Origin of the sequence: Enterococcus caccae ATCC BAA-1240 (assembly GCF_000407145.1) — a bacterium.
Taxonomy (GTDB): Bacteria; Bacillota; Bacilli; order Lactobacillales; family Enterococcaceae; genus Enterococcus_L; species Enterococcus_L caccae.
Genome location: NZ_KE136473.1, coordinates 724,182 through 781,852 on the forward strand (window position 1 = coordinate 724,182; position 57,671 = coordinate 781,852).

General features: G+C 36.5%; 45 protein-coding genes and 1 other annotated feature (2 of these 46 cut by a window edge). Of the genes, 36 read left to right on the forward strand and 9 right to left on the reverse strand.

All coding sequences use genetic code 11. The annotated features are described in order from the left end of the window. The 5 genes from mgtA to lpdA all read left to right on the forward strand — a co-directional run. Positions 1-1,478: the 3' portion of a magnesium-translocating P-type ATPase gene (mgtA, locus tag I580_RS08935; protein WP_010771638.1), read on the forward strand. The gene continues 1,135 nt to the left of window position 1, outside the view; the window shows 1,478 of its 2,613 coding nt (coding positions 1,136-2,613); its start codon lies beyond the left edge, outside the window; its stop codon occupies positions 1,476-1,478. Between the two features lie 569 nt (positions 1,479-2,047). Beyond that, positions 2,048-3,163 (forward strand): pyruvate dehydrogenase (acetyl-transferring) E1 component subunit alpha, encoded by a 1,116-nt coding sequence (gene pdhA / locus I580_RS08940; RefSeq protein ID WP_010771639.1) that lies wholly within the window; start codon positions 2,048-2,050, stop codon positions 3,161-3,163. A 2-nt stretch (positions 3,164-3,165) separates the two neighbouring features. Beyond that, complete coding sequence (locus I580_RS08945) at positions 3,166-4,143, forward strand: alpha-ketoacid dehydrogenase subunit beta (RefSeq protein ID WP_010760821.1); 978 nt, start codon at positions 3,166-3,168, stop codon at positions 4,141-4,143. Between the two features lie 136 nt (positions 4,144-4,279). Continuing rightward, on the forward strand, positions 4,280-5,926 hold the full coding sequence (locus tag I580_RS08950) for a dihydrolipoyllysine-residue acetyltransferase (RefSeq protein ID WP_010771640.1): 1,647 nt from the start codon (positions 4,280-4,282) through the stop codon (positions 5,924-5,926). A 7-nt stretch (positions 5,927-5,933) separates the two neighbouring features. Continuing rightward, a complete protein-coding gene (gene lpdA, locus I580_RS08955; protein WP_010771641.1) occupies positions 5,934-7,340 on the forward strand; it encodes a dihydrolipoyl dehydrogenase in 1,407 nt (468 codons plus the stop codon). A gap of 120 nt (positions 7,341-7,460) precedes the next feature. Here the strand turns inward: lpdA and I580_RS08960 are convergent, their stop codons facing one another. Beyond that, complete coding sequence (locus I580_RS08960) at positions 7,461-7,775, reverse strand: YerC/YecD family TrpR-related protein (RefSeq protein ID WP_010760824.1); 315 nt, start codon at positions 7,773-7,775, stop codon at positions 7,461-7,463. A 632-nt stretch (positions 7,776-8,407) separates the two neighbouring features. Next, positions 8,408-9,676: a tyrosine--tRNA ligase gene (gene tyrS / locus I580_RS08965; protein ID WP_010771642.1), complete on the reverse strand. Its 1,269-nt coding sequence runs from the start codon at positions 9,674-9,676 to the stop codon at positions 8,408-8,410. Between the two features lie 52 nt (positions 9,677-9,728). Next, positions 9,729-9,932 (reverse strand) — a binding site (T-box leader). Positions 9,933-10,316: 384 nt separating this feature from the next. Here tyrS and tyrP point away from each other — a divergent pair. The 3 genes from tyrP (at position 10,317) to nhaC (ending at position 15,236) form a co-directional block, all read left to right on the forward strand. Then, positions 10,317-11,723 carry a tyrosine-tyramine antiporter gene (gene tyrP, locus I580_RS08970; protein WP_010771643.1) on the forward strand — a complete coding sequence of 469 codons (1,407 nt, stop codon included), beginning with the start codon at positions 10,317-10,319 and terminating at the stop codon, positions 11,721-11,723. A 64-nt stretch (positions 11,724-11,787) separates the two neighbouring features. Further along, entirely contained in the window at positions 11,788-13,641 is a 1,854-nt protein-coding gene (tdc, locus tag I580_RS08975; RefSeq protein WP_010771644.1) for a tyrosine decarboxylase, read from the forward strand. Positions 13,642-13,868: 227 nt separating this feature from the next. Beyond that, positions 13,869-15,236 carry a Na+/H+ antiporter NhaC gene (nhaC, locus tag I580_RS08980; protein WP_010771645.1) on the forward strand — a complete coding sequence of 456 codons (1,368 nt, stop codon included), beginning with the start codon at positions 13,869-13,871 and terminating at the stop codon, positions 15,234-15,236. A 57-nt stretch (positions 15,237-15,293) separates the two neighbouring features. Here nhaC and I580_RS08985 read toward each other — a convergent pair whose 3' ends face one another. Continuing rightward, entirely contained in the window at positions 15,294-15,722 is a 429-nt protein-coding gene (locus I580_RS08985; RefSeq protein ID WP_010771646.1) for a helix-turn-helix domain-containing protein, read from the reverse strand. A 123-nt stretch (positions 15,723-15,845) separates the two neighbouring features. Here I580_RS08985 and I580_RS08990 point away from each other — a divergent pair, with 123 nt between their 5' ends. Together I580_RS08990 and I580_RS08995 are read left to right on the forward strand one after the other, a co-directional pair. Further along, entirely contained in the window at positions 15,846-17,015 is a 1,170-nt protein-coding gene (locus I580_RS08990; RefSeq protein WP_010771647.1) for a serine/threonine protein kinase, read from the forward strand. A gap of 107 nt (positions 17,016-17,122) precedes the next feature. Beyond that, a complete protein-coding gene (locus I580_RS08995) occupies positions 17,123-17,671 on the forward strand; it encodes a DUF5067 domain-containing protein (protein WP_010771648.1) in 549 nt (182 codons plus the stop codon). A gap of 274 nt (positions 17,672-17,945) precedes the next feature. Here I580_RS08995 and I580_RS09000 read toward each other — a convergent pair whose 3' ends face one another. Beyond that, the gene (locus I580_RS09000) at positions 17,946-18,989 is read right to left on the reverse strand and encodes an AI-2E family transporter (RefSeq protein ID WP_010771649.1); all 1,044 of its coding nucleotides are present in this window, start codon (positions 18,987-18,989) and stop codon (positions 17,946-17,948) included. A gap of 456 nt (positions 18,990-19,445) precedes the next feature. Here I580_RS09000 and I580_RS09005 point away from each other — a divergent pair, with 456 nt between their 5' ends. From I580_RS09005 to I580_RS09060, 12 genes are all read left to right on the forward strand, one after another. After that, positions 19,446-19,712, forward strand: a complete 267-nt coding sequence (locus I580_RS09005; RefSeq protein ID WP_143141716.1) for a hypothetical protein — start codon at positions 19,446-19,448, stop codon at positions 19,710-19,712. 4 nt (positions 19,713-19,716) lie between these two features. Beyond that, positions 19,717-28,737, forward strand: a complete 9,021-nt coding sequence (locus tag I580_RS09010) for an RHS repeat-associated core domain-containing protein (RefSeq protein ID WP_016249799.1) — start codon at positions 19,717-19,719, stop codon at positions 28,735-28,737. Between the two features lie 14 nt (positions 28,738-28,751). Further along, complete coding sequence (locus I580_RS09015; protein WP_010771653.1) at positions 28,752-29,462, forward strand: hypothetical protein; 711 nt, start codon at positions 28,752-28,754, stop codon at positions 29,460-29,462. Between the two features lie 574 nt (positions 29,463-30,036). Beyond that, complete coding sequence (locus I580_RS09020; protein WP_245558643.1) at positions 30,037-30,774, forward strand: hypothetical protein; 738 nt, start codon at positions 30,037-30,039, stop codon at positions 30,772-30,774. A gap of 270 nt (positions 30,775-31,044) precedes the next feature. Next, complete coding sequence (locus I580_RS09025) at positions 31,045-31,743, forward strand: hypothetical protein (RefSeq protein WP_167324171.1); 699 nt, start codon at positions 31,045-31,047, stop codon at positions 31,741-31,743. Beyond that, a complete protein-coding gene (locus I580_RS09030) occupies positions 31,740-32,213 on the forward strand; it encodes a hypothetical protein (RefSeq protein WP_010771656.1) in 474 nt (157 codons plus the stop codon). Before I580_RS09025 ends, I580_RS09030 begins: the two co-directional genes overlap by 4 nt. Beyond that, positions 32,213-32,683: a DUF2691 family protein gene (locus tag I580_RS09035; RefSeq protein ID WP_010771657.1), complete on the forward strand. Its 471-nt coding sequence runs from the start codon at positions 32,213-32,215 to the stop codon at positions 32,681-32,683. Before I580_RS09030 ends, I580_RS09035 begins: the two co-directional genes overlap by 1 nt. A 427-nt stretch (positions 32,684-33,110) precedes the next feature. Further along, positions 33,111-33,761 carry a hypothetical protein gene (locus I580_RS17135; RefSeq protein WP_010771658.1) on the forward strand — a complete coding sequence of 217 codons (651 nt, stop codon included), beginning with the start codon at positions 33,111-33,113 and terminating at the stop codon, positions 33,759-33,761. Positions 33,762-33,777: 16 nt separating this feature from the next. Continuing rightward, on the forward strand, positions 33,778-34,218 hold the full coding sequence (locus I580_RS09045) for a hypothetical protein (RefSeq protein ID WP_010771659.1): 441 nt from the start codon (positions 33,778-33,780) through the stop codon (positions 34,216-34,218). Between the two features lie 71 nt (positions 34,219-34,289). Then, entirely contained in the window at positions 34,290-34,655 is a 366-nt protein-coding gene (locus tag I580_RS09050; RefSeq protein WP_010771660.1) for a hypothetical protein, read from the forward strand. Between the two features lie 426 nt (positions 34,656-35,081). Further along, positions 35,082-36,380, forward strand: coding sequence for a Y-family DNA polymerase (locus I580_RS09055; RefSeq protein WP_010771661.1), 1,299 nt, complete (start codon positions 35,082-35,084; stop codon positions 36,378-36,380). Continuing rightward, complete coding sequence (locus I580_RS09060; RefSeq protein WP_010771662.1) at positions 36,377-36,718, forward strand: hypothetical protein; 342 nt, start codon at positions 36,377-36,379, stop codon at positions 36,716-36,718. Before I580_RS09055 ends, I580_RS09060 begins: the two co-directional genes overlap by 4 nt. Positions 36,719-36,769: 51 nt before the next feature. On the opposite strand, the gene I580_RS09065 is transcribed toward I580_RS09060, so the two are convergent. Both I580_RS09065 and I580_RS09070 read right to left on the reverse strand, forming a co-directional pair. Next, the gene (locus I580_RS09065; RefSeq protein WP_010771663.1) at positions 36,770-37,984 is read right to left on the reverse strand and encodes a YdcF family protein; all 1,215 of its coding nucleotides are present in this window, start codon (positions 37,982-37,984) and stop codon (positions 36,770-36,772) included. 171 nt (positions 37,985-38,155) lie between these two features. Then, positions 38,156-40,006 (reverse strand): sensor histidine kinase, encoded by a 1,851-nt coding sequence (locus I580_RS09070; RefSeq protein WP_010771664.1) that lies wholly within the window; start codon positions 40,004-40,006, stop codon positions 38,156-38,158. A gap of 110 nt (positions 40,007-40,116) precedes the next feature. Between I580_RS09070 and I580_RS09075 the strand changes: the two genes are divergently transcribed. Then, positions 40,117-40,845: a response regulator transcription factor gene (locus tag I580_RS09075; RefSeq protein WP_010771665.1), complete on the forward strand. Its 729-nt coding sequence runs from the start codon at positions 40,117-40,119 to the stop codon at positions 40,843-40,845. A 67-nt stretch (positions 40,846-40,912) separates the two neighbouring features. Here I580_RS09075 and citG read toward each other — a convergent pair whose 3' ends face one another. The 3 genes from citG to I580_RS09090 form a co-directional block, all read right to left on the reverse strand. Then, positions 40,913-41,800, reverse strand: coding sequence for a triphosphoribosyl-dephospho-CoA synthase CitG (gene citG, locus I580_RS09080; protein WP_010771666.1), 888 nt, complete (start codon positions 41,798-41,800; stop codon positions 40,913-40,915). Further along, positions 41,784-42,488, reverse strand: coding sequence for a GntR family transcriptional regulator (locus I580_RS09085; RefSeq protein ID WP_010771667.1), 705 nt, complete (start codon positions 42,486-42,488; stop codon positions 41,784-41,786). Before I580_RS09085 ends, citG begins: the two co-directional genes overlap by 17 nt. Positions 42,489-42,618: 130 nt before the next feature. Continuing rightward, positions 42,619-43,962: a CitMHS family transporter gene (locus I580_RS09090; protein ID WP_010771668.1), complete on the reverse strand. Its 1,344-nt coding sequence runs from the start codon at positions 43,960-43,962 to the stop codon at positions 42,619-42,621. 399 nt (positions 43,963-44,361) lie between these two features. On the opposite strand from I580_RS09090, the gene I580_RS09095 reads away from it, so the two are divergent. From I580_RS09095 to icd, 13 genes are all read left to right on the forward strand, one after another. Then, the gene (locus I580_RS09095; protein WP_010771669.1) at positions 44,362-44,691 is read left to right on the forward strand and encodes a hypothetical protein; all 330 of its coding nucleotides are present in this window, start codon (positions 44,362-44,364) and stop codon (positions 44,689-44,691) included. 339 nt (positions 44,692-45,030) lie between these two features. Continuing rightward, entirely contained in the window at positions 45,031-45,432 is a 402-nt protein-coding gene (locus I580_RS09100) for an acetyl-CoA carboxylase biotin carboxyl carrier protein subunit (RefSeq protein ID WP_010771670.1), read from the forward strand. Positions 45,433-45,474: 42 nt separating this feature from the next. Beyond that, positions 45,475-46,590, forward strand: coding sequence for a sodium ion-translocating decarboxylase subunit beta (locus I580_RS09105; RefSeq protein WP_010771671.1), 1,116 nt, complete (start codon positions 45,475-45,477; stop codon positions 46,588-46,590). Between the two features lie 33 nt (positions 46,591-46,623). Next, on the forward strand, positions 46,624-46,749 hold the full coding sequence (locus tag I580_RS17335) for an OadG-related small transporter subunit (protein ID WP_010760868.1): 126 nt from the start codon (positions 46,624-46,626) through the stop codon (positions 46,747-46,749). A 13-nt stretch (positions 46,750-46,762) separates the two neighbouring features. Then, a complete protein-coding gene (gene citC, locus I580_RS09110; protein WP_010771672.1) occupies positions 46,763-47,758 on the forward strand; it encodes a [citrate (pro-3S)-lyase] ligase in 996 nt (331 codons plus the stop codon). Positions 47,759-47,770: 12 nt separating this feature from the next. Beyond that, positions 47,771-48,079, forward strand: a complete 309-nt coding sequence (gene citD, locus I580_RS09115) for a citrate lyase acyl carrier protein (RefSeq protein ID WP_010771673.1) — start codon at positions 47,771-47,773, stop codon at positions 48,077-48,079. Beyond that, positions 48,067-48,954: a citrate (pro-3S)-lyase subunit beta gene (citE, locus tag I580_RS09120; RefSeq protein ID WP_010771674.1), complete on the forward strand. Its 888-nt coding sequence runs from the start codon at positions 48,067-48,069 to the stop codon at positions 48,952-48,954. Before citD ends, citE begins: the two co-directional genes overlap by 13 nt. Position 48,955: 1 nt before the next feature. Then, positions 48,956-50,485, forward strand: coding sequence for a citrate lyase subunit alpha (citF, locus tag I580_RS09125; RefSeq protein WP_010771675.1), 1,530 nt, complete (start codon positions 48,956-48,958; stop codon positions 50,483-50,485). Further along, entirely contained in the window at positions 50,478-51,014 is a 537-nt protein-coding gene (gene citX, locus I580_RS09130) for a citrate lyase holo-[acyl-carrier protein] synthase (protein WP_034860197.1), read from the forward strand. Before citF ends, citX begins: the two co-directional genes overlap by 8 nt. A 1-nt stretch (position 51,015) precedes the next feature. Continuing rightward, positions 51,016-52,407: an oxaloacetate decarboxylase subunit alpha gene (locus tag I580_RS09135; RefSeq protein WP_010771677.1), complete on the forward strand. Its 1,392-nt coding sequence runs from the start codon at positions 51,016-51,018 to the stop codon at positions 52,405-52,407. Between the two features lie 937 nt (positions 52,408-53,344). Beyond that, entirely contained in the window at positions 53,345-56,059 is a 2,715-nt protein-coding gene (gene acnA, locus I580_RS09140) for an aconitate hydratase AcnA (RefSeq protein ID WP_034860199.1), read from the forward strand. Between the two features lie 346 nt (positions 56,060-56,405). Next, on the forward strand, positions 56,406-57,551 hold the full coding sequence (locus I580_RS09145; protein ID WP_010771679.1) for a citrate synthase: 1,146 nt from the start codon (positions 56,406-56,408) through the stop codon (positions 57,549-57,551). Beyond that, a protein-coding gene (gene icd, locus I580_RS09150; RefSeq protein WP_010771680.1) for an NADP-dependent isocitrate dehydrogenase crosses the window boundary here: on the forward strand, positions 57,548-57,671 show its beginning. The gene runs 1,154 nt beyond the window's last position; only the first 124 of its 1,278 coding nucleotides appear in the window; it begins with the start codon at positions 57,548-57,550; the stop codon falls past the right edge of the window. The genes I580_RS09145 and icd overlap by 4 nt, the downstream gene beginning before the upstream one ends.

Consider the following 57,671-nt stretch of genomic DNA (forward strand, 5'->3'; position numbering starts at 1 on the left):
CTCATTACCAAACAGGTTGGAAAAACTTGATGGATATTGCGGTAATCAATTTTTACGAAGAAAACAACAGTCAAAGTCCGTATCACTCAGTGACAAAACTGGATGAAATTCCCTTCGACTTTTCTCGTCGTCGTTTAACTGTGGTTGTTAATGCGGATGGTCATCAATTTATGATCACAAAAGGTGCCGTTGAAGAAATGGAAGCCGTTTGTACACATGCTGAAATCAATGGTGAAATTGTACCGCTAACACCAGAATTACAAAAAAGAATGCGTGAAGTCAATATTCGAATGAATGAACAAGGTATGCGGGCGTTGGCCGTAGCTGTCAAAAAAGATGTTCATAGTGAAGCTGTTTATAGCGTAGAAGATGAACAAGGAATGACATTGATCGGTTTTATGGGCTTTTTAGATCCTGCGAAAAAATCAGCGATCACTGCAATCAAGTCCTTACACGAGCATGGCGTCAATGTAAAAGTTTTAACAGGTGATAATGATATTGTTGCGAAAAAAGTTTGTAGTGATGTAGGAATCGAAGTGTCCCATGTCGTACTTGGATCGGATATTGATAATATGTCTGATGAGCAAATGAAAGAAGAAGTAGAAAAAACGAACTTATTTGCAAAATTGAATCCTATGCAAAAATCACGAATCATCGAAACGCTTCAAGGGAATGGACATACTGTAGGTTTTATGGGTGATGGCATCAATGATGCACCGGCTCTTCGCAAAGCAGATGTTGGTATTTCAGTTGATACCGCCGCTGATATTACCAAAGATGCCAGCTCAATCATTTTATTAGAGAAAAGTCTGAACGTTTTGGAAGATGGTGTGATCGAAGGTCGAAAAGTTTTTAGTAATATGATGAAATATATTAAAATCACGATCAGTTCTAACTTTGGGAATGTATTCTCAATATTGATCGCAAGTGCCTTTTTACCATTTTTACCAATGTTATCCATTCAATTATTGATTCAAAACTTGATTTATGATATCGCACAATTGGCTATTCCTTGGGATAATGTGGATGAAGAAGATTTATTAAAACCTGTCCGTTGGGAAACGAATGGCTTGATGAAATTTACTTTGTGCATTGGTCCTGTAAGTAGTATCTTTGATATTATGACCTATCTTGTGATGTGGTTTGTCTTTAGTGCAAATACAATTGGTAGCCAACATTTATTCCAAACAGGTTGGTTTGTCGTTGGTTTAGTGAGTCAAACGTTGGTTGTTCAAATGGTGCGGACTCGAAAATTACCATTTATTCAAAGTATCGCATCACCTGCTGTAATCCTTTCAAGTCTAGGAGCAGTTGGTTTAGGATTATTGATTGTCTTAACACCAATTCGGGAGGTTTTCGACTTTGTGAAACTTCCTGCTAATTATTGGGGTTGGTTTATTTTGATCATTGTACTATATTTGATTACAGTAGAAGTTGCGAAACGATTGTATATCCATATCACCAAAGAGTGGATTTAATTTAGAATTAAATTATTTTCCGTTTTATAGAAAAGAAGATTTCACAAAAAAACTGTTTTGATTCGTTTTTTTAAAATTATTTTTTAGGCGTAAATAACGAAAATTTTTTCAGGGATATATTTTGTTATTCGTAATCAGTATATAAAAAAATTTTTTCAACCTTTAATATTCGTTTTTTGTAGAACAAAGACAAAGTGGTTAAATAGTTGTCTTTGTTCTTTTTGTTGTATCTGGAAAAAGTCTGTTCCATTTTTTGCAAATAATTTCTAACTTCTAATTTTACTGTAGCATAACAATGATAATGATGACTATAACAGACTGTTGTCAAAAGATATGATTAGGAAGGGGTTTTGTAAAACGGTTTCTTGTTTGTGATTTTAATCACTAACCTTTGGTACGAAAGGTTTCGGGTATTTTAATCAAATTTAAAGAAATGCTCACTTTTTACTTGCTCTTTTATCTGTTTAGTGATAATTTGTAAGTGTAGTCGATAAAAAGTAATACAGTTTTTAATCCTGTTTTACTTTTTTCGAAAAAAAGAAACGTAACAGAGAGGATTGTGTGACAAAATGGCAAAGGCAAAGAAACAAAAACCTATTGACTTTAAAGCACTTATGGAAAAAGTCGATGCTGATTTCCCAACATTTCAAATTTTAGATAAAGATGGGAAAATCGTAAACAAAGACGCTGTACCGGATTTATCAGATGACGAATTAGTAGAATTAATGACTCGTATGGTTTGGTCACGTGTATTAGACCAACGTTCAACTGCTTTGAACCGTCAAGGTCGTCTAGGCTTCTTCGCACCAACTGCTGGACAAGAAGCAAGCCAATTAGCAAGTCAATTTGCGATGGAAAAAGAAGATTACCTATTACCAGGTTACCGTGATGTACCTCAATTAGTTCAACACGGCTTACCATTAACAGAAGCATTTTTATGGTCTCGTGGACATGTAGCAGGTAACCACTATGCACCAGAATTAAATGCTCTACCACCACAAATCATCATTGGTGCGCAATACATTCAAGCAGCAGGGGTTGCTTTAGGAATGAAAAAACGCGGCAAGAAAAACGTTGTCTTCACTTACACAGGTGATGGTGGTTCTTCACAAGGTGATTTCTATGAAGCAATCAACTTTGCAGGGGCTTATCATGCAAACGGCGTGTTCATTATCCAAAACAACGGTTTTGCGATTTCAACACCTCGTGAAAAACAAACAGCGGCTAAAACATTAGCACAAAAAGCAGTAGCAGCAGGAATTCCAGGAATCGTCGTTGACGGAATGGATCCATTAGCAGTATATGCAATTGCTAAAGAAGCACGTGAATGGTCTGCAGCTGGAAATGGTCCTGTATTGATCGAAACATTAACTTATCGTTATGGTCCACATACATTATCAGGTGATGATCCAACTCGTTACCGTTCAAAAGACATGGATGACGAGTGGACACAAAAAGATCCATTAGTTCGTTTCCGTAAATATCTAGAAGACAAAGGCTTATGGTCTGAAGAAAAAGAAAACGAAGTAATCGAAAAAACAAAAGAAGAAATCAAAGTAGCAATTGCAGAAGCAGATAAAGTTCCAAAACAAAAAGTATCTGATTTCTTGAAAAACATGTTTGAAGTTCAACCTCAAAACATTAAAGAACAAATTGCATTCTACGAAGCGAAGGAGTCGAAATAATCATGGCACAAAAAACAATGATCCAAGCAATTACAGATGCCTTAGCTCTTGAAATAGAGAAAGACGAAAATGTACTGGTCTTCGGTGAAGACGTTGGTAAAAACGGTGGAGTTTTCCGTGCAACTGAAGGATTACAAGAAAAATTTGGCGAAGATCGCGTTTTCGATACTCCTTTAGCAGAATCTGGAATCGGTGGTTTGGCTTTTGGTTTAGCACTAGAAGGTTACCGTCCAGTTCCTGAAATCCAATTCTTTGGATTTGTATTTGAAGTCTTTGACGAAATCGTTGGTCAAATGGCTCGTACTCGTTACCGTATGGGCGGAACTCGTAACATGCCTATTACTGTTCGCGCGCCATTTGGTGGTGGTGTGCATACACCGGAACTTCACTCAGATAACTTGGAAGGGCTAATTGCTCAATCTCCTGGTATCCGTGTGGTTATTCCATCAAATCCATATGATGCAAAAGGACTATTGATTTCTGCAATCAGAAGCAATGACCCTGTTGTTTACCTAGAGCACATGAAACTTTACCGTTCTTTCCGTGAGGAAGTGCCGGATGAAGCATATGAAGTACCATTAGATAAAGCCGCTGTAACACGTGAAGGTACTGATATTTCTATCATTACTTACGGCGCAATGGTTCGTGAAGCAATCAAAGCCGCTGACAACTTAGCGAAAGACAATATTTCTGTTGAAATCATTGACTTACGTACTGTCGCTCCTTTAGATGTTGAAACAATCATTAAATCAGTTGAAAAAACTGGTCGTGTGGTCGTTGTTCAAGAAGCACAAAAACAAGCTGGCGTTGGTGCTATGGTTGTTTCTGAAATTTCTGAACGTGCAGTATTATCATTAGAAGCGCCAATTGGCCGTGTATCTGCTCCAGATACAATCTTCCCATTTGGACAAGCAGAAAACATTTGGTTGCCAAATGCTAAAGATATCGAAGCGAAAGCTAGAGAAATCGCAGAATTTTAATTAAAAACTGAATAAATTTGCTTTAAGCGGCATGCCTGAATTTTCACATGATATTTTTCATGTGAAAATTTAGGGCTGTTGTTTTCCGCAATTTGCGAGTTAGACAGATACGATAAAGGAAGGGAAGGCTTAAAAAATGGCTTATCAATTTAAATTACCAGATATTGGTGAAGGTATTGCAGAAGGCGAAATCGTAAAATGGTTCGTTAAAGCAGGAGATACCATCAATGAAGATGATACACTATTAGAAGTTCAAAACGATAAATCTGTAGAAGAGATTCCATCTCCAGTGACAGGAACAGTTAAATCAATCGTAGTACCAGAAGGCACAGTAGCAAATGTTGGAGATGTATTGATCGAAATCGATGCACCAGGACATCCTGAAAATGATGCCGCACCAGCAGCTGCTCCAGCTCAAGAACAAACACCTGCACAACCAGCAGCAGTTCCAGAAGCACCAGCGGCTGACAATGGCGGCGGCGTGTTCCAATTTAAATTACCAGATATCGGTGAAGGTATTGCAGAAGGCGAAATCGTAAAATGGTTCGTTAAAGCAGGAGATACCATCAATGAAGATGATACTTTATTGGAAGTTCAAAACGACAAATCTGTTGAAGAAATCCCTTCACCAGTGACAGGAACAGTTAAAAACATCGTTGTTCCAGAAGGTACAGTAGCAAATGTTGGGGATGTATTGATCGAAATCGATGCACCAGGACATAATTCTGCACCAAGTTCAGCTCCAGCAGCAAGTGCGCCTGCTCAAACAGAACAAGCAGCACCAGCACCTGCAGCGTCAACAGGCGTAGTAGCAGCGGCTGATCCAAATAAACGTGTATTGGCTATGCCATCTGTACGTCAATTTGCTCGTGAAAAAGATGTTGATATCACACAAGTTGCACCAACTGGAAAAGGCGGACGTGTCACAAAAGCAGACATCGAAGCATTTATTTCAGGTGGCGGACAAGCAGCAGCGCCAGCACAAGCTGAACAAACTGCAGCAACACCACAAGCAACAGCTACAACTGAATCAGCAGCACCAAAAGCGCCAGCTAAACCATTTGTTTCTGATTTAGGCGAAGCTGAAACTCGTGAGAAAATGACACCAACTCGTAAAGCAATTGCTAAAGCGATGGTTAACAGTAAACACACTGCACCTCACGTTACATTGCATGACGAAGTTGAAGTATCTAAATTATGGGATCACCGTAAGAAATTTAAAGATGTTGCGGCAGCTAACGGTACGAAATTAACATTCTTACCATATGTTGTTAAAGCATTGACAGCAACTGTTCAAAAATTCCCAATCTTGAATGCATCAATTGATGATGCAGCACAAGAAATCGTTTATAAAAACTACTATAACATTGGTATCGCAACAGATACTGATCATGGTTTATATGTACCAAACGTTAAAAATGCGAACACTAAGAGCATGTTTGCAATCGCTGATGAAATCAACGAAAAAGCAGCTCTTGCAATCGATGGTAAACTAACTGCTGCGGATATGCGTGATGGTTCTATCACAATCAGTAATATTGGTTCAGTTGGCGGCGGCTGGTTCACACCAGTTATCAACTACCCTGAAGTTGCGATTTTAGGTGTTGGTACGATCGCTACACAACCAGTTGTAAATGCAGATGGTGAAATCGTTGTTGGACGTGTAATGAAACTTTCAATGAGCTTTGACCACCGTATCGTTGATGGCGCAACTGCTCAAAAAGCAATGAACAACATCAAGCGTTTATTAGCTGATCCAGAATTATTATTAATGGAAGGATGATTATCACATGGTAGTAGGAGATTTCGCCATTGAATTAGATACAGTCGTAATTGGTTCAGGCCCTGGAGGATACGTTGCAGCGATTCGTGCTGCTGAAATGGGTCAAAAAGTTGCGATCATTGAACGTGAGTTTATCGGCGGTGTATGTTTGAACGTTGGATGTATTCCTTCTAAAGCATTGATCGCAGCAGGACATCACTATCAAGAATCACTAGACTCAACAATGTTTGGTGTAACAACTAAAGGTGTAGAGCTAGATTTTACAAAAACACAAGAATGGAAAGATAACCAAGTTGTTAATTCATTAACAACTGGCGTTAGCTTCCTTATGAAAAAACATAAAATAGAAGTTATTGAAGGAGAAGCGTTCTTCGTTGATGAAAACACATTACGTGTGATCCACCCAGATTCAGCTCAAACTTACTCATTCAATAATGCAATCGTAGCAACAGGTTCTCGCCCAATCGAAATCCCAGGATTTAAATTTGGCGGACGTGTCTTAGATTCTACTGGTGGTTTGAACTTGAAAGAAGTACCTAAGAAATTTGTTATCATCGGTGGCGGCGTTATCGGTGCAGAATTAGGTGGCGCTTATGCGAACCTTGGTTCTGAAGTAACGATTTTAGAAGGTAGTCCTTCAATCTTACCAACATATGAAAAAGACATGGTTAAACTAGTTACAGATGACTTCAAGAAGAAAAATGTAACAGTTGTAACGAAAGCAATGGCTAAAGAAGCAATCGACAACGGCGACAGCGTAACTGTAAAATATGAAGTAGACGGCAAAGAAGAATCAGTAACTGCTGACTACGTAATGGTAACAGTTGGACGTCGTCCAAACACGGATGATCTTGGTTTAGAGCAAGCAGGTGTTGAAGTTGGCGAACGTGGTTTAGTTAAAGTTGACAAACAAGGTAGAACAAACGTATCTAACATCTTTGCTATTGGTGATATCGTACCAGGCGCAGCGCTTGCTCATAAAGCAAGCTACGAAGCTAAAATTGCGGCAGAAGCAATTTCTGGTAAAAAAGTAGAAGTAGACTACAAAGCAATGCCTGCTGTAGCCTTCACTGATCCAGAATTAGCAAGCGTTGGTATGACAATTGCTGAGGCTAAAGAAGCGGGATTAGAAGCAACTGCCTACAAATTCCCATTCGCTGGTAACGGCCGTGCTATTTCTTTAGGTAAAACTGAAGGTTTCGTACGTTTAGTAACTACTAACGAAGACAATGTGATTATCGGAGCACAAATCGGCGGAGTTGGCGCAAGTGATATGATTTCTGAATTATCATTAGCAGTTGAATCTGGCATGAATGCTGAAGATATTGCATTAACGATCCATCCACACCCATCTTTAGGGGAAATTACTATGGATGCTTCTGAGTTGGCTTTAGGTTTGCCAATTCATATTTAATAGCATATTTGTCACACAAAGAAAGACCGAGCTGGCCAGGCTCGGTCTTTTGTTTGGATATAATGCAAAAACGTTTAAAAGTTGTGAAAACACACAAACTTTTAAGCGCCTTTTTCACATTTAACGATGAAGCTCTTTATCATCTTGTTCATCTATTCTATGGACCATTTCAAGCAGTCCGCCATTTCCTTCATCTATAATTCGTTTCACTCTAGAAATCGTTGTAGTACTGCTTCCAGTCGCTTCAGCGATATCACTGTATGTTTTATTTAATAATAGTAATTTTGCGACTTCAAACCGCTGTATCATAGAATCCAACTCTTTTAATGTCATCAAGTCATCAAAATAATTGTAACAATCTTCCAATGTTTCTAAAGCTAATAGAGAACGGAAAAACTCATCGCCGTGGCCGTCTTGTATCTTGTCGATTTTCATAAGTTCCTCCTAAATTTAAAAGCGGAACAAATCGTTTAACCCTGTAGAAAATTAGCATTGAGATGCAATTTATCTCACTGACAATTTATCTATTTTCCTAAGGATTGATTTGTGCAGCTAGATAATACAAATGATCAACACTTTCTTATGAAAGTCTTGTACTGTTCATCATCAACTTAAATTCTTTCGTTGTGATTCTCAGCAAAAGTGGAATGAGCCCATTTAGTCTCGACTAGAAAATAGGAAAACATGATTGAGGCGCTTTTTGCCTCATTCAGGTTTTATTTTTTTCTCGAGGGACTGGCTCATGCAGCTAGATAATACAAATGATCAACACTTTCTCCGAAAGACTTGTACTGTTCATCATCAACCCAATTTCTTTCGCTGTAATTCTCAGCAAAATAGGAAAATATGAAGGTGGCACTTTTAGCCACAATCATATTTTATTTTTTTCTTAGAGACTGTATAGCAACAACGTTTCACATTACTACGTCGTATACTTTCTAACAAGCATTTTTTATTATAAAACTTTTTTGTATTTTGTCCAGTAAATTGAATAAATAAATGCAAAAGGGTGAAGTAAAACTGACAATCAGCTTTACTTCACCCTTTAAAAATCGGTTAACTATTTTTTACTTAGAAAGTAATTTTACTAAAGTGTATTGTTTTTTCCCTTTGCGAACAATAATGAATTTTCCGTCAAAACTGTGTTCTGCTGTAACAACAAAGTCCAACTCTTTAATCCGATCACCATTGATCGAAATCGCACCGTTTGTGATGTCTTCTCTCGCTTGGCGTTTAGAAGGTTCAATGCCAAGTTCGATCAACCAATCCACCAGGTTTTCGTCAAGTGTTTCAGTTTCAATAGTAGGCATGTTTTTAAAGCCTTCTTCAATTTGTTTTGAAGTTAGATTTTTTACATTACCTGAGAATAGGGCTTCAGAAATTGCTAAAGCATCGTTTAAATCTTCTTCACTATGAACAAATTTTGTCATTTCTGCAGCTAGTACACGTTGTGCTTCGCGTAAATGTGGTTCTGTTTGGACTTTGACTTCTAGCGCATCGATTTCATCTTTTGTTAAGAAGGTAAAGAATTTCAAGTATTTGATTACATCACGGTCGTCTTGGTTTACCCAGAATTGGTAGAACTCGTAAGGCGTTGTTTTTTCTGGATCAAGCCAAACAGCACCACCAGCTGTTTTCCCAAATTTTGTTCCATCAGCTTTTAGCATCAATGGAATCGTTAAACCAAAGGCTTTTGCATCAGCACCTTCTTTTTTACGGATCAAGTCAAGACCTGCTGTGATATTGCCCCATTGATCAGCACCGCCGATTTGCATGCGAACGTTGTTGTGTTGGAATAAGTGTAAAAAGTCCATTGACTGTAAAATTTGGTACGTAAACTCTGTAAATGAAATCCCTGTTTCTAAACGGCTTGCTACGATATCTTTAGCAAGCATTGTGTTGATATTGAAGAATTTACCGTAATCTCTTAAGAAATCTAAAAGAGTCAGGTTGTGTGTCCAATCGTAGTTGTTTACAAGCGTTAAAGTGTTATCTGTATCTACAGCAAACAATTTTTCCATTTGTCTTGTTAAAGAATCAACGTTGTGTTGAACTGTCTCCATTGTTTGTAATTGACGTTCTGTTGTACGTCCACTTGGATCACCAATTGTTCCTGTTGCACCACCAATTAAAATAAATGGATGGTGTCCAAATGCTTGGAATCTTTTTAGCATCATAAAGGGAATCAAATGCCCGATATGCATACTGTCTCCTGTAGGGTCAACACCGCAATATAGTGAAATGCTATTGGTTTCAACGTATTCACGTAAACCTTCGCTATCTGTTTGTTGGTTGATGGCGCCACGCCATTCTAATTCATCAATAATGTTTGTCATGTCTCTTCTTCCTCTCCTAAATAAAATAAAAAACGCCCCATAGGCTCAATGCCTATGGGACGAACTTCGCCGTGTTACCACCCAAATTGTATATGAAAAACTCACATACCTCTCAAATCTGTATCGTAGATAGACGCCTACTTACGGTAGGAAACTAAAAGTGTAATTCACAAAAAATGTATATGCCAACTCTCACTATATGTTGACTCTCTGAAATAGGGACATTTTTGCTACTTCGCTTTATTAAAGTTTGATATGTTATTTTGTAGCAATTCTACGACAAATAAGCCGACTTGTCAAATACTTCTTTTTTTCTTTTATTATTTTTAAATGAGGGATTTCTCATATAATCAGCTTTCACTTTAATCTAGGTTTTTCGAAAGTCGGAAGAGGCAAATAGAATTTCTGACAATTGCGAACGACCATTTTACAAAAAGCTGTTTTATGCGATTTTTTTCACATAAATGCTTTAGCGTAGTGCAGTATTGACGCGCTGTATAGAGTGAAAAAATCTTAAATAACGGGCTTCTTTTTTAATTCTACTCTTTTTGACTTGAGGCTAAAAGCTACCTATACTTTGGGAGTGATTTCACATGTGGGAAACAAAAAATAATTTTTAATCAGGAGGTCAAACAGAAACATGAATAAGAAATTATCATTATTTGGATTAATTGGAATTACCATGGCCTTTTTTGGAACGGTTCGTAGTGTTCCAACATTAGCTTCAACAGGGTGGGCACAAATCTTCTATATGTTGATCGCAGCTTGCTGCTTTGCTTTACCAATTGCATTGATTTCAGCTGAGCTTTCAACTGGCTGGCCAGAAGAAGGCGGCCCTCAAGTTTGGGTACGTAATGCTTTTGGAGAAAAATGGGGTTTTGTTACTTCATGGTTATTATGGGTACAAATGTTTTTCGGAATGGTAATGGTTGCTTCGACTGTAGGTGTACTACTTGGTTACGTGATCGACCGTCCAGACCTTGGACATAATAATTTATTTATTTTTATCATGATCTTGATTTCTTATTGGGGTATTACATTGCTTAATTTGAAATTTGATATGGTAAAAATTGCTGGTGACTGGGGCGCTGTGATTGGTGTTTATATTCCTTTTGTTGCTCTTGTTATTTTAGGCATGATGTACATGGCAAAACATGGTATCAACCAAGAGAGTTACTTAGGTCATTTTGAAGCAAGTAAATTATTACCTGACTTTAGCGATTTAGGTAGTTTACCAACTTTGACAGGGATCATCTTCATTTTTGCTGGAGTAGAAATTTCATCTGTTCATGCAAACAATATTGATAATCCAAAACGTAATTATCCAATCGCTGTCATTGCTTCTGTTTTACTATTAGTTGTGTTTAACTTAGCAGCTGGTTTAAGTGTAGCAGATAGCGTACCGGCTGGAAAAATGGAACTTGCCAATATCACACAACCATTTGTGATCATGACACAAGATCTTGGGATTCCAGCAATTTTCAATAACATTATTTCCTTGATGATTCTAGTTGGGGTATTAGTTCAATTAAGTGCTTGGGTTTTAGGCCCAAGTAAATCAATGATCAAAGTTGCAGAAGAAGGAAACTTACCTCCATTCTTCCAAAAACGTAATGCCAAAGGAATTCCAATTGTGTTTGTCATGATTCAAGCGATTGTTATTTCACTTGTATCATTCTTATATGTTGTTGTGCCAGATATTAGTGCAGCATTTTTGATCATTACGATCACAACAACGATTCTTTATTGTGTGGTGTATCTACTGATTTCACTTTCAGCGATTAAGCTACGCTACAGTATGCCAACTGTGAAACGTCCATTTAGATTAGGAAGTAAAGGCAATGGTTTGATGTGGTTTGTCTCAATTTTAGCAATCGTTAGTGTGATTGTAACGATTCTAGTCAGCTTGATTCCGCCAACCTCTGTTCCTCAAAGTGGACATATAGCCTATATTATTTTCCAAGTGGCGGCAACTGTTATTATGATCGGTATTGCATTGTTCATTTATAAGAGAAAGAAACCAGAATGGAAGAAAACAGATAGATAAGAAAGAACGATTAAAACTAAACGTTTCAGCATGATCAATTATGAAATTATTGGAGGAAAATATCATGAAAAATTTCAACACTGACGACACAAATTTAAAAGCATTATTTATAGGCGACAAAGGTGAAAACGTAGATTTATTCAAAGAACTATTAAACAAAATGATCGATGAACATGTTGGCTGGAGACAAAACTACATGCCGCAAGATTTACCAGTTATTTCACCACAAGATAGAAGCTCTAAAAGTTTCCAAGAAACAGCAGACAATATGAGAAGTGTTTTCAATGTGTTATCTTCTCGTTTGCGTACAGAATCACTTCCATGGCACTCAGCAGGTCGTTTCTGGGGGCATATGAACGCTGAAACATTAATGCCATCAATTATTGCCTATACAACTGCAATGCTTTGGAACGGTAATAACGTGGCGTATGAGTCATCACCTGCAACGTCACAAATGGAAGAAGAAGTCGGACTTGAATTCGCTACATTAATGGGCTATGAAAATGGCTGGGGTCATATTGCAGCAGATGGTTCGATCGCTAACTTAGAAGGTTTATGGTATGCACGTAATATGAAATCATTGCCATGGGCTATTCAAGCCGTTGCACCAGAAATGGTTGCAGGCAAATCTGATTGGGAATTACTAAATATGCCTACTTCTGAAGTTTTGGATATTTTAGATCAATTACAAGATAAATTTGATGATATCAAAGCTAACTCAGCTCGCAGTGGTAAAAACTTAGATAAATTAGGTAAATGGATCGTGCCCCAAACAAAACACTATTCATGGTTAAAAGCCGCTGACATCATCGGTATTGGTTTAGATCAAGTAATTGCTGGTGAAGTAAATAGCGAATACCGTATGGATATTGATAAATTAGAAGTACAAATCCGTGATCTGGCAGCACAAGGAATCCCTACTCTTGGAGTAGTTGGTGTTGTCGGTTCAACAGAAGAAGGACAAGTTGACCGTATCGATCAAATCATTGCTTTACGTGACAAATTAGCTAAAGAAGGCATTTACTTCTATGTACACGTTGATGCAGCATACGGTGGTTATGGACGTTCAATCTTCTTAGACGAAAACGATCAATTTATCGAATGGGATAAAATCGAAGAAGTTTATGCCAAACATAACATCTTCCAAGAGAAAAATGATTGGTTGACAAGAGAAGTTTATGACTCTTTCAAAGCAATCGAACAAGCTGAATCTGTAACAATCGATCCACATAAAATGGGCTATATCCCTTATTCAGCTGGTGGGGTTGTCATCAAAGATATCCGTATGCGTGACGTGATCTCTTATTTTGCAACGTATGTATTTGAAAAAGGCGCAGACATTCCTGCTTTACTTGGAGCGTATATTCTTGAAGGCTCTAAAGCTGGTGCAACGGCTGCCGCTGTTTGGACAGCACATAAAGTATTACCGCTTAACGTAACAGGTTACGGTAAATTGATGGGCGCAAGTATTGAAGGAGCCTATCATTTCTATCACTTTATCGACGGATTAGAATTCAAAGTTGGCGATAAAACAATCGAAATCCATGCGTTAACAAAACCAGATTTTAATATGGTGGACTATGTATTTAACGAAAAAGGCAATACAGATCTTGTGAAAATGAACAAATTAAACCACGATTTCTACGACTATGCATCTTATGCAAAAGGTGGATTATATAACAATGAATTCATTACTTCACATACAGATTTTGCTATCGAAGAATATGGACACAGCCCATTTGAATTTGTGAACAGCTTAGGATTTTCTCGTACTGAATGGGAACGTGCAGATAAAGTAACGATCTTACGTGCTGCAGGTATGTCACCATATATGAATGATAAAGAAGTATTTGATGAATATGCAGAAAAAATCAAATCAGCGATCCAAGAAAAATTAGAAGCAATCTACGCTGAATAAGAGAAAAGGATGGTCAAGGTAGAAGTATCTAAAAGCTGCGCAAGATATTAAGAACATAAAAATTCCTGATAAGTAACTTTTTATACGACTGTGATTTGACCACTGTGGGTGCGGTAAAGCGTTTATTCAAGCTTTTCCGCAGCTGCAGATTTTCTTTAAAAACAAATAAATAGGAAGGGATGAAAGGAGTCTTTCATCGGTTTCTACAAAAATGTGAGGTACAATGTATGAAAAAATATCAAGTGAATTTTAACGAAGCTGTGTTCTTATTAATAACATTATTGTTGATGATCGGTATCAGTATTATTGGTTTTGGTATTCCAGCTCATGTTGCTATATTGATTGCTATTGGTTATTTGCTTTTGTTTGCGGTGTATAAAAATTTTTCTTGGGATTTTGTTCATGATGCCTTGATAGAGGGTGTTTCTTCTGGTATCATTCCTATGCTGATTTTCATTTTAATTGGTGCGTTGATCAGTGTTTGGATCGCTGTTGGGACAATTCCGACGATCATGGTTTTTGGTTTTTCTTTCTTATCAGTAAAATTTTTTATTCCAACTGTTTTTATTGTTTCCGGTATTGTAGGCGGCGCTGTTGGTAGCTCTTTTACAACGATTTCAACGATTGGAATTGCTTTTTTAGGAATGGGTAGTTTGATCGGTGTCAATCCAGCATTGACAACAGGGGCAATTGTTTCTGGGGCTTTTTTAGGCAATACGATTTCGCCACTATCAGATACAGTGAATTTAGCTGCAGCGATTTCAGAAGTCGATTTATTTGAACATTTGAAACATACATATAAAACAGCGATTCCTGCAGCGATTCTTTCGTTTGGCTATTTTTTAGTTATGGGATTACGTTATGACGGTGCGCTAGATAGTACAAGTATTCATGATATCGTTCAGACATTAAATAACAATTTTACGATTTCTTTTGTGGAGCTGATTCCCTTAGCGATCTTGTTCGTTTGCGCTTGGAAGAAAGTTCCTGCGATTCCGACCTTATTATTGAGTATTTGTGCATCTCTTGTTTTGCTGTTCTTTACAAGTGCTCATTTCTCTTTTGGAGAAACGGCTGAGATTATCCAAAATGGATTTGTTTCTCAGACTGGGAACACACAAGTGGATGAACTACTTTCTAGAGGTGGGATTCAAAGTATGATGTGGTCAGTATCATTGATCATTTTGGCTTTAGCCTTAGGCGGGTTAGTAGTAAAAATGGAAATTATCGATTGCTTACTACAACGCTTTGAAACGGTGATTGATTCTCGTCAAAAATTGATTTTTATTACAATGATGAGCTCGATTGGAATCAACGTCTTAATTGGAGAACAATATCTTTCAATCATTTTACCTGGAAAATCATTTATTACTAAATTTAAAGAAAAAAAAGTTCCATTGGCAATGTTATCTAGAGGCTTGAATGATGCAGGATCAGTTGTCAATCCGTTGATACCTTGGGGTGTGAGTGGTGTCTTTATCTCAGGAACCTTAGGGATTGCAACAATCGATTATTTACCGTATGCAGTATTTTGTTACATCTTACCTATATTGTCGTTGTTCATCACGGCGGTTGGAAAAAAGAAAACAAAATAATAAACAAAAAAATACAACATGTTCCGTAAAAGGAATAGTGTTGTATTTTTTTTACACTTATTCTCCAAATGTTTTAAGGTGTTCACTGTATAAAAGATCATCGATTTCTGTAAGCGTTAAATGATGAGTGATGCCATAGATCACAACAGCGTCCCAAGGGAGTTTAGGGTAAAGTTGGGCATAGCCTGTTTTTTTCATTAACTCGTTGGTTTCTTCTAAGTTCAATTCTAAGCCAATTGTTAAGGCAACTATTTTTTCTCTTGAGGGATTTCGTTTGCCATCAAAATACTGATACCCCGTTGCTTCGGTGATCCCTGCTTTTTTTAGCACAGTACTTTTCGTTATATTTTTGCTGCACAACCAATGATTCAGATAGTCTTTTAGACTTTGATTGATGGCATAGTCCCGAGTTTCGGAAAGAGCAGTTTGAAAATTTTCTGCTTTTTTTAAGGAATGAAGTAATTTATCCGTGTCTTTTTCTTGCATATTAAATTCTCCCATATCTACAATATCATATGGCTATTATACATTGAATTTAATAAAGTGAGGACGTATTTTATTGATTTATTTGCTATAATAAAAAAGTAAAGTAAAAAATGGAGCGTAAAAATGGGCGATATAAATAATTTAGGTGTATTTTCCTATAAGGAAATTGAGCCATTAACAGATCAATTAAATGGACCAATTCTTGTTCGGAAAAATGATACAAAAGAATTTTTCGTAAAAAAATGTTATCCGCTTTATTTGAAGGAGAACTTGATAACACTTCAAAAAATCACACATCTCAATTTACCTAAAATTCAGGAAATTGTGATCGAAGAGGGGCAACTTTATTTATATGAAGAATTTATTCATGGCAAAACATTAGCAGAGATCATCAAGTCTTCAGACGTAATGGGAACAAAAGCTATTTTAACGTTAACGCTAGAAGTGTTGGAGGCTTTGACTGCGCTTCACAGCAAGGGATTAGTTCACCGTGACGTGAAACCGGGGAACATCATGTTAACGAATGACGGAGTGTTAAAGTTAATTGATTTTGATGCAATACGTGTCGTTGATGACGAGAAAGAAACAGATACTGTCCAATTGGGAACAGTGGGATTTGCTTCGCCAGAACAGTTTGGTTTTGCGCAAACAGATGCAAGAAGTGATCTATATGCGCTAGGAGTTGTCATCAACATTTGTTCAATCAAAGAATATCCTAAAGATCAGTTAAGTTCCGATCCATTTCTGCATGATATTATTGTGAAAGCAACAAACTTAGATCCGAAAAATCGTTATCAATCAGCGGTGGAGATGAAAGCAGATATCATTGAATCAGAGAAGCGTTTTAAAAATACAGCTAAAAATGCTAAGGTCAATATTGAATTAGCTCGTCCAAAAATAGAGGATGAGATCTCTTTAGATAGTAGGCAACAAAATGCTAAGCTCTCTATTGGATCATTTTTCAGAAAATATATGCCAGGGTTCCGCACAGGGCAACCATGGAAGATGACATTGGCAATCATATACTATGTGTTTGTAGCAATCGGTTTACCAGGAAATATCTATGAGGGTGAAACAGTTATTGAAAAGTTGCTGTTAACACTGGAAGGAAGTATTCTTTTTATTTTACCTGTGCTATTATTTATGAATTTTATGAACTTTCATGAAAAAATTCCATTGCTTAACTCAAAAAAAAATGTAATGCGAGGAATCGGCTACAGTTTGTTGATCGTTAGTTGGCTGGGCTATTATGGACTATTTTTATTTGTTACCCATGGTGGTGCTAAAAGATAATTGAATCGTTGTTTTATCAAAGTTATGCAAAATGCATAAGATTCTCCTTTAGCATTTTAGTATGATAGTCATGTACCAACGGACTAAATGACAAAGGAGACAAAAAAATGATGAAGAAAATTATTTTGATAGGAGTCGGTATTTTAGTAGTAGGTGGTGTTCTAGCCAATATGGGCTCTGATTCTAAAGACGAAGCAAAGTCTAAAAAAGAAATCACAACTAGTAAAGTAGCGAAACCGAACGATAAAACAACGACCAGTAAAGTGGTACAAAAAGAAGAAAGTAAAACACCTGTTGAAACAGATAATGGTGACTTAGGTGACTATCACGTAGCGATCAAGGAATTGACTTTTGCCAAAGATTATAATGGGGAAGATGTTGGTGTAATTGATTATGAGTTTACAAACAATAGTAATAAAAATGCAATGTTTTTAACTTCAATCACAACGAAGGCTTTTCAAAACGGTATTGCCTTAGAATCAGCAATTATGACAGAATCCGGATACGTAGATTCCTTGACTGAGATTCAGCCAGGAGCGACATTGAATTTAAAAGTTCCTTATAAATTAGCAGATATGACTGCACCAATATCTGTTGAGGCAACCAAATTATTTAGTGATAAAGTGAAATTGAAAAAAGAGTTTGTTCTACAGTAAATTTGGGATAGAAAAAGGGTTGGAATAGGTGGTTCAGCTAGCTTTTCTTCAATAGAAAAATGACTAGTTTTTAGCTTCAATGGGAGCAAAGAAATGGAATGCTATTTCTTATAGAGGGCTGTATATGGAGGTTATTGGAACAGGTAGCTGTTAAGATGTAGTTATTTGGTCCGAAATCAATTAGTCTTTGCTATCTGACTGATTTTCCAGATATATAACGGCCAAAACCACAAAAAAATGAACGTTTGGAGTAATATCCAAACGTTCATTTTTTTTATTTTGTTGGTGGATCAGCAATTTTTTCGGTAACCGAGTGGATCGGTTTGACTTTTAGAATATCTAAAAAGAAAGTAAAAATAGGAATGCCCACAATCAAGCCCCAAACGCCAAACAATCGCTCGCTGATCAGCAAAATGACAAACGTATAAAAAATGGGCAAATCTGTTTTACTGGACATAAATTTGGGATTCAATACATAAGATTCAAATAAATGTACGATAATGATTACAGCTAAGATGTAGATTACATCGTTGATACCACCTTCTGAATAAGCGATAAAACTCAGTGGAATACAGGAAATAATCACACCAGCAACAGGAATTAAACTCAATATAAAAATCATGATCGCTAAACTTGGTAATTGGTGAAAACCGATCAAGGCTAAACAAATAGTTGTGATTCCGGTATTAACGATAGCAATAAAAAATTGGGCTTCCATCACGACACCAAACGTATTGACAAACTTATCTGCAAAAAAGTAAATATCTTGGAAAAACCAGTCAAAGTCACTTTTTAGGAACAACTTAGAAAATTCCGCCATTTGTTTTTTCTCGATCATAAAAAAGAAACTTAGGATAAAAGAAAGCACAAAGGAAAGACCAATCGATCCAATATCTTGAACATAACGCAAAAGAATACTTGCGCCATTTTGGATTTGAGACATTAAGTTTGATTTTTCTAGATAGTTATCGATAATCACTAAAAGTTGATTATGATCATCCGTAGGTGTCTGATAAAAATGGATAACGGAATTATACATTTGAACAGATTGGTGAATCAGAATCGGTACATATTTTGTAATAGCCAGATAGACTAAAAAAACAATCAAAGAATACGTGGCAAAAACAAGAATGATAGAGGGAATCTTTAAATATTGTTGCACAAACTTCACAAAATGAAGTGCTAAAAACGTAAAAATAAACGTTAATAAAATCATTGTAATCATACTTCTAGCTAAAAATAAAATAAAAATAACAACAGCCAAAACAAAAAAACGCCGTAACCGTTCATTTTGGATAAACTTTTCATACATGGACACAGGCTTCGCTCCTTTAATACTTTACTTATTATCTTATAAGATAACTATAATGCTTTTTCACATTTTTGGATAGCAGTTTTATCTGTAATTCTAAAAAAATAACTTGTTTTTGAATCGTGATCGTTATTGAATAAAGTGTATACATATATTAGTTGTTATTTATAATTTATTGTTTCATTTCAAATCACATTAAACGTAGTGTTTTTGTAATCTACATGCATAAAATACTTTTTTATTTTGTTATTCTATTGAAATTGAAACCTCTTTTTGTTAAGTTTAAAATACAAAAAGGGGGTTTTAAAGTGAAAAGAGTTACAAAGTTAACATTATGTATTTTTTTTTATTTCAATTTTGTTCTTTACAGGATGTAGTAGTAAAGCAAATGAAGGAGATCTAGATAAAAAAATCTATGATCTGGAAACAAGTTTCAAAAAAAACTATCAATTGTGGGTAGACATGAAAAATATGGGAGAAATCAAGAATAAAGAGTATCCCAAAGATCTAAGAAAAGTAGCGACTGATTTTAAAATTATTGGGGATAAAGCAAAATTAAGTAGCTATCAAAAACTTCTGAGTGAAGAAGACAAAATGATTTATGAAACGTATCGACAATTATCACCAGAAATCAAGGAACTTGCAAGAACAATTGAAAAGTCGAATTTTGAACAAGCCAAAACACAATATGAAACAATTCTGGAAAAAGAAGAAGGGGTAAAGGAGTAGGGAGATGATGGAAAAGGGATGGAAAAGAAAAGGGATTACGTTGTTTGTTGCTGGAGTACAAGTTTTAGGCTTGTTTCCTTGGGGAGCACTCCAAAGTTTTGCACAGGAGAATGAAAAAGTAGAGACAGTAGGTTCAAGTGAAGCAATCATTACACCAGAAAAAGTGAAAAAAGAAGATCTTGATCAGCAGACGCAACAAAAACTCAAAAAAGCTGATGAACGTATAGAGCAAGAAAACGAACCAACTGAAAAACCAGATGATAAAACAGAAACAACTTTAGACGTTGCGCCACAATTAAAATCAGCATTTGAAACAGACGAAAAAAGTATGCTGGTATCGGTCAAAGATGACATGGCGAAAAAAGGGCTGACGGAAATCGTAACCGATCGTTCTGAGACAACGAAAACGTTTGTTCATCCTGAAACTGGAGTGGGGGAAACCATTGTTTTTACAGAACCCATTCATTTTGAAAAAGAAAAAAACAACTGGCAGGAATTTAATGGGACTTTTGAAGAGGAAAAAGATATTTATATTGCAAAAGAGCAGGTTGAAGTTCAAGTACCAAATGAAGTGACCGAAAAAGAAGTCCCTACCGTCAAGGTCGGTGACGCAACAGTAGGAATCGGTTTACCAGACAATCAATACGAAGTTCAAGCAGTTAAAGAGGACAAAGTCTTATTAGCTGCTGAAAATAATTTAGAACCTGTAGAAATTTCATATCAGCCAACTGGAGTGAAAGTTAGTCAATATATTTCTGAAGAAACTGATCTGACAACCATTAAATTTGCGTTAAAGCTACCGGATACCCTGCAAGCGAAAGAAGAAAAAGAGCAGGGGATTATTGGTCTTTATGACGGTGAGAAACTTGTAAGTGCTGTTCCTACACCAACGATTGAAACAATAACTGGCGATTTTATTTCAACTGCGGAGGCTGATTTTGACAGTAAAACGAATACCTTGACGCTAAAAGCTCATGATAAAGAAAAAAGTCCAAACTTAAAAGCGGCACGTGTTAATGTCCAATTTGTCCAAGCGAAAATCGAGCAAGGTATTGAAGCGACTAGTATTCGTCAGTATGATGACAAAATGAATTATTGGTTCCAAGATTATATGTATATTGGTTATGATGATGGCTATAACGGAACACTAGGCGCCGCACATTTTGTTACTTATGGGTTGATCAAGATCCCTGATGCAGAATTGAAAAAAATTGGGAAAGGCAGAGAAATCGAATCAGCAAACCTTTCATTATTTAGAACAGGAGCACCTGGTTTTTGGGGAGATCGTGCGAAAGACGGCAGTGGAAAAGTAGTCAATCGCCATTTTGAAGTTCATGGCTTGACTAAAGACATCGGAGCCTTTTCTAAAGCTACGTATAAAGGGTTTAGTGATGCAAAATTCCCTTATGGACCACCTGCCAATGAATCAGGCAAAGAAACCATGATTGGTGGCATTGATCCAAATAACCGTAGAGTTAATTTTGATATCACTAATTTGGCCAACGACTGGATCAATGGCGGCAGTAATTTCGGGATGATCGTTAAAACAAATAAAGTAACGTCACATGAATTGCCTTATTCTACTGCTGAAGTTTTTGCTGCACCAAAAGGCGGCGTAACGACTACCTCTCCTTATTTAGTGATCAAGCATCGTGAACGTCCGCCAATCGATAAAAACATGCCGCTTAAAGACACTACCTTGAAACTACGTCCATTTGTCAGTTCTGATAATGACGGTCTAGTTCAGTTTCAAGCATTAGGTATGGATGGTATCGGTCGACCAGATGCCAAGATAAATTATCGTGTGCTTGATACAAGTGACAAAAATAAAGTAACCTTCTCAGGAACAGATCCATCGATTGGGCGAGATTATATCTTCCCTAATTATCCCAAGCTATTTGAGCATGCTAACCGATATTTAGAACTATCGAGTAATTGGCAAACCAATACATTACTGACCAGCTCTTTGAAAGAAAACCATCTTTACAAAGTAGAAGCAACGATCACGCATGGAACGGAAGAATCAAAGCAAACCTATGATCAGTTCCAATTATACAAAGTGACCAGCCAAGACACATTACCTCGTCTTCTGAAATTCTACGGATTAGAAAAACAGCGAGCAACATTTATGCGGGATAATAACATGAAAGATGAATTATTGACTCAAGGGAACACTGTTTTTATTCGAAATCCAAAGAAAAATCAAGGGAAAGCCTATCAGTCACAGCCCCTTTCTAAAGCCGATAAAATCCGCTTAGATGCATTATCTGTTGGCCGAGGAAAGCATTGTAAATATGGCTTTGAACCAATCAATATTGGTAGTGGGAATTTAATTTACGAAATGACGGATAGTGTTTGGTATGATTTTGAAGAAGAGCAGTTTTTTGCTAGAACCTATAATTCTAAAGGCGGCGGTATGGATAGCCCAGTTGGTAGAAACTGGACACTAAATCAATACTTGACCTTAAATCAATTAGAAGACAAATCAATGATGTTGACAAAAGAAGATGGCGGTAAGATCTTTTTTGATCGTGGGAAAGATGGTCATTATCAAGTATCCGATGATTCGCCTTACACGTTGACGAAAAAAATCAAAGATGAAAAACGCAGCTTCGAATTAACGAATACGGAACAAAAGTTGACTTACCTATTTGATGCAACAGGACAAATAAGAAAAATTACTAATGCTTACGGTCAGACCAAAGAATACAGCTACGAAGAAGAAACTGGATTTTTAAAAGCAATCAAACAATTTAACGGCGGCAAAGTTCAATTTGACTGGGATGATAATGGACACATAAAAAAAGCCACTTTCCCAGATCAAACAACGAACACCTACGAATACGATGCAAAAGGAAACTTAACAAAAGTGACCGATGCGTTAGGGAAGAAAATAGCGTATACGTACAATGATAATCACTTTATGACGTCATATTCTGATGACGAAGGAACACTACTTTATCAAAACAAATTTGATAAAGAAGGACGTGTTATCGAGCAAACGGATGCCAAAGACAATACGGTTACGATCACGTATGAAAAAAATAAAACGACGACGATCGATGGAAACGGAAATAAAGAAATCACTACCTACAATGATCATTTCCAACCAACAAAGATTGAATACGCTGATGGTAAAAGCGAAACCAAACGCTATAATGAACGCTATCAGCTAATTGAAGAAATTGATCGAGCAGGCAATAAAACAATCTATGAAAATGATACAAACGGGAATGTAACCAAAACGATCTTCCCTGATGGAAGTACAGAGGTTAGTTTATATAATGCTAGTAATCAATTGACAGAACAAACAGATCGTTTAGGGAAGAAAACCACGTATCACTATAATGAACAAGGGAAATTACTACAGACCATACGTCCAGATGGAAAAACGATCACCTATTCTTATGATGGACAAGGAAAAGTGACGAGTAAGACCGATGCGGATGGAGCCACAGAAAATTATACGTATCAGGCTGGTAATCTAACATCAATCAGTGATGCTCATGGGACGAAAAATGGGTATGAATATGATGCAAAAGGCTTGATCACAAAAGAAATCGATGCAGCAGGAAACACTAAAACGTTTAAACGAAATAAGCGTGGTGAACTGATTGAAGAAACAGATTTCAATGGGAATAAAAAGACGTATTCCTATAGTGCAGAAGGATACTTGCTCTCAGAAACAGATTTTAACGGAAATCAAACAAGTTTCACGTATGATAAATTAGGCAGAAAAATTGCTGAAATCAACCCTGCCGGTGGGAAAAAAACGTTTGAGTATGATGCAAATGGAAATATCATCAAAGAAACAGATTATCTAGGAAATGCGAAAACATTCACTTATAACGAATTAAACCAATTAATCGAAGAAAAAACAGCCACAGGTTCAATTACACGTTATACATTGAATGCTTTAGGTGATCCTCTAACTGAGACCGTAGATGATAAGAAAAAAACGACCTATGCTTACGATAAAAATCAAAATCTAATCAAAAAAATCGATGCACTAAAACAAGAAACAACCTATGAATATGACCAAAAAAATCAACGAATCAAAGAACTATATCCTGATCAAACGACAATTCTTTATGAATACGATGAGTTGGGCAATATAACGGCTAAAACCGATCGTAATGGATTGAAAACCACCTATTCTTATAATGAGAAGAGCCAACTACTAAAGGAATTATCAGGTGATCGTGAAACCAACTATACCTATGATTTACGAGGCAACAAAACAACTGAAATCGATCCTGAAAATAACCAACGTTCTTTTGGTTTCAATTCGCTAGGCTATCTTTCAGAGCAAACCGATGCTGCTGGTAATAAAACAGTCTATGAAACCGACAATCAAGGGAATGTGACGAAAATCACAGATCCAGATGGCAACGTGTTAACCTACACGTACGATGGAGAAGGTAACGTTCTTTCACAAACTGATGCATTAGGAAATAAGAAGCTATCCACTTATAATTCATTGAATCAGCTAGCCACAACAGTTGAACCAACGGGGGATATTATCCAGTATCATTATGATGCCAATAGTAATTTAGTTGAAAAAATCGATGCATTAGGCAATAAGACAACCTATAGCTATACGAAAGATAATCAATTACAAACATCAACGGATCCATTGGGGCAAATAACGCAGCTCTCTTATGACGCTAGCGGTAATTTAGTTTCGTTTGAAGATACAATCGGTAGAAAAACAACGTATTCCTACGATTTATTAAATCAATTAACAAAAGAAGTCACACCAGGAAACGTCACGATCAATTATAGATATGATGTTCTTGGTCAGCGCATTAAGCAATCTGACAGCAACGGTAAAAGTGAAAGTTATACCTATGATAAAAATGGTCAGATGCTTACAGCAACGGATGAACAAAAACGAAAAATTTCCTACGAATACAATCTTTTTGGTGAAAAAATTGCTGAAACGGATGCTGCTGGCAATAAAACAAGCTATGCATACAATAAATTAGGGCAGCAAATTACAATCAAGCATCCACAAGAAACGAGTCAAACATTAATCTACGATAGTTTAGGACATGTTTTGGAAGAAGTGATGCCAAATGGTGGAAAATACGCCTATAGCTATGATAAGCGCGGTAATTTGATCAAAGAAACTAATCCATTAGGCGAAACACAAAGGTATGCCTATAACAAAAATAGTCAACTGGTTCAATCAATAACGGCTAAAAATGAGGTTACGACCTATAGTTATGACAAAAATAATCGCTTGATCGAAACCAAAGATCCTTTAGGAAATAGTCAAAAAATCAAGTATGATGCCAATGGCAATGTCATAACAGAAATCGATGCTGAAGGAAATCAAACAGCCTATGCCTATGACGGCAATAATCAGCTGATCCAAACAATCAATGCTAAAAAATTCCAACAAACAGTTAGCTATGATCCAGTTGGACGGAAAATTGCTGAAACAGATTTCAATGGCAATAAAACAACTTATGAGTATAATGTCAATGATCAACTCTTGAAAAAAATAGAACCAAATAAACGCATCACAACCTTTGAATATGATGCACACGGAAATCTTTCAAAAATCACAGATCCTAAAAAAGCTGTGACAGAAATGACCTATACTTCTGATGGCCAACTTGCTTCTGAAACGAATGCAAAAGGCTATAAACGGTTGTATGAGTATGACACTTACCGAAATCTACTTGCTGTAAAAGACAATGTTAGAAAAGACCCGCTTGAAACGTATCGCTATAATAACTATCAACAGCGTATAGCAGAAACCAATGCAGCAGGCAAAAAAACAACATACGACTATAATAAGTTTGGACAGCTTACAAAACTGACTTATCCTAACAAAACTAGTGTTGCCTATCGTTATGACTTACTAGATCGAGTTTCTGAAATAACAGATATTCGTGGCAATAAAACGAAAACAGAATATGATGAAAATGGTCAAGTGACCCGCTTTATCGCACCTGGTGAACAAGTTTCCACCTACGAATATGACAGTAATGGAAATGTAACCAAAGAACAAGATCCAATGGCATTTACTTCTAGTTACACGTACAACAAATTAAATCAAGTAGCAGAAGAAACCGACGAACTTGGACATAAAACAACCTACGCGTACGATCAATTACAACAAGTCGCAAAAATCACGGATCCTAGAAACCATCAAATAGCAATGGATTATGACGGTAATGGGAATCTAGTGAAAGAAACGGATGCAAAGGGCAAAGAAAAACATTTTGGCTATGATGCAAACGACCAACTGACTAGCGTTAAAAATCGATTAGGGAAAACAACCCATTATACCTACGATCTTCAAAGTAATTTGACCAGTGTCAAAGATGCACTTGGCAATCTGACGACGTTCAACTATTCGCCAACAGGTGAGTTGGACAGTATACTTTCAGCGAATGGGAAAAAAGAAAGCTATAACTATACGTTAGATGGACAACTAGCACAAACAACTACACCAAAAGAAGAGACGATTCAATATAAGTACGATGAAATGAATCAGCTTGTCGAAAAAATCACCAAAAATGCCAACTTCACGTATACCTATACGGATGAAGAAAAAATGAAAACTGCAGCTTATGAAACAACGGAGCCAATTTCAGCGATCGACAATGAAGCGTTGAAACAAGCTGTGCCAACCAAAGGTGAGGTGGCATTTGAATACAATCAATACGGAGATTTGACGAAAGCGACGGATGAAAAAGGTGAAAGCTTATCTTACGGTTATGATTCTTTAGGACGCAAGACAAGTGTGACATATCCAAGTGAACGGAAAATCACGTATGAATATGACAAGAAAAATCAACTAACCGTTGTAGCAGATGGTGATCAAAAAACGGTGTATGAACATGACGGAGCAGGTCAAATCAAAAAAATAAGCTATCCAAATGGCACGATCACACAATATGACTATCTAGCAACAGGAGAAATCAGCTCAGCTGAAACATTAGAAGCAAATGGAAAATCGTTAGCAAAAATGACTTATGCGTACGATGAAAATGATAATCTCCAAAAAGAAACGATTCAATACCCGAAATTAACACTTGAAAAAACGTATGAGTATGATGCCGAAGATCAATTGATAAAAGTCACTGAAGTCGAAGGCAAGAAAAAGACTGAAATCGAGTACTATTATGATGATGCTGGTAATCGAATTACTTATTCAGAAAAGGTCAATGACAAAAAGAAAACCTTCTATGAATACAAAGTCAATAACATGAATCAAGTCACTGAAATTACCAGTGAAAAAGGCGCTAAATTCGAGTATGATGCTAATGGTAATGTCGCAAAAAAAATCGCCATGACTGGTGAAGTGACAACGTATCTCTATGATGTAGAAGATCGCTTGATCCAAGAAACAAGCAGTAACGGTATTTATACCCTTTACGGATACGATGCACTAGGCAATCGTGTAATCAAAGGTACGGCGACTGAATATGGACGCCGAATCAAAACAGATCTAAAAGCTTGGATGAAACAAACTGATCGAACAGCCCAATTAGCTCTAAACAATCAAGATGTCACCTTACATGAAATCTTGACTGCTGTAGCGAAACAGCCAGCCATGGCCGATCGCTTACGCTGTTTACCAAAAGACCGTCCGTGGCGTAAAGACCATGATAAACCAAGAAAAACCGTTGAAACGGAGAAACTAAAAAAAGAACTGGATAAAAACCATTCGATCAAAATCGTTACGTCATTGAACGAATACAACCAAGAACACACTAGTCCTGCTAAGCTCACGCAAGAAACCTATGATAAAAGAGTCAAAACCACTCAAAGCCAAGAATTTACTTTTGGTGAAGAAACCGATATCTTAGGAGACCAAGAAGAGCAATACCATCGTGATGGTTATAGCAGTATTGGTACGATCACGAATCGACAAAGCGGTGAATTAATCACCAATACCTTGTATAATGAATATGGGGAAGCCGCATTGCGTTTGGAAAATGAGTACGGCTACCGCAGTGAATACCATGATCAGTCGAATCGGATCCATCTACGTGCCAGAGAATACAGCACCACAACGGGACGTTTCCTACAAGAGGATACCTGGTATGGAAAAGTGGAACAACCCCAAAGCCAGAATCGGTATATCTATGTAGAAAACAACCCGCAAAAATACCGTGACCGTAGTGGAAATGCAGGTTGGTGGTCCAAGGCATGGAATAATGTGAAGAAAACCGCTAAAAAGGTCTGGAACGGAGTCAAACAAGTAGCGAAAAAAGTTTGGAATGGTGTCAAAAAGGTAGCAAGTGCTGTTTGGAATGGCGCAAAAGCTGTCTGGAATGCCGTTGTGCCATCCTCACCTCGTGCTTCAAGTTCATGGGGTGGAATTCCACCAGGGATTAATTATGTAGGAAATTATGGTGGAAGAACGTATTATCCACAGCAAAACTATGTCAGTGTCAATTATATCCGAGGAAGAAATGGACAACCTGTAGGCTATCAAACGTACAATCAAGCGTTATACTATCAAAGTGCGGCTTATCGCTATCAAGTACAGGTAGCTAGAGCACAAGCGACCCGTGCCGCAGCAACCGTCCGAATCAAGAAAGTTTGCGATACGGCGGATAAGAAATGGATAGGAAGTAATTCAGGACTTGTTGTAGGAACGGCATTTGTAATTCCTATACCAAGAGTCCCAGTAGTCCCACCTGTAACGACGATACCGAAACTAGACATGGATGCAGGAAACTTTTCATTTCCATCTTTACCGAAAATACCAAGTGCAAGGGATCTTGCTAATGGGATAGTTGGCTGGTTTATTGGGGATTATATTCAGAAAATAGCGAAAAATAGAGACTTAGATGATGTTAAAGCTAAAGATTTGAAACGTCTACCGAATAATAAAGTAAAAGATTTAGGTGGTGAAGAATACACGCAGGATGTAAAAGGGAAAAGTGGTAAAAGTAAAGCAGACTTATACTGGAATCCTAAAACAGGTGATGTTTACTCCATTCCTAAAAAGGGAGGACCGCCAACCTACGTTGATACAATACCTAAAGGAAAATAGTAAAGGAGAAGAAAATGGATAATACAAGACCTAAAGAGTTAACTAATGGAAAAATGATTAGAGAATATAGTACTTCTTTTTCTCGAATACCGATGGTTAGATATGAAGAAATTGTAGAATATTATATAAAAGAACCAGCAAAAATTATTGTAGTAAGTGAGAGTAACAAAATAAAATGTGAGCTTATTTTTCAAGTGGTTAGAGAAATTCCAAATAGTGATTTAATTAGCTTTTCTATTTATTCAGATGAAAGAGAAGAATTTGATGAGAATACGTTTTTTATAATTAGAAAAGTTTATTGGAATAAAAAAGTAGATATTGCTGGAATAAGAGAAGGTGTAAAAGAGAGAGAAGAACTTTTAAACACGTACCCTTCAATCGAAAATAATAATATTTTAGTTTCAAATAATCCTAAAATAATTAGAATGTTAAAGCAGTTAGACAATTTAGTTTCTGATGGAATTGTTTTAAGTGATGAAATAAATCCAGATTGGTCAGGTGCTAACCAGCTGAGAGTCATGCGATGCTTTGATTGGGGAATAATTGAAAGTTTGTGGGGAAAGCAAAAGAAAAATATTGAACTAGAGAAGTTTCTACATGAAAGTATTGAAAAGTTGAACGATATTATTTTAAATGAAAAGCCAACTGATTTTGAAATAGATTTAGATTATCTTTATTCACCAGATAGTTTAAAATCAATTATTAATGGAAGTATTGTGAAGTAGAAAGAATAGTAATATAAATGATAATGGTTCAAATAATTCCCAAAAGTTGGAGTAAGTTTTTTATAGCTTACTCCAATTTGTACGTAAAATCTAGTGAAATAATTGATCTGTTTATTCAGTTTTGTGTTTAGAAAAAATGATGATGTATTGGAAACGCTGATTGGTGGTCTAAAGCTTGGAATAAAGGACAAGAACAGTAGCTACAGTCCGAATCAAGAAAGTTTGCGATACGGCGGATAAGAAATGGACGGGTAAGAATAGAGGGCTGGTTGTAGGAGCCGCATTTGTGATTCCAATACCAAGAGTCCCAGTAGTCCACCTGTAACGACGATACCGAAACTAGACACGGATGCAGGAAACTTTTCATTTCCATCTTTACCGAAAATACCAAGTGCAAGGGATCTTGCTAATGGGATAGTTGGCTGGTTTATTGGGGATTATATTCAGAAAATAGCTGAGAAGAATGAAGCTGTTTTTAATCCTAAAAACGGGACGACAATAAGAAAGGGTAATAGTAAAGCAAAAAAAGATACTGGATATTTACAAAAAGATGGTTCAGTTTGGTCGCAAGACGATGGAGCCAGTCATGGAGGAAGCTCTTGGAAAAAATACAAAAATAAAAGAGATTTTGAAAAAGGAAAGCGAGAGGGAACTTACGATGAAAAAGGAAATAAACTTAGAGATTAGAACTGAAGATGGTATCATTCCCAAAATACAGCCAATTAATAGTAATGCTGTGAATAATGATAGTGAGCTATGGGAGCTATATATTCAAGCTGATGATTATGATGAATTACTTATTGAGTCTGAAAAAAAATACGAAAAGGTTGTATTAGATGTTTTTAATAAACCAATGGTTAAAGAAGATCCTCGATTAGATTTGCTCTCAAACAACTATTTTAAATTAAGTCAAGAATCTAAATTTCTTTACTTTATAAAAAAAGTTTTTGAATTAAATAGAGGAAAATGTTATATCGATCTTGGAACTTTTGAAAATAATCAAGATGTAATAGAGTTTTTGATTAGTCAAGAGAAGTATGTTGATCAAATAGATAAATATATCATATTAAATCAGATTGAAATTCTAAAAAATAGTAAAGAACCAATTTATTTGATAGATAACCTTAATGTATTAAACATGTTTTTTAAATGTTTTTTACGAGAAAGTTTATGGAGTAGCTTGTACTTCAATACAGTACCCTTAATTATAAAAACGAATTATGATATCAGTGTACCTTTGATTTTTCAAAATGAAGAAGATAAAAAAGTATATGAAAAAATTGCAAATGAAAGTGAATTGTTTTTTTTATAACTTTGCATTGGACGTTTCTTACAAGAAGATACATGGTATGGAAAAGTGGAACAACCTCAAAGTCAAAACCGCTATATTTATGTAGAAAACAACCCGCAGAAATACCGTGACCGCAGTGGCAATGTAGGTTAGTGGTCTAAAGCTTGGAATAATGTGAAGAAAGTCGCTAAAAAGGTCTGGAATGGTGCAAAAGCTGTCTGGAATGCCGTTGTGCTATCCTCACCTTGTGCTTTAAGATCTTGGAGCGGGATGCTATCAGGGATTTATTACGTGGGAAACTGTGGGGGAAGAACGTATTATCCACAACAAAACTATGTCAGTGTCAATTATATCCGAGGAAGAAATGGACAACCTGTAGGCTATCAAACGTACAATCAAGCGTTATACTATCAAAGTGCGGCTTATCGCTATCAAGTACAGGTAGCTAGAGCACAAGCGACACGAGCAGCAGCTACAGTCCGAATCAAGAAAGTCTGCGATACGGCAGATAGGAAGTGGACAGGTAAGAAAAGTAGCGAAGAGCAGTTAAAAGAGTTTGAGAAGAAATATGGCAAATCTAAAATAATGAAAAATGAAATCCTCTTTATCCCTGGCGGAGGCGCAATAGGTTTACTAGGAAAAGCGAAGAATACGTTAGATTGGGCAAAGAATGCTATTGGTATTGGGAAGATATTCCAGTCTGCTAGTGAAGCACTAAGTGAAGAAAGCTCTGTAACGTCTAATCAAGGGAATACGTATGATGATACACCGTCTAAGAAACACAAAAAAGTAACTGGGTCAGCAGACAGAACTGGAGAACCTAATTCAAGCGTAGATATTTATGATAAGAGTGGAAAAATCAAGACACGTAGATGGTATGATGAAGATGGGAACGCGGTAAGAGATATCGATTATGATGACCATGGAAATCCAACAAGACATCCTGAGGTACCACATGAACATACTTGGAAAGATGGTGTGAGAAAATGATAGAAGCAATTGTAGTAAAACAATTTCCTTGTGGCTATTTTACAAATATGAAATATATATTTGAAGCAATAAAAAAAGATAACCAGTATAACTGGCTTATTACTGATTATGAATGTAACTATTATCCGGATGATTTGATCAAACCAAATGAAGATTATATTTGGTTAGATAACGAAAGCTTGGTGAGAATAGTAGAAAACAATGATATTCAGTTTATCTGGGGAGTATTTTCTGGGTTTCCAAAAAATATTTCAAAGAAAAAAATTCTTGAAAATAACTTACCCTATGCAAATGGATATGACGGTTTTTGGTCGCTTGAGACAAATATTCAACATCCGTTAGCAGAAGTTGAATTAGTTTCTTGGGATAGCAGTTTATTTTTAGCCATAAGCAAAAATAAAAAAATCATTACAGATATTCAGAAAAATTTCTTTCATACAGAAAGTCTGAAAGAATATGTTGATGAATAATGAAAGGAATAGTTGTTTTTAAACACAAAGAAAATTGTTCTCGATTATCTGATGTTTTCACAGCAATAGGAAATATAGAAAATGAGTATAACTGGTTAATTACAAATAGCGAGTTTGTATCACAAAATGATACACCTTTTTTCAATGAATCATATACATGGATAAAGGGAGAAAAACTTTCTGAATTAATAAGTAAGGATGATGGTTATTGGATTTGGGGAGTATTTTCTGCTTTTAAAAAAAATATTAAAAGAGAAGAGGTGCTAACTTATTCATTACCATTTGCAAATGGTTATAAAGGATTTTGGGAAGTACCGTTGACTTTACAAAATCCTCTGGCAGAGTTTGAGATAGTAGAATGGGATGGAAATACACTTATTGTAATAAGTAAGAATGATAAAATCATTGAAAGTTTAAAAAAATATTATTCATTCGCCTGTGATTTAGAAAAGTATAATAGTGAAGAATAATTTTAATATGTTCAATTATTTATTATTGAAAACTCTAATTTTGTGGATTGGCTGGAAAAAGAGAGTTTTGGCGTTAATACTAAAAAAGGTGTGACACATTATTGTATTTATACACCGAATGATGTTGTTGCTATCTTATATTTGAAGGAGCCTAAAATAAGAATAGAGCAGGTATTTTAAAAATTTAGTCAAGTAAGTGTAAGTTAGTTTTTTAATGAGCAGGTCATCCAAGGTTAGAGTAGCTATATAGTTATAGTCTACTCTAACTATATACATAAGATATTCATAAAGAATACCAACTAATAAAGTTAAATATACAAGAGTAAAATAATAATATATTATGACCACAGCATAATGATGTCAGTGTCAATTATATCCTAAGAAGAAATGGACAGAGCACGTAGGTTATCAGACTTACAATCAGGCATTGTACTATCAAAGTGCCGCTTATCGCTATCAAGTAGAGGATCAGCGAGCAAAAACCATTCGTATGATAGCAACCGTCCGAATCAAGAAAGTCTGCGATACGGCGGATAAGAAATGGACAGGAAGTAATTCAGGACTTGTTGTAGGAACGGCATTTGTAATTCCTATACCAAGAGTCCCAGTAGTCCCACCTGTAACGACGATACCGAAACTAGACATGGATGCAGGAAACTTTTCATTTCCATCTTTACCGAAAATACCAAGTGCAAGAGATCTTGCTAATGGGATAGTTGGTTGGTTTATTGGGGATTATATTCAGAAATTAGCAAAAGAGGTACCCGGACTTCCGAAACAAGGTGCAGTTGATGGTGATATTAAAAATGCTCCTTCTGTTGATGCTGGAAAACAGGGCAAACATGTTCCATGGCATAACAATAGCATAGATACAAAAACACAGTGGAAAAAAGGACAAACGGGAGTAAATGAAACACAAGAAGGTTGGGTAAAAGGAAAGTTATTAAATGATGGCACTAAGGTATGGGATGCTGGAAAAGTGATAGGTCCCAATGGAGAAACTGGAGTGAGAGTGCATATTGATGGTGCTGGACGAATACATGGTTATCCAGTTGATCCCAAACAGTATTTAAAATAGTAGGAGGACAGTTTTTATGTTGAAAACCCCATTAGGAAATATTCGATTATTTGAAAATAATATAGAAAAGAAATATAGCTATAAATCACTAAATGTTAATAGTAAAAATTATTTAGTTGATAAACGAATTAGTATTACATTGAAAATTACTCAGAATCTTGAAAATGTAAAGTTAATCTTAGATATTGATGAAAATGCAGTGATAAAAAGTGAAATTGAATCAGGAGAAGATTTATCATTAATAAGTTTTTTTAAAGGTAATTTAAAATTGAGTATAGGAACGGTAGGAGATATTACTGGTGTTGATTATTTCTATTTGGATAATGGAATGGACTTAACCCTCAATAAAGAGACTAATATTAAGGAACTAATATTTTATATAGCTTGGCTCAACATGGAAAATCCAGAAGAGGAATCTATTTTTACTTGGTTTGCTGCTGATCCAACATTAGATTAGTAGTAAGTTGAAATGAGCTAATAGAGGGTGGATAATACCTAATAAAGTCGATAGGAAATACGAAGGAAGAAATGAAGATTATGAAAGTAAGATGTTTAGCGACCACGGGAAGTGGTATTAATACGTTTACATTATCGAATATAGGAGACCTTACAAAAACAGAATATCCTTTAAAAAAAGATGAAATTTATACTCAAGTTCTTTTTAAAAATGTTCTACATTATTTAATTATAGGAACGTATGAAGATTTACCATCATGGTATCCAGCAGAATTATTTGAAGTAGTAGATCACCAAGTCTATTTAGAGTGGTACTATAATTATGAGGTGAATTCAGTTGTCAGTGGATTATGGGGATATAAAGAAATGGTAATGACAGACAATCATTATGATGATTTAATTGAAAGAATAGATGGAGCAATAGAAGTATTTTTTTAAAGGAAAAAGGAAATCGATGAGTTTATTGAGTATATGTAAATTAATTTGATTTCTAGTCTGTTATAAAAGTCAGAGTAACTACAGCAATTATAGTTTACTCTGACTGTATACATAAAAAAATTGTAATTTAAACAAAGGCATAAACTTATAGGATTGAATGGAAATCTTTTAAAAGAAAATCAGACATAAAAAGGAATTTTCTACAACGCAATTATATCGGTGTCAATTATATCAGAGGTAGGGCAGGGCAATCTTTAGGATATCAGATATATAATCAAGCAAGAGTACGAACTATTATCAGAAAAATGGATAATAGTTCGTACTCTTTTTACGTATTTTTTTTAAAACTTAAAAAGGTGTTCCCCTTCACAAAAGGAACGTACGTTCGTATAATTGGTTATGGAATAGAATAAGGAGAGGATCGCGATGATATTTGATTATGAAAAAGAACCTAGAAGAGTACTTTTTTGTATTGATGTAAAATCCTTTTATGCCTCGGTCGAATGTGTGGCTAGAGGGTATGACCCACTAGAAAAAATGCTGGTTGTGATGAGCCATGCTGAAAATACTGGTGGTCTTGTTCTGGCATCTTCACCAAAAGCGAAAGAAGTGCTAGGAATCACCAATGTAACAAGAAAATACGATGTACCTGATCATCCAGAATTAGCGATTGTACCACCTCGGATGAATGAATATATCAAAGAAAACATGAAAATCAATGCAATCTATAAAGAATATGTTGCAGAAGAAGACTTACATATTTATTCGATTGATGAATCATTTTTAGATGTAAGTGCCAGTTGGAAATTGTTTGGTCAAACGCCAAGAACCGTGGCTAAAATCATCCAACAAAGAATCAAAAAAGAGACAGGGTTAGCAATCACAGTTGGCATCGGTGATAATCCTTTATTAGCCAAATTAGCGATGGATATCGAAGCGAAGCATAATGAAGAACGGTTAGCTGAGTGGCATTATGAAGACGTTCCTGAAAAAGTCTGGAGTATTGAGTCAATGACGGATATGTGGGGAATCGGCCACCGCTTAGCCAAACGTTTAAACCATTTAGGCATTCGATCTGTGTATGATTTAGCTCATGCAGATGTAAACAGTCTCAAAAGGAATTTAGGGATCATTGGCGAACAGTTATATGCCCATGCGCATGGCATTGATCGCAGCCGCTTATCTGAAAAATACATACCGGAAGAACGTTCCTATAACAATTCTCAGATTTTGATGCGGGATTATATGAGACAAGATGAGATCGAAGTTGTGATCAGGGAGATGGCAGAACAAGTGGCAGCGCGTCTTAGAAAAGCTCATTGTCAGACAGAATGTGTTCATTTATCTGTGGGTTTTTCTAAAGCAGGTTTATCGGGTGGATCAGGGTTTTCAAGGCAAATGAAGGTCCCTTTAACAAATAGCAGCAAATTATTGATTGAATATTGTTTAACCATTTTTAGGCAACATTGGCACGGAGAAGAAGTACGACATATTGGAATTACGTATTCCAAACTGAATTACAATACTTATGTACAATTAGATTTATTTCATGAACCAGATGAGCAACTGAAGGAACTAAAACTAGACCAGTTGATCGACGAAATTCGCCAGCGCTTTGGCTATGTTTCATTGGTCCACGCAAGTTCTGTCTCATCTGGTGGCACAGCAATTTCAAGAGCGTCACTAGTCGGTGGACATGCAGGGGGAATGGAGGGCTTACAATGAGTAAAGAGCGAGATTATTATTTTGAACAGTACCAAGATCGAAAAATGAAAAAGTGGGCGGGCTTTTATTTATCTGAGCATACCGCGATTATTGAACAAGAGAAAAAAAGACAGCCAGCTGAAAAGAAAATACAAATGAGTTGGACGGAAATCGATGAAGTATTAGCTCAGGCATTTCAAAATCAGGTTGAAGTGAGGATTCAAAAAGAAGAACTAGATTGTGAAGGACATTATGGAGCAGATATTATTGGCAGGATTCAAGGACATGATGAGTTGGGGATTTTTGTAGGTGGACATAAGATTGGCTACGATGAAATTCGCCATGTCCAATTATACTAAAAAAACCATCTAACTTTATATACACTACTAAAGTTAGATGGTTTTTCAGGTTTAACGGTGGGTAACCAGAAAGAATTCAGCCAATGCCAATAGAATCATCATTAACGCAATTAGACTACACATGATCAAATGACGACGTTTGTGCATCATCACGATTGCAATAAACTCTCTTAAAAAGGCATTAGGTAGAAAATAGAAGGCTGTTCGAGCGCCAATCCCGTCAGCGTTTAGATTGGCCATCTTGGCAAAAAGACCAGCACGGAATAGATGGAAATTGTTTGTCGTAAAAATCGCTCGGAAATCAGTTCCCCCAAAATCTTGTTCCATGATTTCTTTGGAAAAGCGCATGTTCTCTAACGTATTTTTGGAATTAGTTTCAACTAAAATAGCTTCTTCTGGAATCCCTTTTCCAATGGCGTACTGTTTCATTGCAATACTTTCAGCGATATGTTCATCGTCCCCCTTACCACCAGACATCAGGATTTTAGGTGGATTTAACGTAGCATCAGACTGGGCTTTATAAAATTGCATGGCTTTTTCGATCCGCTTACCTAAAAGTGGCGGGACTGTTTTTCCATCGATCAAACCTGAACCTAAAACAATGATGTAATCTTGAGTATATTTAGGTTGATTAAATTGATAAATAATTGAGATTGTTAAAAAATTATAGAACACAATAGAAAAATAAAACATGATAAATGGTAAAATACCAAATAATAGAGACGCCCACTGTGGCAAGATTCGAGCTGAATAATAATTAAAAATCAGAAAAGCGGTCAAACCAATAGCTAAAAGTAAGGTCAATAAATTTGCTAAAGAATGCCCTTCTTTACGCAAAACGACGATTGCATTCCAATATAAGAAAGCAAGCAAGGCATAAAGTCCGATCAATAACAAGAGTAGCAAAACAATGCCTGTGATTCCTGCTAAAACAATCAGTAAAGGATTCATTGTCCTAACAAGTAAAGAACCTAAGTAAGTCATACCTACGATTAAAAACAAATTAAAGACTAATCCATTAATTAACCTTCGCTTTTCCTTAAAATAACAAAAAAGGAAAAGTAACAAGAAGGTTGATGGGATCAAAAAATAATAAGTATGAAGTTGTACTTCTAAATAAATGACATAAACAATAAAACAAATTGAAAACCAAAGCAATTCAAAAAATTTCCAATTTTGATTGAGCTTTTTTGCACGCCATTTTGGGATAATAAATACGCCAATAAGATAAATGATCCCAATGATAATACTAAAATAATTCCCCATAATAGAACTCCTTCAATAAATGATTTCATATTAGTATAACGAAAAATGAGCGAAAAAAAAACTACAAACTTTAAGAAGCTGTAAATATCTTATGGTTCAAGTAAGTCAGCTAGACATAGGATGAAAAATTAGGATGTAATGGGTCAACTCCAACTACATCCTAATTTAAAATTATTTAGAAGAATGAACTGGAAATGTGATGAAAAAGCTCGTTCCTCGTCCCTCTTCAGATACTAATGAAAGATGCCATTCATATTTTGCAACAATCGAGGTTACTGCGAAAAGTCCCAGTCCCGTTCCTTCATCCGCTGATTTTGTTGTAAAGAAGGGCTCAAATATTTTTTCTTGTAATTCTTCTGGGATTCCAGGACCATTATCAGAAATTTCCAGCGTAACAAACGTATCAATAGGCGTTGCTCGATGACTACTTTTCTTCAGCAGTACAGTCAATTCTTTTGAAGCTGGTGAAACAGTGACTTGAATCTTTTGTTGTTTATTTGAATTTTCTTTTGTAGCCTGATAGGCGTTTGTGATCAAGTTATAAATCAAATTTTGTAAGTCTGTTTCTTCTAATTTAGTAGTCCCAAGATTTTCTTGGATGGATAGGGATAATTGAACTTTTTTAGGAATAATTTCCCCAATCAAGTGGGTAGCAACTCCAATCGCAGCAGAAATATCTATCCATTCCTGAACGCTTTTTTGAGGTTTAGAAAAGCGTAAAACATTTGAAGATAGCTGTTTTCCTTTCTGGGCAGAATGAAGAATTTCTTCTAAATCTGCTTTTAATATAGGATCGTCTCCATGTTCTTCCAATAATAGTTGGGTGTTACCGATAATCGGAGTTAAAAAATTGTTCATATCATGGACGATCGATGTTGTAAGCAAACCCACTGTTTCCATTTTGTTTCGTTGATAAAGTTCTAATTCTAATTGATGTTGCATTTTTTGTTGCTTTTGTTTTTCGATTAACTGGCGATTTTCGGCTTCAATGGTTTCTTTTTTTCTAAAATTATGAATAAATAACGAACAAACAATAATCAAAAGTAATAATAAAACTAAGAGGAAAGACAAAACGATGACAAAATTGATGATATCATCATTTCGTTCGTTATAATCCGCATTGATTGCGACGACCCAATGAGCAAGGCCAACATCGATCCATTCGAAGGCACTGATTTTTAACACTTCAGTCGGTGTATCTTCATCCCACCAGTAAGATTTATAGGTCAGCTTTCCGGAATTGTGGTTTAGCTGATATTTTTCTAGTCGTTTTAAATCAGAGTAATCAAAGTCTGGATACAATTTTTCTCGTCCATTGATAATATCTAACCCAACTTGTTGGGCTACAGGGTGCATAACAACAGTCATTGACCGGTCTTTGATCATCGGATATCCTTTATAATCTAATTCAAAATCTTGTAAAAAATTCTTATAAAAAGCTTCCAAATTCAAAGGTAAAATCAAATAACCATCAACAGTACCAGAGGCCGTTCGGATTTCTTGATAAAAATTAACATAAGCTTTTTTATTGATAAAATACGAATCGCCATTTTGGGCGGTTGGTTTATCGAACAGTTGTTTTAAAGATAAATCATGACGAATAAAGGGACGAATTGTGTCAGGATCTACAATCAATACTTCTTTTTTCTTAGCGTCCCAATGAAAAGCATATAAAGGTGTACCCTCTGGATCAATATAAAAAAGTGAATCGGTTTCATTATTTAAGGAGTCAAAGAATGTGTTGAGAGAAGAGGCGCTGCTTTTTAAGTAAGTCGCTGGATCATCACTATTCTTTAAATTACCATCAATCGCTAGATAATTAAGAGCCTGATGCCGATTTTTCATAGAAAGCTGTATTACTTTACCAACATATTCTGTCGATTGTAGCAAAAAGTCCTGACCACTTGCTGTTGTTGTTTTACGAATGATAGAAAATCCCCGAATTGCAAAGAAAACGGATACAACAATAAAGAGGGTCATCGCTGCGATCATGATGTTTACAATTCTGTTTGTTCGTTTCATTGGTCTAGCTCCTTTTAAAAGTCTGTTCATATCATAACAAGTTCATGTTGAAATTTAAAGATAATTCCGCTATTGTATAGATAATGTAAAAAAATAATGAGGTGTGCACGTTGCGAAACGAAAAAATTTTAGTGGTAGATGATGATCCTGCAATTCGCCGATTGATTTGGAAGTCGCTTCAGTCAACGGGATTACTGGTCTATCAAAGTGATACGATCGAAAAAACGTTAGATATCATGAATCGAGTAGAATTTCAATTATTTCTTTTAGATGTCAGTTTAGAGCATGAAAATGACGGCTATCATTTGGCGCAATTGATTCGAGAACGCCAGCCTTTAACACCAATTATCTTTGTCAGTGGGAAAAAAAGCGAGCAAGATATCATTAGTGGTCTAGAATCTGGCGGTGATGTTTATCTTTCTAAACCTTTTGCGCCAGATGTTTTACGAGCACAGGTCATCAGTACCTTGAATCGAACAGAACAGTTATTGACATTGAGCAAACATCGTGAAGAAACGATGTTGAGAGATGGAATTTTTTCATTCGATAAAAATCAATATCAATTTAGTAAAAATGGCGAAATCGTGAATATGACATCTAAAGAAATCATGATGATTTTATTTTTTATGGAAAATCCCTATCAAGTATTTAGTAAGGAACAGATTTATGCTAGTGTCTGGAGTGATGGAGACATGGATAAGAATCTGATCACGGTGTACATTAACTATCTAAGAAATAAGATTGAAGATGACCCGAAAAAACCGAAATATTTACAGACAGTTTGGGGCATTGGGTATCTCTTTAATCCAGAAGGCAAAGAGGCAGGGAATACTGTGTAGTATAGCTATAAAAACAGGTAGTGATCCGTCATGGTCATCACCTGTTTTTATCGTTTTTATGTAAAACTCAAAATAAACCTTCTAATCGTCCAAAAAAGAAGCTTAATGCGACTAAATCAGCCGAGCCACCTGGGCTAAGATTTTCTTTGATCAGTTGTTGATCGAAAAGAACCAAAGCATGTTCTAATTCTTTTTCTGAGCTATTGATCGAGAGTGTTTGTAAAAGTTCAGTAGCTTGTTTTTTGACGTTTTGCCAAGCATAGATACCACCTCGATTGATTAAATTAGAGTCTTCAATCGTTGCCATTAAATGTAATAATAACATTAAAAACAAGGTACGTTGATCGCTGTTATAGTATTTTCTTAAAAATGGAAGTGCGCTATCTGTAAGTGTAGGATAGCCTAATTCTGCTTCACCGCGAATGCCAACGATACCATGCTCTAAATAAAGCTGTTCTCCATAACTCAATTGTTTCTTGTACGCCAAATCAGCAAAATCTTTTAAAAGTAATCCTTTTGCCATCTGTTTTACATAGTTAAAAACGGCTGCTGTATCTTGTTTTGTAAAGGGAATCTCTAACTGCTTATCGTTCATTAGTTTTCCTGTTGCACTTAGAACTAACGCAAAAGAGAAATTGGCCCCTTTATGAGTATTAACGCCCTTAGTTTTTCTCAGCATAGCAGCTTCAGCCTGTTGTCCAAGTGCACGGACTTTTTCAAACAAAGCAGAAGGAGACCCATTATGATTAAATCCTAAGTCAACATATTGTGTAAGAAATGGTGCAAGTGCAGCACTACTATCAATAAAAGTAGAATAATTCATGTCTGTATGCGCACCGCAACTTTTAGGATCGACCAGTCCTGGTTTAGGATAAAGTCTGGCTTCGTATAATAGTGATTCTAAAGCAAATTCACTGACTGATTTAAGTGTTTCATATTTATTTTGCTGTTTCATTTAAATGTTTTTCCATTTCTTTAAGAATAAAGGTTTGAGAATAATCTAAGTGCTCTGTAATGAGTAATTTTAATTGTTCTTCTTCTTGATTTAGCATACATTTATAAATTAACCAATGTTCATTCAATGCTTTATCCCGACGTTCTTTAGATCGAATCGAGATATCTCTAAAGTAGACGAGGTATTCACGCAGTTTCATGACGATCGATTTTAAGCGTAACATTTTGCTTTTTTCATAAATCAATTCATTGAAGTCAGAGAATTTTTGTAAAACTTGATCAATTTCATTTGCTTCATTTAACTGCTCTGTTTCTTCTAATAGTATTTTTAGCTCCTTAAAATCTTCAGAGCCCATTTCCTTCATCGCTGTAATCGTCGCTAAAACATCCAACGATTTTCTAATCGCATAAATTTCATTAGCATCATTGAGTGAAATTCCTCGAACGATGATTCCGACACCACGAACATGATCAACAAGTCCTTCTTCAACGAGCTTTTGTAAGGCATAGCGGATTGGTGTACGGCTGATATTCATTATTTCTGAAAATTCTTTTTCGTTGATACGCTGACCAGCAGGAATTTCACCTAGAATGATTGTTTTTCGGAAGGCTTTGTAAACAAGTTCTTTTAACGGTTCATTGGCGCTTAAATTTAAATTTTTTCCAACTGCTTCTGATATTGTACTCATCTGATTGCTCCTCTTCTGATTAAATAGTAGGAAAAATAAATGAATATTTTTATTCTATATTGCTAAGAAAAAGGGAAGAAAATCGTACAACTCTTTTTATGAATGTACGATTTTCAATGAACAAAAATGATTATTGCGGAATATATAGCGGCATATGACCAGTCAAAATGATCGTTACAACAAAGATAACGAAGATGCCCAACGCCCATTTTGCCGATTCTTTTTGCCACTGTCCCATATCCAAACCTGTTAAACGAAGTAATAGGTAAATGAAGGCAACTAATGGACTTAATAAGTGGAACGCTTGTCCCATCAATGAAGCTAAGGCCATTTGCATATCGGTGAAACCATAAGCCCGTCCAGCTTCTGCTAAAACAGGTAACACACCAAAGTAAAAACCATCATTTGAAATAAAGAAGGTACCAGGAGCGGAAATCAATGCAATAACTAAGCCCCAGAAACCAGCCAATTGATTTGGAATTATTTTTGTGAAACTTTGAGCTAATGCATCTGCCATACCAGTCCCTTGGAAAAGTCCCATGAAAACACCAGCGGCGAAAACTAAGATAACAACTTGCACAGCATCGCCACCATTTGCACCGATCCGTTTAGATTGATCTTTTAATACTGGATAATTGACCATCAAAGCGACAACAGTACCTGTTAAGAATAAGAACAACGGTGGTAAGCCAAGTCCAACAAATGAGTCTGTTACTAATAAAGCAATCAAACCAATGGTCAAAATCGCATTGAATAACCAAATTTTAGGTCGACGGATCGCCAATGTTTCTTCATCTGTAACAGTTGTCATTGCATCGATTTCTTCATCTGTCAATTGCTTGATGCCAAGACGAGCGCGTTCTTTTCTCCCCATAGAAGGTGCTACGATGAAGATCACATAGAGTAACGCAATGATCATGCCAGGAATTAGATAAGCCAAAATTTCAGCGCCGACATTCAATACGCTCATCGCACGAGCTGTCGGTCCACCCCAAGGAAGTAAGTTCATGATCGTGTTTTGTAAAATAACCAAAACACCTAGGTTCATTAATTTCATATCTAATTTTTTATAGATAGGAATAAAGGCAGAACAACAGATCAAGGTCGTAGTCGTTCCATCTCCATTAAGAGAAACGGCTGCAGCGACAACGGCTGTAGCGATCAATACTTTCATTGGGTCGCCTTTTGCAATATGGATCATTTTTTTCGTGATCGGGTCAAATAATCCAGCATCCAACATAATTGAAAAATAAAGAATGGCGAACAATAACATGATACCTGTAGTGGATGTTGTTTTGATACCTTCCATCACAAAGTCTCCAATAGAGCCTTCCTTAGAAACACCCGCAAACATCGCGATCAGAGCAAAAATCAGTGGAATCAAAACTAAAGCTGTAAACGGTGACATTTTCTTTTTCATGATGACAAACATGAATATGATAATCATCACATAAGACAAAACAGTTAATAACATTTTTTTCTCTCCTTCAACACTAAATTCGTTTTCCGAAACAATCGGGCGTCTCTTTGTGGTGTTGGGTCTATAGAAAAATAACAGTAAGGTAGATTTAGAAAGCCCTTTCTTGTTTCGTTAACAATGCTAAGTTTAATCTAAGAAAGTGTAGATAAATAGACGATAAGCAGAAAAAGAACACCAAAAAAACAGAGATGGTAGCGGTTTCTTAAAGAGATGTTAATAAGATATTAATAAAACCTTAAATGCTCAAGAACGTTGATTTATCAATGTTTGTGTATGATTTGGGCAAAGTAGTACAAAGAGGAACAGCGAAAGAACAATTTAGGCTTGATGATTTCATTTTATTGTAATCGTTTTTACCTATAATGAATTCATAAACAGAAAGGATGTGAGTTCATGGGTCTATTTGAACGGCTGTTTAATAAAGAAAAAACAGAAATAAAAACGAATGAAGCACCACTTTCTCCTACTATAGAAGAACAGAATGAATGGCAGGAAGTTGTTGGGTACATTCCAGCAGAAAGCAAAGAGTATCAACTTGTTTCGCTGATTGCAACAGCAATTGCTGCTGGAGATCAACCAGAAAGTGAATTTGTTATTAAACGCATTTCAAAAAGAAATCCAGAAGCACAATTAGTTTCTGTGATCGCTACTAGTATTGCATCGGCTGATCACACAGAAAGTCAGTTTGTCATTCGGTCAATCAAGGAGAAAAGAACGACTTAGCTTTTGGATTACTTGATAGCTTCGGTCAGTTTGTTGGAAAAAGATAAATTATGAAAGAGGTAAAAAGCACCTCAGTCATAATTTCCTATTTTTCAGTCGAACCTGAACGAGCCCATTACACTTTGCTTTGAATCACAGTGAATGAAATGAACTGATGCTGAAAAGTACAAGGTGAAGTGAAGTGGAACGTTGTTACAGATGTGTTATCTAGTTCCATGGGCTAGACTCTCGGAAAAAAGATAAATTATGAAAGAGGTAAAGAGCACCTCAGTCATAATTTCCTATTTTTCAGTCGAGCCTGGACAGCCCATTACACTTTAAATTTTAGGAGGAGAAAAAATGTTACGTAAGTTTAAAATCTCAATTGATGGAAAAGAGTATTTAGTAGAAATGGAAGAAATTGGTGGCGTGCCACAAGTCCCAGCAGCTCCAGTAGCACCGGTTGCACCAGTAGCTCCTGCGGCAGAAGCGGTACCAACGCCTGCACAAGCGGATACAACAGCTTCTGTAGCGAACACGCCGGCTGGAAGTGATGCAATGCCATCACCTATGCCTGGAACAATCTTGAGGATTTTAGTAAATGTTGGAGATACGGTTCAGGAAAATCAACCATTAATGATTCTTGAAGCCATGAAAATGGAAAATGAGATTGTAGCTGGTAAAGCAGGTACGGTCACAGGAATTCATGTTCAACAAGGTGATATGGTCAATCCTGGAGAACCATTAGTTACAATCGGTTAATAAGAAAAAAGTAGTTCAATTATAAAAGAGGAAGTGACGTTTGTGGAAACATTAATTGAAGGTGTAGTAGGAATGGGGCATGAGCCGGGACGTATTGTAATGATGGTCATCGGAGGCATCCTGATGTACTTGGGAATCAAAAAAGAGTATGAACCTACCTTACTTGTACCGATGGGATTGGGGACGATTTTAGTCAATTTTCCTAATTCTGGTGTACTAAGTGCTGGCGGAGAAGCTGGTCCGTTTCAAGTGTTGTTTGATATAGGAATTTCGACCGAGTTATTTCCGCTGTTACTATTTATCGGAATTGGCGCTATGATCGATTTTGGGCCATTATTACAAAATCCATTTTTATTGTTATTCGGTGCCGCTGCGCAATTTGGGATTTTCTTTACGATTATTGCAGCAGTTTTATTAGGATTTGATTTAAATGATGCGGCATCTATCGGAATTATCGGAGCAGCGGATGGTCCAACATCAATCTTTGTTGCAAACACGTTGAATTCGAAATATATGGGTGCGATTATGGTGGCAGCTTATTCTTATATGGCCTTGGTCCCGATTATTCAACCAGTGGCGATCAAAGCAGTTACAACGAAAAAAGAACGCAAAATCCGCATGACGTATCGTGCTGGTGAAGTATCACAAACAGCGAAAATTTTATTCCCAATCGTAATTACGGTTGTCGCAGGATTGGTAGCACCAGTTTCTCTTCCACTCGTTGGGTTCTTAATGTTTGGGAATTTACTGCGTGAGTGTGGTGTCTTAGATCGTTTATCTGTGACAGCGCAAAATGAGTTAGTAAACATTATCAGTATTGTGCTAGGATTAGCGATTTCAGTGAAAATGCAATACGAAGAATTTTTACAAATTGATACGTTAATGGTTATTGGTTTGGGGTTAGTTGCCTTTGTAATGGATTCAGTTGGTGGTGTCTTGTTTGCCAAATTATTGAATCTGTTTAGAAAAGAAAAAATCAATCCGATGATCGGTGCAGCAGGAATTTCAGCATTCCCAATGTCTAGTCGAGTGATTCAAAAAATGGCAACAGACGAAGATCCACAGAACTTTATTTTAATGCATGCAGCAGGTGCAAATGTATCTGGACAGATTGCCTCAGTTATTGCGGGCGGCTTATTATTAGCATTACTTGCGTAGCATTTGATAGAAGAAAGAGAAAGGAGCTTGTTTATGTCAGCTGATTTATTAAAATCATTAGAACTATTGGTTTTTGGTTGGGGTGGCGTGTTTGTTGTCATTTTCGTGATTTACTTTGCGTCGTTTATGTTAAATAAATTATTCCCACCGAAAAGCTAGGATGTGTTAAACAATGAACATCAGAAGAATTTGGCTTGATCGAGATTTTGCAGCAAAACAGCAGTGGTCAGATTTTTTGATTAACGCTGATCTTATACCAGATGACCAGTTAGACTATACGATTGGTATTTATGATCAGGAAAAACTGATTGGAACAGGATCGATTTTTCGGAACATTTTAAAATGTATTGCTATTGATTCTTCCTATCAAAATGAAAATCTGCTTTCTCAAATTGTTCAAGCTTTACGAGAAAGATTACAGGAAACAGGCTATCAGCATTATTTTTTATATACAAAACCAAAAACTAGTAAGTTGTTTCGCTCTTTAGGTTTTACTGAAATTGCGGCAACAGCTGAACTGGTTTTTATGGAGCAGGGCTTTCCTGATTTTGAAGACTATCTAGTGGAACTTAAAAAGCATCAGCAAATGACAGAACAAAATGCAGCAATTGTAATGAATGCTAATCCATTTACAAACGGTCATTTATATTTAGTGACAGAAGCGGCAAAATGTGCGCAGACTGTTTATCTCTTTGTTTTGTCTGAGGAACGCTCCTTATTTGATGCAAAGACGCGTTTTAAACTGGTAAAAGAAGGCGTCAAGCACTTATCGAATGTTGTCGTTTTACCAACAAGAGAATATATGGTTTCAAGTGCAACATTTCCTTCCTATTTTCTAAAAAATCAAGCAAAGGAAAATATTGCAAGAGTTCAAGCAGAACTAGATGCAACTCTATTTAAAGAGAAAATTGCGCCCGTTTTAAATATCACGAAAAGATTCGTTGGGGAAGAGCCGTTGTCACCTGTGACAAACATCTATAATCAAGCAATGGAAAATGTGTTTTCTTCTGCATTGAACCTGATTATTTTACCTAGAAAAAAAGTGGATGATGAAGTAATTAGTGCTTCAAGAGTCCGAGCTTTAATGAAAGAACAAGCCTATGAAGAGATAAAATCGCTTGTTCCTAATAGTACATTCAAAGAAATCATGAACCAAAAAAAAGAATAAGAGGTGTCCATTTTGGAAATTAAGCAAAACGCATCCGCTGGTACAACTGAATCAAGTGATATTTTGATCACGCTCGCTCAAAATGACGCAAAGGGGATTCATATCGATTTAGATAGTAGTGTTGAAAAACAATTTGGCCGTCAGATTCGAGCGAAAATACAAGAAACCTTAGAAAAGTTAGCGGTAACGAATGTGAAAGTCAATGCAGTAGATAAAGGAGCATTAGATTGTACGATCGAAGCACGCACGATTGCAGCGGTTTACCGTGCAGCTGGTGAAGAAATGATCGATTGGCAGGTGATTCAGTCATGGAACGTTTAAGAAGAACGATGATGTTTGTACCTGGAGCGAATGCTTCAATGCTAAGAGATGCGACGTTATACGGCGCTGATTCGCTGATGTTTGACTTAGAAGATGCTGTTTCTTTAAAAGAAAAAGATAGTGCCCGTTTACTGGTTTATAATGCTTTGCGGACTTTTGATTATTCGAGTGTGGAAACCGTTGTGCGCATCAATGGGCTAGACACAGTTGGCCGTCAGGATGTTGAAGCGATGGTTTTAGCAGGAGTGGACGTTATTCGTTTGCCTAAAACAGAAACAGCTCAAGATATTGTTGATGTAGCTGCAGTGATCACTGAAATGGAAACAAAATATGGCATCAGTGTCGGAACAACTAAAATGATGGCAGCAATCGAATCTGCTGAAGGTGTTTTGAATGCTCGAGAAATCGCATTAGCGAGTGACCGATTAATCGGAATTGCGCTTGGTGCTGAAGATTATGTAACAAATATGAAAACACATCGCTATCCAAATGGACAAGAATTATTTTTTGCCCGTAGTTTTATTCTGCATTCAGCTAGAGCAGCTGGAATTGCAGCAATCGATACAGTTTATTCAGATGTCGATAATACAGAAGGGTTCCTAGCAGAAGTTGAGCTGATTAAACAATTAGGATTTGACGGCAAATCAGTCATTAATCCACGTCAAATTCCTTTAGTAAATAGTGTATATGAGCCGACTGAAAAAGAAATCCAAAATGCAAAAGAAGTGATCTGGGGTATTCGTGAAGCCGAAGCAAAAGGCTCAGGTGTGATTTCAGTGAATGGGAAAATGGTGGATAAACCAATTGTTGAACGAGCTGAGCGAGTGATTGCGCTGGCCGTTGCAGCAAAATTAATTTCTGAGGAGGAAGTCTAAGATGAAAAATAATGTAGGCAAAGAAATTCCAGATAATTATGCTGAACAATACGGTTTATTTAAAGGTGAGCTAGCGAATATTCGTGAGTATAAAGAGTCTAGCCGTACAATCAATCCTGTTAGACCGAGAGACACGAAACTATTAGGTAGTTTAAAAGAAGCCATTGAAAAAACAGGCCTAAAAGATGGCATGACCATTTCATTCCACCACCATTTCCGTGAAGGCGATTTTGTAATGAACATGGTTTTAAAAGAAATAGCTGCACTAGGAATCAAGAATTTATCGATTGCGCCTAGCTCCATCGCAAATGTTCATGAACCATTGATTGACCATATCAAAAATGGTGTGGTAACGAACATTACCTCTAGTGGGTTACGAGATAAAGTTGGGGCTGCGATTTCTGAAGGAATCATGGAAAATCCAGTTGTGATCCGTTCACATGGTGGTCGTGCGAGAGCGATTGCTGCAGGGGATATCCATATTGATGTGGCTTTTCTTGGTGCGCCAAGCTCAGATGCTTATGGCAATGTAAATGGAACGAAAGGGAAGGCAACTTGTGGTTCGCTAGGCTATGCTATGATCGATGCAAAATATGCAGATCAAGTAGTAATCATTACAGATAGCTTGATGCCTTATCCAAATACACCAATCAGTATTCCGCAAACGGATGTAGATTTTGTTGTAGAAGTTGATGCGATCGGTGATCCTGATGGCATAGCCAAAGGTGCTACTCGTTTTACAAAAAATCCGAAAGAACTACTGATTGCAGAATATGCAGCAAAAGTGATTACACATTCGCCGTATTATAAAAATGGTTTTTCCTTCCAAACTGGAACAGGTGGGGCGGCATTAGCTGTTTCTAGATTTTTGAAGGAAGCCATGATCAAAGATGGGATTACAGCAAGTTTTGCCTTGGGTGGTATTACAAATGCAATGGTTGAGTTATTAGAAGAAGGACTCGTTGAAAAAATTATCGATGTCCAAGATTTTGATCATCCTTCCGCTGTTTCTTTAGGCAAGAATGAAAATCACTACGAAATTGACGCAAATATGTATGCTTCGCCATTAAGCAAAGGTTCAGTGATCAATCAATTAGATACTGCAATTCTTTCTGCGTTAGAAATCGATACGAATTTTAATGTGAATGTTATTACAGGATCAGATGGGGTGATTCGTGGTGCATCCGGCGGACATTCTGATACCAGTGCGGCTTGTAAGATGAGCTTAGTGATTGCACCATTGATCAGAGGGCGCATTCCAACAATTGTTGAAGAAGTCAATACAGTCGTAACGCCTGGTAGCAGCATTGATGTCGTGGTGACAGAAGTTGGTATTGCCATCAATCCAGAACGTCAAGACTTGGTCGAACATTTTAAAGCACTGGATGTGCCGCAATTAACGATGAAAGAACTTCAAGAAAAAGCCTATAGCATCGTAGGTAGACCAGATACTATCCAATATGGGGACAAAGTCGTTGCATTGATTGAATATCGTGATGGTTCTATTATCGATGTGGTCAGAAATGTCTAGAGTTTATTTAAAGGGAGAAACGATTACACTGATGAACATGCTGAATGCTCGAGAAAAGCGAGTAACCATTCAGCAAGAACTTTTAACAAAGCATCCTACGCGTACTCTATTAAGCGCTACAATGAATATTCCTGGACCTGTAAAGACGAATGAGCAGCTAAGACATGCATTTTTAACTGTCATTAAAGAGATCAAAACTCTTTTTCCTCCTGAAAAAATGGTTGCTCACAAACACCGAGAGTTGAAAACAGGTTCAGAATATTATCTAGTCCTTAATGAAACACCTGAAGAGCTGAAGAAAAAACTAATTGAAATTGAAGAAACGCATCTCTACGGTCGTTTGATGGATTTAGATGTTGTTTATCTAAAAGATCAAATCCTACGTTCTATCAGCCGCACCGAACTAAATCACAAATCAAGAACTTGTTTTATCTGTGAAGAAGAAGCAAAAATTTGTGGCAGACAAAGACAGCATAGTGTAGAAGAAATGCAACAAGCAATAAGTCAACTATTGAGAAAGGAAGGATAGAATGACAAAAAAAATCCTTTTTACCGAAACTGTGCTGCGTGATGGTCAACAAAGTCAAATCGCCACACGCATGCCGACAAGTGATATGCTGCCAATTATTCAAACATTGGATGAAGCAGGGTATCATGCTCTAGAAATGTGGGGCGGAGCAACGTTTGATGCCTGTATTCGCTTCTTAAATGAAGACCCATGGGAACGTTTAAGAACGATTCGAAAAGCAGTTAAACATACAAAATTGCAAATGCTTTTAAGAGGTCAAAATTTACTTGGGTATAAAAACTATGCCGATGATGTCGTAGAAGCTTTTGTGCAAAAATCAATTGAAAACGGAATCGATATTATCCGTGTTTTTGATGCGTTAAATGACACAAGAAATTTACAAACTTCAATTGAAGCAACAAAAAAATTTGGCGGACATTGTCAGCCGGCGATTTCTTACACGACTAGTGATTTCCATACGATTGATTACTTTGTCGGATTGACGACAGAATTAGAAAAAATGGGTGCGGATTCTATCTGTATTAAAGATATGGCAGGAATTCTAACACCAGATGATGCGTACCGTTTAGTTACAGAAATCAAAAACAAAATTCAAGTACCGTTAGAAGTTCATACGCATGCCACAAGCGGTATTTCCGAGATGACTTATTTGAAAGCTATCGAAGCAGGCGCAGATATTATTGATACAGCGATTTCTTCATTTTCTGGTGGAACAAGTCAACCAGCCACAGAATCAATGGCATTAGCATTAGAGAATTTAGGCTATAATACACATTTAGATATGAAGAAAGTAGCAGAAGCTGCCGACTATTTTAATCCGATCCGTGATAAATTTAGAGAAGAAGGCGTATTGAATCCTAAAGTAAAAGACACAGAACCGAAAACGTTGATTTATAAAGTTCCTGGCGGAATGTTGTCGAATTTGTTAAGCCAATTGACAGAACAAGGTCTAGCAGACAAATACGAAGAAGTCCTAAGAGAAGTACCCAAAGTGCGTGCTGATCTAGGTTATCCGCCACTTGTAACACCACTATCTCAAATGGTAGGAACACAAGCAGTAATGAATGTGATCAGTGGGGAACGCTATAAAATGATTCCTAAAGAAATCAAAGATTATGTTAAAGGACTGTACGGCAAACCACCTGTTGCAATTTCAAAAGAAATGACGAAATTGATCATCGGTGAAGAAGAAGTGATCACCGTTAGACCAGCGGATTTATTAAGTCCTGAACTTCAAGAATACAAAAAAGAAATTGAAGAATATGCAAAATCAACGGAAGATGTGTTGATGTATGCATTATTCCCACAACAAGGAAAAGATTTCTTAGGAAGAAGAGAAGATCGATTTTACGATGTTCCAATGCAAGAAGTGAACGTTGTGTTAGATATTTAATAAAAAGATTGGGTGGTAAAAAAGCAGCTAGCACCGAGAAATGAGAATCAAATAGGTGCTACACAATACATCATAGTTTTTGTTGTGTTTCACGGCAATTCTAGCTTATTTCTAGAAGTTGAACATGTCCGTCTAACACTCACTGTGAATCATTGAATCATTTCGTTCTTCATGATTGACAACAATGTGATCGAAGTATAATGTAGTATCAGTTTTTTTACCACCGTTTATTCAGGTTTTAAGAGCGCTAATATATAACTCGAAAAGTTATGTCTTAGCGCTTTTTTTGCTATTTTTTAAAGAATTTAGTAACTAAACTAAAATATTTTTGTCTTACATGAAAGCGGTAAAAATCATTCGAAATAGAGGAAATAGAGCTTAGTAAATGTTACTTGATTTAAGTAGAATTTTTGTTTTTTTATTATGGATTTTAAATTAAATTATAATGTGTGTTCTATGCTAATTAACTAATTTTAGTTTAGAAAAATCTTATTAAATAGGATTAATCGTTTATATAAAAGGATTTTCATACATAACACAAAGGTAACATGTTTGTGTTAATTAATATAACTTTTCTCATCGTTATAAAGGTTTACTTTTATTTATAATGCCGTTATAATGGCTAAAATCAAGTCATATATGAGATTGCGATTTTGCTTGTACATAGATATGGATTGAAATTATTGATTATACGAGCTAAAGTTCTAAAAATTAACGCCTTTCTGAAAAAAGATAAAGAATGATGGTGATAAAAAAGCCACTTTCCTATTTTTTATCAAGGCAGACCAAGTTCTTTTAGCTTTTATTATTATCTAGCTATGTAGGCTAACCTTTCAGAAAAAAGATAAAAATGGATAGTGGCGAATAAAGCCCCCTCAATTTTTCCTATTTTTCGTTCAAGGTTGACCAAGCCCGCTCAGCTTTTAAATTAGGAGGGATGTTTTTGATTACGAGTAAGCAATCTTCAGAAACTTTTTTTGAAATGAAGGGTCAGAAGTATCAGTATTATTCATTAGCTTCATTAGAAACGAAACAACATCAATTTGTTTCAACATTACCGTTTAGTATTCGTGTGTTATTGGAATCACTATTGCGTCAGGAAAATGGTGTCGGAATCACGCAAGAACATATTGAAAATTTAGCTAAATGGTCTTCAGACCATGAGAATAAGGGGGAAGTCCCTTTTAAACCTGCTCGAGTGATTCTTCAAGATTTTACAGGGGTTCCCGCAGTTGTTGATTTGGCTTCTTTGCGAAAAACAATTGCAGATTTTGGTGGCGATCCTACTACAATCAATCCCGAAGTTCCTGTTGATTTGGTTGTGGATCATTCTGTTCAAGTGGATGTAGCTGGAGTCAAACAAGCGCTACAGTTAAATATGAAAATGGAATTTCAACGCAATCAAGAGCGTTATCGTTTTTTAAGTTGGGCTCAAAAAGTTTTTGATAATTATCGGGTTGTACCACCTGCAACTGGCATTGTTCATCAAGTCAATATTGAATATTTAGCTTCTGTTGTGACTCAAAAAAAACTAGAAGACGATACGATTTTACTCTATCCTGATACCTTAGTTGGGACGGATTCACATACAACAATGGTCAATGGATTAGGTGTACTAGGTTGGGGTGTTGGGGGAATTGAGGCCGAGGCGAGCATGCTTGGTGAACCCTCTTATTTTCCAATTCCCGAAGTTGTTGGTGTCCGCTTTGTCAATGAGTTATCTCAAGGCGCAACAGCAACCGATTTGGCTTTAAAAGTAACGCAAGTATTAAGAGAACAAAAAGTGGTCGGAAAATTTGTTGAATTTTTTGGAGCAGGGGTAGTCAGCCTAAGTTTAGCTGATCGAGCAACGGTGGCTAATATGGCACCTGAATATGGGGCAACTTGCGGCTTCTTTCCTGTAGATGATGAAACCATTCGTTATTTGAGACTAACAGGAAGGGAAGAAGAAGCAGTAGCAGTTACAGAGTACTATTTGAAGGAAAATCAATTATTTTATGATCCTTTAAATGATTCAGAGCCGAATTATACTAAGGTCATCGAAATCGATTTAAGTGAGATCGAAGCGAATCTTGCAGGACCCAAAAGACCACAGGATCTCGTTCCCTTATCAGAAATGAAAACAGCGTTTGAACAAGCAATAACAGCACCAGAAGGTCTACAGGGATATGGATTATCTAAAACACAACAGGAACAAAGCGTTGCTTTAGATTTAGAAGGTGTCCACCATGAATTAAGACCGGGAGCAGTAGCAATTGCAGCAATCACCTCATGTACAAACACATCGAATCCATTTGTGATGTTAAGTGCAGGATTAGTGGCTAAAAAGGCTGCCAAGCTTGGATTAAAGGTGCCAAATTATGTGAAAACCTCTTTAGCACCAGGTTCAAAAGTCGTAACAGCCTATTTAGAAAAAGCTGGATTATTGCCTTACTTAGAAGAACTAGGCTTTCATTTGGTAGGGTATGGTTGTACAACGTGTATTGGTAATTCAGGTTCGTTGAAGCCGGAAGTGGAAGAAGTCATCAAAGAAAATGATCTGCTAACCGCAGGTGTTTTAAGCGGAAATCGTAACTTTGAAGGACGTATTCATCCATTAGTTAAAGCAAATTATTTAGCTTCACCGCCACTCGTTGTACTGTATGCATTAGCTGGAACGGTAGCTATTGATGTACTTCATGAACCGATTGGTTTAGGGGACAATGACATTCCAGTTTACTTCAATGATCTATGGCCAACTCGTGATGAAATTCAGGCGTTGATCGACGAATTTGTTACACCTGAATTGTATAAGCAAGAATACGCAAGAGTCTTTAGTGACAACGACGAATGGAATAGTATCGAGACTGACAACAAGCCGCTATATGGCTGGGAAGACACGTCTACTTATATTGCTAATCCACCTTATTTTGAAGGAATGACAAAAGAAAGAGAACCAAGGAAACCATTAAAACAATTAGCTGTCTTGGCTAAATTTGGTGATTCTGTGACAACTGATCATATTTCTCCAGCTGGGAGTATTCAAAAAAATAGTCCAGCAGGTCAGTATTTGATAGATCGAGGTGTATCAGTTCGTGAGTTTAACTCTTATGGTGCCAGACGTGGTCACCATGAAGTGATGATGAGAGGAACCTTGGCGAATATTCGGATTCGCAATCAGTTAGTTCCAAACGTAGAGGGAGGCTACACTATTTTTGCACCAACGCAAGAAAAGATGGCCATCTATGATGCAGCGATGAAGTATCAAAAGCAAAATACAAAGCTTGTGATTTTAGCGGGTGATGACTATGGAATGGGTTCATCAAGAGACTGGGCGGCTAAAGGCGTTCAACTTTTAGGTGTTGAGGCTGTGATAGCTAAAAGTTATGAACGGATCCATCGCTCTAATTTAGTTATGATGGGTGTTTTACCATTGCAATTTAAACCAGGTGAAGATGCAGATAGTTTAGGACTAACAGGAACTGAACTATTTGACATTGCGATTGATGAAACAAAAGGGATTTTGGACAAGGTAGCTGTTACAGCAACTAAGTCTGATGGAGAAACGATTCAATTTGATACGATTCTTCGTTTTGATTCAGCTGTTGATATTACCTATTATCAACATGGTGGTATTTTGCCGATGGTGATTCGTAAGAAACTTCAACGTTAGTTTGAGATAAGTAAAAAACATGAGATAAAACGACAGGAAGGTTGTTACTCTATGTTATCTAGCTTTACGAGCTCGTTCAGCTTTTAAATGGTCTAGCTTTACGAGCTAGCATCTCGGAAAAAAGATAAAAATGGAGAGAGACAAAAAACGTCTCAATCAATTTTTCCTATTTTTCATTCAATGCTTTACGAGCTCGTTCAGCTTTTAAATGGTCTAGCTTTACGAGCTAGCATCTCGGAAAAAAGATAAAAATGGAGAGAGACAAAAAACGTCTCAATCAATTTTTCCTATTTTTCATTCAATGCTTTATGTGCTCGTTCAGCTTTTAAATTAAGGAGGGACTTGGATGGAGATTCACAAAGGCTTAGCAGGTGTCGTCGTATCTGAAACAAAAATCAGTTCGATCGTAGAAAATCAACTGCTCTTCGCAGGATTTAATATTGATGATTTAGTTGCTGAGAATGTTCAATTTGAAGAAGTGATTTATTTATTATGGCATTTAAAAATACCGACAAATCAAGAATTAACAAAATTTAAACAAGAATTATCTGTACAAATGCCAATATCTGATACGATCATTACGTGTTTAAAAATTCAAACACGTCAAAATCTTCATCCGATGAGTGTATTGCGATCAACAATTTCGTTACTAGGCGTATTTGACCCAAATGCTGAAGCGACAGATGAGATTTCAGCATACCAACAAAGTATTTCTTTACAAGCAAAAATGCCAACGATTATTGCGGCGTATGCCCGTTTGAGAAAAGGGCTTGATCCAATTCCTCCACGCAGTGATTTATCAATAGCGGCAAATTTTCTCTACATGTTGACTGGTGTTGAAGCAGCTCAAGTGCAAGTGGCGGCTATGAATCAAGCATTAGTTTTACATGCCGATCATGATTTAAACGCAAGTACTTTTACAGCTCGAGTCTGTGCATCTACATTGTCAGATGTTTATTCATGTATTACGGCTGCAATCGGTTCGTTAAAAGGACCGTTACATGGCGGTGCAAACGAAAAAGTCTTTGATATGCTAAAAGAAATTGATTCTGAAAATCTAAATGTAGCAGACTATCTAAATCAAAAATTGGATCGTAAAGAAAAAGTTATGGGATTTGGCCATCGTGTATATAAAACAGAAGACCCAAGAAAAAAACATCTAAAAAAATTAGCAAAAGAACTAACGGCGATCACGCAGAAAGAACAGTGGTATTTTTTATCTTGTCAGGTTGAACGGTATCTGAAAGAAACTAAAGGATTGATTCCAAATGTCGATTTTTATTCTGCTACGGTCTATCATTGTTTGGATATTGACAGTGATTTGTTTACGTTGATTTTTGCGATGAGCCGAGTTTCTGGTTGGTTGGGTCATATCGATGAACAGAAAAAAGAAGATTGCTTAATTAGACCGCGTTCTCATTATATTGGTCCTAAGCAGTTGAAATATAGCGAGTTGAACACTACATTACATTCAGGAGGCATGGAAGCATGAAACACGGGGAGAAAGTTGTGTTGGAAAAAGGAAAATTAGTTGTTCCTGATTATCCAGTCATTCCTTTTATTGAAGGGGATGGAATCGGACCCGAAATTTGGCAGGCAGCTAAGAATGTAT

Bases quoted from the DNA above. Each gene is read 5' to 3' on its own strand.
- I580_RS09100 (WP_010771670.1), top strand. From the start codon at position 45,031: ATGTTACGTAAGTTTAAAATCTCAATTGATGGAAAAGAGTATTTAGTA.
- pdhA (WP_010771639.1), top strand. From the start codon at position 2,048: ATGGCAAAGGCAAAGAAACAAAAACCTATTGACTTTAAAGCACTTATG.
- tyrP (WP_010771643.1), top strand. From the start codon at position 10,317: ATGAATAAGAAATTATCATTATTTGGATTAATTGGAATTACCATGGCC.
- I580_RS09010 (WP_016249799.1), top strand. From the start codon at position 19,717: ATGATGGAAAAGGGATGGAAAAGAAAAGGGATTACGTTGTTTGTTGCT.
- I580_RS09015 (WP_010771653.1), top strand. From the start codon at position 28,752: ATGGATAATACAAGACCTAAAGAGTTAACTAATGGAAAAATGATTAGA.
- citG (WP_010771666.1), bottom strand. From the start codon at position 41,800: ATGAAACAGCAAAATAAATATGAAACACTTAAATCAGTCAGTGAATTT.
- I580_RS09145 (WP_010771679.1), top strand. From the start codon at position 56,406: ATGGAGATTCACAAAGGCTTAGCAGGTGTCGTCGTATCTGAAACAAAA.
- I580_RS09055 (WP_010771661.1), top strand. From the start codon at position 35,082: ATGATATTTGATTATGAAAAAGAACCTAGAAGAGTACTTTTTTGTATT.
- I580_RS17335 (WP_010760868.1), top strand. From the start codon at position 46,624: ATGTCAGCTGATTTATTAAAATCATTAGAACTATTGGTTTTTGGTTGG.
- I580_RS09085 (WP_010771667.1), bottom strand. From the start codon at position 42,488: ATGAGTACAATATCAGAAGCAGTTGGAAAAAATTTAAATTTAAGCGCC.
- I580_RS09070 (WP_010771664.1), bottom strand. From the start codon at position 40,006: ATGAAACGAACAAACAGAATTGTAAACATCATGATCGCAGCGATGACC.
- I580_RS08950 (WP_010771640.1), top strand. From the start codon at position 4,280: ATGGCTTATCAATTTAAATTACCAGATATTGGTGAAGGTATTGCAGAA.
- I580_RS08995 (WP_010771648.1), top strand. From the start codon at position 17,123: ATGATGAAGAAAATTATTTTGATAGGAGTCGGTATTTTAGTAGTAGGT.
- I580_RS09005 (WP_143141716.1), top strand. From the start codon at position 19,446: ATGAAAAATATGGGAGAAATCAAGAATAAAGAGTATCCCAAAGATCTA.
- citC (WP_010771672.1), top strand. From the start codon at position 46,763: ATGAACATCAGAAGAATTTGGCTTGATCGAGATTTTGCAGCAAAACAG.
- citE (WP_010771674.1), top strand. From the start codon at position 48,067: ATGGAACGTTTAAGAAGAACGATGATGTTTGTACCTGGAGCGAATGCT.
- I580_RS09030 (WP_010771656.1), top strand. From the start codon at position 31,740: ATGATAGAAGCAATTGTAGTAAAACAATTTCCTTGTGGCTATTTTACA.
- I580_RS08990 (WP_010771647.1), top strand. From the start codon at position 15,846: ATGGGCGATATAAATAATTTAGGTGTATTTTCCTATAAGGAAATTGAG.
- tdc (WP_010771644.1), top strand. From the start codon at position 11,788: ATGAAAAATTTCAACACTGACGACACAAATTTAAAAGCATTATTTATA.
- I580_RS09135 (WP_010771677.1), top strand. From the start codon at position 51,016: ATGACAAAAAAAATCCTTTTTACCGAAACTGTGCTGCGTGATGGTCAA.
- tyrS (WP_010771642.1), bottom strand. From the start codon at position 9,676: ATGACAAACATTATTGATGAATTAGAATGGCGTGGCGCCATCAACCAA.
- I580_RS08960 (WP_010760824.1), bottom strand. From the start codon at position 7,775: ATGAAAATCGACAAGATACAAGACGGCCACGGCGATGAGTTTTTCCGT.
- I580_RS09095 (WP_010771669.1), top strand. From the start codon at position 44,362: ATGGGTCTATTTGAACGGCTGTTTAATAAAGAAAAAACAGAAATAAAA.
- citF (WP_010771675.1), top strand. From the start codon at position 48,956: ATGAAAAATAATGTAGGCAAAGAAATTCCAGATAATTATGCTGAACAA.
- I580_RS09090 (WP_010771668.1), bottom strand. From the start codon at position 43,962: ATGTTATTAACTGTTTTGTCTTATGTGATGATTATCATATTCATGTTT.
- nhaC (WP_010771645.1), top strand. From the start codon at position 13,869: ATGAAAAAATATCAAGTGAATTTTAACGAAGCTGTGTTCTTATTAATA.
- I580_RS09050 (WP_010771660.1), top strand. From the start codon at position 34,290: ATGAAGATTATGAAAGTAAGATGTTTAGCGACCACGGGAAGTGGTATT.
- I580_RS09060 (WP_010771662.1), top strand. From the start codon at position 36,377: ATGAGTAAAGAGCGAGATTATTATTTTGAACAGTACCAAGATCGAAAA.
- I580_RS09045 (WP_010771659.1), top strand. From the start codon at position 33,778: ATGTTGAAAACCCCATTAGGAAATATTCGATTATTTGAAAATAATATA.
- I580_RS09035 (WP_010771657.1), top strand. From the start codon at position 32,213: ATGAAAGGAATAGTTGTTTTTAAACACAAAGAAAATTGTTCTCGATTA.
- I580_RS08985 (WP_010771646.1), bottom strand. From the start codon at position 15,722: ATGCAAGAAAAAGACACGGATAAATTACTTCATTCCTTAAAAAAAGCA.
- lpdA (WP_010771641.1), top strand. From the start codon at position 5,934: ATGGTAGTAGGAGATTTCGCCATTGAATTAGATACAGTCGTAATTGGT.
- I580_RS09020 (WP_245558643.1), top strand. From the start codon at position 30,037: ATGGAGCCAGTCATGGAGGAAGCTCTTGGAAAAAATACAAAAATAAAA.
- citX (WP_034860197.1), top strand. From the start codon at position 50,478: ATGTCTAGAGTTTATTTAAAGGGAGAAACGATTACACTGATGAACATG.
- acnA (WP_034860199.1), top strand. From the start codon at position 53,345: ATGTTTTTGATTACGAGTAAGCAATCTTCAGAAACTTTTTTTGAAATG.
- I580_RS09065 (WP_010771663.1), bottom strand. From the start codon at position 37,984: ATGGGGAATTATTTTAGTATTATCATTGGGATCATTTATCTTATTGGC.
- I580_RS08945 (WP_010760821.1), top strand. From the start codon at position 3,166: ATGGCACAAAAAACAATGATCCAAGCAATTACAGATGCCTTAGCTCTT.